Below are 57,671 nucleotides of genomic sequence, written 5' to 3' on the forward strand. Positions count from 1 at the left end.
GGTAAGCCTGCATTGTGCATCGCAATTAGTGACGCACCTTTACCACCGACCTGTTCGGCACGCGCACTGCGTCGAGTATCAAAATGAATAATGCCCTCACTGAGCGGTTGTTTAATGGCAAGAGAATGAATTGTCATGTGTATGTCCTTACGCAAGAAATAACTTATTTTTGTGCCAAAAATGCAAAGTAGCTTTCACCGGGCATTAAGCGTTTACTGTTGACTTGAGAAAAGCCTGTGCGAGTGAGCGAGCGTTTAAGCTGTTCAACATCAGGTAATGCCCCGCCAATATCGCTTAAGCTGAACCAGAGGTTTAACGCCGTGATGGCGCTACTGCCCCCTTGGCAACTGGTGGTCATGAGTAGCTGTCCACCCGGTTTGAGAAGCGAGTGGGCTTTGGCTAGCACTGCTTGTCGCTGGCTCTCAGTGAAGTAATAAATATTGTTGTGTAACGTGATCAGGTCATATTGTGATTCGCCTTGTAAGTCAAAGAATGATTGATGGCGTAAATCGACACCTTTGATACCGTGCTTAATTAAGGTTTGACTAGCGTGGGCAACAACATCAGCTTGATAATCAATTGCGGTAATATCGCAACTTTTAAGACGTTTACTGAGGTACACTAAATACTTGCCAGCACCACACCCGACTTCTAAAATAGCCTTCGGTTGAGGTTGCTTTTTTAGTCCCCATTCGATGGCTTCTTCCACGAAAGGTTCTAAAATTTGGGATGACTGGGCAATCACTTTACCGTCTTGGTCTGAGAGTTGGTAAGCGTTGTTTTGTTTCATTCGAGTTGGGGCACTCAGTAGCGCGTCATAATGATAACGAATGGCTTCTTCGAACATGGCCGCTGCAATTTGATTTTCTTGTTTAGCTAAGTGACGACTTAGTTTACCTTTTAAACGATATCGGCCTGCGCTAAACCCAAGCTCACCTAAACGTACACCACATTCTAACCAAGCCTCAAGCGCATCTCGTTTATTGTCTTCAATGGTGAGTTGCTGCTGTAACTGGTCTAAGCTTTGTTCAGCTTGACTCAAACTGTTGAGTAAACCACTGGAGTTTGCTGCGGTGACAAAGCTGGTTCGATATACGGTATCTACTTGCTTTCCAAGGCGCAGGAACGCAAAGATATTTTTATCAAAGATGAGCTTTCTTAAAGTGCTTAGTTGCATCATTTATCCTTAAAAATAGTAACGGATCCCAAACTGCAAAAGATCTGAAAACTGTTCAAATTCACTGTTTATTTGCCCTTTCTGTGGGGTATAGGCCAGCGCGAGTCGTATTTGTAAGTTGTCACTTGCAGAATGGGTAATTACGGCTGAAATGTTAACGTGGTTGTCAATTAGGTTTTGGATTGCCAATAATTCATAGCGAGTTAAATCGCTCCATTCATCAGTGAAAGAAACCGCCATGTAACGCTTAGCAATTCCGAGGTTGGAAATGTTGCTTTGTGCGTAACGTTTTTGCCAAAGCAGATAATCAGAAGCAGTGTCGGCTGCCAGCGTTTGTTGAGTCCATTCGATGGTCAACATGCCATTGGCACCGAGTTTCCTACTTAACCCTAGCAGCATGCGTTGCTGGGATGATTGCTCAAAAAGTTGTTTACTGGTTTGTGATAAATCACCGTATAAGTACTCGGCATATGCATCAACGTTGAGCCAGTTGATGAAATGCTGTGTACTCAAAGAGGCGTATTGCTGTGACTCTCGGTTTGCCAGAGTCAGCAGCCAAACACCCTGCTGTAAGCTTCCCTTTAGCGTTTGTAGCAGATTGATGTGGCTATTATTATTTACAGTGATAACGCTCTGGGTTTGTACTGTATTGGGGAAGAAATAGTCGTATTTAATGGCATCTACGCCTGACTTGTATAGCCTATCTAAATCGAAGACGTTAAATGCCCCAAGTGGGTCAATTGGTGAAAAAATCCGACCCAGACCAATCGTGATCGGCTGTCGACCAAGCGTGAGGCTGCTACGAGAAAAGCGGCGTTGCCAGTAACTCCAATCAAGCTGTCCGAGCCATTGATGATGGCTGTGTTCATCTTGCCATGTCGCATCGAGTTTACGGTCAACAACTGGTGACGGTGTGAACATGGATAATGCCGATTGATTATCCACGTAATCGAAATCAATTTGTGCATGATTTACCCACTCGCCTTGCAAAAGGTACGACTGCGATTCTAATCGGACGAATTGATTGGAGCCAAGTGCAGCGCGGTCATGGCCATCAATGGCAACGATATTAGCTTCATACACGCCAGACCAACTTGGTGCTGGCGTGCTTTGTGATTCTAATAGTAGCTCAAAGTCATCTTCGAACGCGGTGCTGGTAACCTGCATTAATATGCAGGTACTGATGAGTACTTTTTTTATCACGATGGGATTGCCGCCGGCGAATGTGTCGATGAGATATGTTGCAATTGTTCGTCACGGATGACTTTGCCATCTTGTAGATGAATAACGCGGTGTGCACGCTCGATAACACGGGGATCATGAGAGCTGAATATAAACGTGATCCCTTGCTTTTGGTTCAAGGACACCATGAGATCCAGTAAGCTTTCGGTGGCGCGTGAGTCTAGGTTTGCTGTAGGTTCATCTGCAATGACTAACAAAGGCTTAGCTGCAATAGCGCGTGCAACGGCTACGCGCTGTTGTTGACCGCCACTGAGTTGGGCTGGGAAGCGGTCTTTAAATTCACCTAACCCAACGGCTTCAAGCGTTTCTATGGCGCGTTGTTTTCTTTGCTTTTTATCGATACCAGAGAATTCCATTATCATTTCAGTATTCTCCAAAGCAGTTAGGACAGGCATTAAGTTATATGCCTGAAATACAAAGCCAATTTTTTCTCGGCGGATGTCTGCCAATTTATTATTACTGAATTTAGCAACCTCTTTGTTATCAAATTGATAGGTTCCATTTGTTGGCTGATCTAACATACCAATAATATTGAGCAGGGTGGATTTTCCTGAACCTGAAGGCCCTGCGATAACTGTGAATTCGCCTTGTTTAACCGTCAAATCTATCTCTTTGAGACAGTGGAAAGATTGGTGCTTGTCGGCAAAAACTTTATTAATTTTATTAAGAGTGATCATGATTATTCCTTTAGGCATCTTGGGTTGCAGCAAGCGGTGAACGGTGACCTGCACGGATCGCAGGGATCAAAGTAACAACAAGAGTAAGTAGAAAAACAAATAGAACGCTAAGTGATAGTTTGCTTGCGTCTAATATTGAGTAAAATTTGTCAGGTAATAATACCCCACCTGCTTCCATTGCAGTGCCAAAAACCTCTTTAAAGTCTAGACCTTGCGTTGCAAAGTGGTGATGTCCCCACAAACCTAAAGCAAGGCCAAGCGTGAGAGAAAAAGCACTGAGATAAACCGCTTCTAGTAGCACAATTTTTGATACGGTACTGGGCCTTGAACCAAGTGCTATCATCATTGTGAATTCTTTTTTCCGTTTAAAAGTCGACATCAACACCGTATTCAAGATACCAACCGCGACTACGACATAGACGATAAGCATCAGTAGGTACATACCAGCAGCATCGAGCGTGACGGCCGAATAGAGTTCGGGAGCGGCAGTTTGCCATGGTGATATGTTCACATGGTTGAATGACGTTTGAAGTTGCGTGGTGGTGTGGGCTAAGCTTTCAGGTGTTTCTAGACTGTATAGACTAATTTGACTGACTTGATCTGGTACCCCTAACAGTGTTTGCAAAGTGTGTAGCGGGACCTCAGCCCAGAATGTATCGAGCTCATGTAAGCCGGTTTTGAAAATACCGGCTACCACAAATGCTGCGCGGGATAAATCGGCGCCACTGGCTGGTTTAGCTGTGATTGTGATTGTATCTCCAACACGTACTTCCAAGTTATTAGCCAAGGTTTCGCCTATGACAATGCCATCAAGGTGGTGGAACGTTTTACTTTGGGGGAACTCAGCGAGCGTTTTCCCTTTAGTGATGGCTCTTTGGTCGGCAATGGCTGACATTTTGACTTCTTTGGCAGGCTCTACACCAGAAATGGTTAATGCAACACCATGGCGGCCAGCTTGAATGAGTGCATCGACGCGTAATCGTGAAACGGCAGTCAACTCTGGTTTATTTTGCCGTATTTGTTGAATTAACTGGTTTGGTTGAACGATTAAATGCTGTAATGATGGGTCATCACTAAAGGATTTATGCTGCACGATGATATGCCCTAAGCCCATGCGTACGCCAATATCAATCATGGCCTTATGGCCTCCATCAGAGAGGCCCATAAATAAAACCATCATGCTAAAAGCAAAAACAATGATAACCGACGTTAAGCATGAACGGCGTTTATTTCTAAGTAAGTTTCGTAATGCGAGCTTATGTATCATGAGCTTCTCATTCCTTGTGCTGGTATTAATTTTGCGGCAGACAAAGCAGGGTATAGCGCGGCGAGCAATGCGATGATGAACATGACAAATACAGGAGTGAATAAGTTATCTAATGTTAATTTTGCTTTAAGTGCGGTGGTCATACCCACACCCGCCAAGCTAAATTCACCAAATTGGCTAATATCCCAACCATACTGCTGTAAATAGCTACCCAGCGTAATTCCCATGATAAGCCCAGCCATTGATGCGATAAGCGTAAGTAGTAAGGTTTCTATTGTCACCACCCACACAACATTACTGCCTTTTAGACCAAGCGCTTTGAGCAGGCACAGTTCTTTTTTGCGTTCCATCACACTGACCAGCATTGCATTCATTACTCCGACGCCAGCGATTAAGAAAATGATAAACACCAACGTGCCCATGAGCGCTTGATTTGACTGGATCAAGGCCAGTATATCTGGGCGTAACTGTGACCAAGTTTGTACGGTTAATGGTTGCTTATGCTCTGCAATAACCGGAGTGAGGGCATTCTGTGTACGTGCCACTGTGGTTAAGTCATATGTTTTGATGGCAATTTCATGACTTTGTTTGGGCAGCTGCAACAGTTTTTGTAGGTCATTTAAATGAAATATAATTCGAGTTCGATCTATAAGATCAGTACCCTGACGACTGGTACCAGCTACTTCTAGCTGTAACGATTGTTGGGCTCCCATTGATGTTTCATACAATAACGTAACAACATCCCCTATATTGGCTTGTAAATTTCTTGCCAATTTCACACCTAAAATAACCTTTGGTGGCACATCCGGTAACGGTGCGAGTGTGTCAATCAGTTGATTGGTGTGTTGTTGAGTTGATGAGGTATTCGAAGATAAGCCATCTAATTCAGCAAATGCGGCAGCGACAGCTTGTGCAGTTAATTGTTCATCTAAGCGTAGTTGTGCATCGGTCAATGTACGACTTAATGGCCAAGGAGTCGGTTTGCTTAAAAATTCACCGCTGACCATTTGTTGTGCCAATGTTGTGACTAAACGCTCGTGCTGAGGTTCAACACCGAACAAACTAACACCCACAGATTTATCATTTTTACTGAGATAGCCAAAACTATATAATCTCGCCGCGACGGCAGAAATATCTTTACGGGCGCGCAAGACGTTGAGCAGCTCGGTATCGTGAGAAATGGTTTGCTGTAATTGGCGTTTTGCTAAATAGTCCTGCTGGTGGATTTGTAGATGTCCGACCTGTCCAGCGGTAGTCCCTGTGACTAAATCATGACTTAATCCATCCATGATGGCTAAAGTGGTGATACAAAAGCCAATACCTAAAGTGATCCCCAATGCGGTCACTATACTACGTTTGCGGTTCCGTAGTAGATTTCGCCAAGCGAGTTTTATAAATAGTCTCATGTTTTGCCCTTATAAAAATGCTTGTTCTGAAAACTTACTTGCAGCGAGGTCAGTGTTAAATTTAATTTTTTGATAGTGCATACGGGTGAACTCTTGAGGTTTATCACTGACTCGCATTTCCATCACGGTGGGTACCAACATGCCATCCATATTTTTTACTTCTGAATAGGTCAATGTGCGTTCTGGATGCTTGTCCTCTTTTCGTCGGTAATAGGTCACTTGTTCAGGAAAAACACGGTCATTGTCGATATATAGTCTGTATAGCACCTTTGCCCACACAACGGGCGCCGATGGCTGTGGAGTGAGTTCAATTAGGTGGTAGTTACGAGCGTCTTTTTGCCATGCTTCTTTTGCTTCATAGCTGTAGTGCCTTGCTAAATCAGTTTCGCGCATCAGATCGTCATTACTAAAATGGCTGCCCATCCAACTCGATGCCAACATTGAACTACTCATAATTGTCGTGCGTTTATTTCGAGGTTCAAAAAATGAAATACGGTCGTCGATTTTAAGCGTCATATTGCCTCGCCATAATGCTGGCCCGAGCATGCGAACCATCACTTTTTGGGTATCGTTTCTATCGTCAGTAAGCACCAATAACGTAAAATCACGCTGGTATTCGGCCTTATTAATATTCATTTTCAGAACAGATGCAGAGGTTTGAGCGCGTAAAATACGTTCAGCATTGTCTATCCAAAGACCTAACGGTAAATCTGTTTGTGCTTTACTGCCAAAAGAGGCAAAGCACATCAAGAAAAAAATGAGTTGTTTCATAATGATCCTTTTAGTGTTGTTTTAATATGCGCGACAATGATGTGCGATATCTAAATTGAGACGTAAATCCGGGATTAGCTTCACTGGTGCCCACTCTGGCAATAAACAAAGGGAAGTATTGCGGACCTAAATTGTGATGCAGTGCTGCTTTCGCATCTGGGTGTTGCAGAAGTACACTCAGTGGGTGGACTGCTAACCCTTGCGCGGTCGCTTGTAACCACATTTCAATCATTTTTTGTCCGGCACAGAGCCAATCATAAGTTGACTGTTGCGCATTTTGGTATAGGCAAATAATTTGTGTACTGTGTGCTGTTAGCTCCCCCAGTGTTTTTGCCATATGCTCAGCAAGTCCAAACTTTGCTAATAGCGTCATTGTGATAGGGTTGAGCAATACTTGATGAAAGCGCCGCTTAAATAATGACATTGGTCCCATCAATTGTTGAATATTGAAGCCTCGGTCGCTATTCGGTGTCTTTGAGAAGTCGATAAATCGATATGTCTCTTTCCATGCATTGGCATGTTTGAAATCTTGACTGGCAAATTGGCTAACAAGCTCAGCTGTTTGTTGGTGTTTGCGAGTATCTAAGCTTAACCACCTAATGTTCGGGTTATGCCAAAGCTCGGTCGTTAATATGTGCTTCTGAGGCATTAATTTTGCACAACCACGTAGTGCGCCTCTGTGGGTATGTCGTTGTTCTAATAATGACTTTATGTGGTGAAATTTGGCTAAATCAGGCTGTGTCGGGTGATAGCTCAAATGTACTTCTAAGAGATAGCTGTGTTCACAGGCTGAAATATGAACGCCTTGCACTATTGGGCTCGATATCACACACTTAGCCCCCAATGACTCTAGCAAATTGATTAATACCGTACTAAAGCCTGCCAAACTCATCCACATTTCGTTCTGTAACGCAGGAAGTGCATTAATCATGTTCTCACGGTTAAAGCCAATTTGAAGGCAGCCATCAAATGGTACACTTTGCGCGTACCATTGAACCTCCCAAGGCTGACAATTATGTGAAGAGGGCACGAGTTTTGCCAACTCCACACATTGTGCAACAAGATCAGCTAGCGGCTTGCAAGGTGTCATTTTGCGGTTTCTCCTGATCGAGTTCAAAGCCATGAATAGCCGCTAAAGCTTGCACTTGTTCTACCTGCGAGCAGGTCAGGGCGCCCATGCTGAAATGGCTAAATATACCGGCTAAACCAAGCAGCATTGTTTCGCCGCAACAAGCATATACTTGGCCTGATGGCAGCAACATGCCAGGCAAAGTGAAATGAGGATTATTAGGTAAATTAACGACTCCGCCACGGATCAATTTAACATTGGGGCGGGTCAATATAATGTCTTCAGGTACATCTTTTGGTACTGCGACATCACTTATTAATACTGGCTTATGTTGAGCAATATAGGCAGGGGTGAAAACTGCCGCTGGACTACTGGTATTACTGACAATGACATCGGCCGTTTGACACGTTTCAAATTGCTCACTAACAGTGATCAGCTGACGCGCGAGCAGCATACGTTGTAATGCTTTGATCAAGCTGCTCGGTGTCTCATTGCCTAAACGAGGTGATAACCAGTCTCGACATGCTTTTAGTAATCTCCCTCCTTCTTGCTGCGTATCTACAGCTAAGTAGAGATTTTCGCAAATAATATTGAGGGTTTTGTTAATGTTATTTGCACTGCCTGAGCGTGTTATTAGTAACAGAGATTGGCAATATTTCGCTAGAATAGCACTGTGTACTTGACCAATATTGCCTGCAGCGCCACATATTGCGATTGACGCATGTTCTAAATCAATACCATGACGTACTGCACTACTTAAAACAGTATTGATACTGGCGGCGACGGTAAGGGCATTGCCTGATGTTGCAGCAGGTGTATTGAACGTAAAGTCGCAGCAGTTGTTGGTAACAATTGAGGTATAGCCACCAAACCCAACCAGTTTACATCCTTCTTCACGCGCTAATCTGTAGGCTTCATGGACTTGGCTACGAATGACTTTAGCTTGATTGAAGCGCCTATCGGCTTCAATACTTTCAGCATCCATCTGAATACCGAATAATACCAGTTCAATTTGCTTTCCGGTATTCGAGGTGACGCGTCTTCTAGCTAATATACTAGGAATGGTGACGGGTAGAATATGTTGATTGAGCTCTTCTTGCTCATATTCATCGAATACCTCCCAACCGGGGTCAATTTCGTTAAGGCTATTGAGATCAATTAGGTGACTAATAAAAGCGACTTTATCAATTCCTGCGCTGATGGGTTCATTACGCTGTGGATGATTCATGATTTTATTGCAAGGAGTAACGGCTACGTCGCTGTGAATTAAATGGGCCAACAAAGGGGCAATTTGATGGCTGCGAATTAAGTCAAAAGCGGTTCGAAATGCGCTAACCACGTTAGGGATTTGGGTAAGACAGAAGTAACCTGAAGGCTGCATTCTCAGTACTTTACGTTTACCTAAAGATGGTAATACGCGAATGTGGTGTTTATGTAGTAAATAACCCGCTAAGGTCATGGAGAGCACATTTTCACTGTCTAAATTAGCGATAGTGGCACTGGGGTGATTAGCTTGTGACGCCAGCTCTATTCCCAACATACACCCACTGCCCCGAACATGTGCGATCATATCGGGATATTCCTTCGCAAGCGTTGAAAATGCACTTAAAAATGCGTCACCAATACGTTCCGCGTTGTGTTCAATATCATCTCGGTCAATCAGTGCTAATGTTTTTATTGCGACGGCGCTACTCAGGTCATCATCAGAAAATGTGGTACTGTGTAGCATACTGAACTCTTTATGATAACGACTCTTTTCGATGGCCATCGCCGATATTTTGCACAATCCACCCCCTAAAGATTTCGCCAAGGTTATGTAGTCATTTGGAGTGTTTAATCTCGAGCTTTCCAAAAATGAACCAGTGCGGCCCAACCCACATTGAATCTCATCGGCAATAATGGCGGTGTCTGGGTAGTGAGTTTGAATATTTTGCAATAATGAGATATGTGCTGAGGATAGTGGCACGACACCACCTTCTCCTTGGATGGGCTCATAAATTAACGCCGCCAGTTGATTTATTGGTTTTTTCACGAGACGCACAGGTGAGAAGTCAATATACCAATAGTGGCTTTGCCATGTATTTAACTTTTCAATAAACGCGTTGGTATCGTCAATAAAAGTGGTATCAGTATTGTTTGATATAAAAGGCAAGCGCGCATCGCGATTATACGTTGTTGCTAGGCTCCCTCGGGTTTTCCCGTGAAACGCACCCTTAAAGGCCGCCACTTTACTAGGCAAATTAAATGCAATTTGGTTTCTATATTCAATAGCAGATTTAAGCTCATCCAGCGTTTCAATAGGCTCCTGCTCAAGTAACTGTTCGCATTCAGTGAAAAAGTCGCGATTGAGTAGTGTATGATTACTTGATAGTCGAACGAGTAGCGTTCGCCAGTTCTCTGCACAGTCTTTTTGTGCGTTACTGAGCCGTTGAAAGTATTCATATTGTGCATGCTTCAAGGCCGCTTCTACAGCCTCTGTTCCTGTATTTAGTAATATAATTTGATATTGCTTTTGTGTTTCGCTGTAGAGTTTATCAGCCAAAACAGCACGCAACTGACGAGCCATTGGACGCTGTGCACCTTGCACCCACATTGGCCGTTCAGCACTAAGCAATTGTTGCATTGTTTGTACTAATTCAGGGTGATTGTGGCCTAATAACGTACTGCCAAAGCCTCCTACTAAATCTAATACTTGATGTTGTTGGTCATCTTTTTTCCACGTGAGCATATCTCCTTTAGCTTGTGTAAACTCTACTAATAACCCAGCACTATCTAGCAGGTCTTCTCGGCTTAATACTTCTTGTCCTAATCGAATTTGCATATGTTGTTTTCCTAAATCCACTGAGCTTTTAAGCGCTTGATGAGCGTGCTGCTGATATTGTTTTTGAGCACATTGGTGGTCCCAGAAAAAATGGCGCTGGGCATGGCATCTCGAAGCATTCGCTCAATATCACCACTTAAAACTCCCTTAGCCCCATGTAGCTGGACGGCAGTTTGGCCGTTACTAATCGCGGACTGAGACACGGTTATTTTTGCCAAACTACTGGCTACGCCAGACACATCGCCTTTATCTAGGGACCAGGCGGCCTTGTATAAAAGCAGCCGACTAGACTCGTAGTTTAGGTACATGTCGCATAATTGGTGTTGTACTGATTGATAGCTGGATAGGGGAGCATCAAATTGGTTTCGCTCACTGATATAACGTGCTGTTTTTTGTAGTTGCCTTTTCATTTGCCCAAGATAAAGTGCAAACAAACACACTCGCTCCCATTCCATAGAGACCTGGAAAATTGGCGCGCCAGCGCCTAAACGCCCAATAAGAGCCGACTCAGGTAATAGGCAGTTGTCGAAATAAATGTCGCCCATCGCGGTTGTGCGTAAGCCTGATTTATTATGAGGTGTTTTTGAAATTGATACGCCACATTCATGGGAGTCTAAAATAAAAGTAGAATAATCAAAGTAATTATCTCTATCTTCAGTACGAAGGTGTACCACCACAAAGTCGGCCGCAGGTGCATTTGTGATGTATTCTTTGTGCCCATTTAAAACAAACCCTTGGGTAGATCTCTCGGCACGTGTTGTCATGGCGTAAATATCAGAGCCCGCTTGAGACTCTGTAATTGCGTGGGTGCCAAGCCATGCTTCACTGGTGATTTTTGGTAACCACTGTGCTTGTTGCTGGTCGGACGCAAATGCGCGAATAGGATGGACACAGGCACATAAATGGGCGGAAAGCGCAAAAACTAATCCAGAGTCTTCACAATGCTCAGCTAATGATTCAATGCCAGCTGTCAGCTCAAGGGCATTGAGGTTGTCGCCTTTCATACTGATTGGCAGCAACCAGTTGCCAATGCCTTGGTTGATCAATTGACGAAATAAAGGCTTGGAAAATGTACCGGCCAAATCGCGTTGCGTTAAATCGTCAAGATTTAACGTTTGAGCAATCATTTTTGCTTGGTCTGCGACACGCTGTTGTTTTTCGGTAAAGTTAAAGTTCATCGTTGGTTCCTTGATACTTTGCGAATATTAAGCAAAGTCGCTCATAATTACGTGATAGTTGACACCACCTGTGCCAAACCCGTTGACCGTTGCATGGCGCATTCCTTTGGGCGTCGAATAAGCTTGGTTTGAGTTCAGAGGGTCATAGCCAAGCTGAGAAAGTTGTAAGTCGCTGTGTAGAACACCTCGAATTAAATTTCTTGGTATTTGATTATGTTCAAAGCTCAGTAGCACTTTAATAATGCTTGCTAATCCGGCTACTGCGAATGTATGCCCAAATTGTGTTTTGAGCGCACCTAGCTTCAATTGGTTGTGTGTACGGGCGCCATAGATAGATGAAATGGCGTTGATTTCGACTGAATCCCCAACAGGTGTGCCTGTCCCATGTGTTTCTACGAATTCAATATGCGATGGTTTTATGAATGTTTGTGCAAAAGCATGGCGCATTGCCTGAATCTGGCCTTCAGTATTAGGCGCTATCATCGATTTACTGAGCGTACTGGAGCCAATCGCATTAAGTTCAGCTTTTATTGGCCAATCGTATTTCTGAGCCAGCGTATTGGTGGTTAGCATGACCATTGCACAACCGTCACCGGGTGTGAAGCCATCAGCAGTTTGGCAAAAAGTTGCTATAACGTCACGTGAAAGCATTTGTTGGTTAGAGCATACACTGAGGTCATGTAAATTGACGGGCAGCTCGAGTGCGGCGACAATTGCAACGTCTATTCTGCCACTGGCGATGGCATTTTTGGCACAATCCAATGCGGCAATAGATCCAGCACAAGCGGCTTCAATCGCAAGGTGCTGGCAATCCTTTAATGCAAAGTGCGCGGCTACTTGTTTACTTAAGTTACTGGCTTGAAAGTCTTCACTTAATGCATCTTCATTAAATTGTGTTTGCCATTCATTGAGAGACGTAAGTGCTGAACTGTTTGGATTGTTGCCATTGAGGATCTCGTAGCATTGCGTGCACAGTGCCCTTAATTTCGACGCCAGTAGTTTGCGACGTTCACTATATGGGCCTAAATTAGTCGCTGTGATAACCATAGACCGACTGTGTTTTGGTATATCTAAAGATGGCCATTGCTTGAGCGTTTGGGTGAGCACATCTTTAGGGGAAGGTTGCCCAAGTTGATCTCGGCGTGTCGTATTAAGTTTCGCTGCCGCATTGCAATAGTAGCTGTCATGTTGCGCTCCATTTTCATGATATAAGGAGCCTGACGCATATGTATCATGGATTAAAGATGATATACCGCCCGTTTTATCCGTGAGGCCTTGCCAATATTCAGTAACGCCAGAGCGGTTAGCCATCCAAATCTGATGGTCGCATAGCACAACCGCATGTGCCTCATTTACTGCGATTGGGCAAAAAGTACGACTGATAGTAAAGCTCGGTGCGGAGTGCCCCTCGTTTGTGTCGAAAAATAAAGCTCTGGTATGATTGTTTGGCTTTTTTAACCAATTATTAAGTACTAAAGCACTGCCGACGATTCCGGTATCGGGCAATATATTTGCACGAAGGTCTAAATTAATATTATGTGTGTGAAGCGCGGGTTTTAGTTGTTCAGTCAGTGGCGCATTTGTGATTGTGCACAGTACCACGCTCTGTGATGATTCAGTCTTTGCATGCTCGATAATGCGGTTTTCTTCACACATTAAGGCGTTGACTAGATATCCTCTCGCGTTGTCTATTGGTTTATTACAACGCTTCAAAAGCAGCACACTCGCACCAAGGCGCTGCGTATTGGAGTGGTTGGGTATGTCGTTAGCAATTGCAATTAGAACAGAGTCAGTTTGTTCAGTTCGTAAGCTATCGAACGCCAATGCCATAGCTTGTGCAAAGCTATTATTGGCCGCTTCTATGGCAAACGAACGGCCATTTAATCCGCAGCTCTGTGCTATACGGGTTGCCATTGTCGTTGCCATCTCACCGACTTTATCATGGCTGCTGTTTAGCTCAGTGGGTAGCAAATCAGCCAACTGTGATGCTGACTTATTACAGCTTAAATGCATTAGCTCCCTGAGCATCGCATTCGCAGTGAGCCGATAGTGATTCGCTAATTGTCTATCAGTGCCAGCGTGGGTGCATAGAATAACGTCTGTTCTATCGTTATTGATGTGCGCTTTATGGGTATCAATTAACGTACTACTGAGTTGTAATAGGGGTAGCTGCATACGATTGATTGCTGTGCGATAAATTGGCGGAATAGCAAATTTAGCGTATTGCTTTTTATCATTTAGCAAGGCCAAAGAACCATCTTTTGGTGAGCCAATAAGGTGCGCGCAATCAATCAGTGCAATTGCGGTGTTGTTGTTTAATGTCATGAGCACTCCACCTTCGCCAGTTGTGGGTAATCAATCTTTCCATTGGCGTTTTTAGGTAACTTACTGAGTGCTTTAAAGCGATGTGGGATCATGTACACAGGTAAATGTTCTGCACAGTATGCTTTTAGTTCAATGGTGCTGGGCTTATTTGCCATATTTGTTGGTGAGTACGTCGCAATGATTTTTGCTGACTCTATACAGTATCGCGTTGCGACTTCTGTGATACTTTCATGCAGGCTCAATCGCGCTTCGATTTCGCCTAGTTCAATACGAAAGCCGGCAACTTTAATCATGCGATCACGGCGGCCGAGAAAGTAATATTTACCAGCTGCAAATTGCACAATATCACCTGTTTTATGAAGGTGCTGCTGATGGTTTTTACTTTGTTGGCCTTCATTACAATAACCAGGGGTAACGCACGAACCCCTGACGACTAATTCGCCGATTGCACCTTCTAATTGCGGTATTTCTACGTTATCTTCACCGACTAACTGGACTTGGCTATCGCCAAAGGGTGTACCAATGGGTATTGCCCCGTCGCTGATAATATCTGCATCTGTGATGGAGTATGCAAGGCAGACGTTTGTTTCAGTAGGCCCATAAAAGTTGAAAAACCGGCAGTGTTGAATGTTGTCATTTAACGTCCGTAAACAGGATTTTGGCATGACCTCACCAGCAAAAATAATATGGGTGAGTGATAGCACTTGAGCTTGTTGCCAAAGTGCAATTCTATTCATCAAATTCAGCAGGGAAGGGACGGTATACATCACGTTGATTTTTTGTTCTTTTAAGATATTTGCCAAAAGCAAAGGCTGCTTTACGACGTCTTCTGATGTGACGTATAAACTGCCGCCAACAGTCAAGCTCATAAAGAGATCAAAGGTACTTAAATCAAAATTGAAACTGGCGATATTTAAAAAACGATGTGTGCTTGATAACGATAATGATTGTTGACACCAGTTGATAAAATGTAACAAATTCTTGATTGATAACTTCACACCTTTCGGCCGGCCTGTTGAGCCAGAAGTAAATAAAATTGCTGCTAGGTCATTGTTATCAAAGCTTACCTTTGGTTTTTTGTATGACGTGTGAATATGCTTAAACCAATTAAAAGAGGTTATGTTAGGTGTTGATGTGCCTGTTTTGCTTATTTCAATGATGCGAATATTTGGATATTCACTTTGTAGGGCTATTGCTTGGGTTAGGTGTGTAGAGTCTACAATAAGCGTATCCACTTCTGCGTCGGCCAAAATGAGTGAGACTCGTGCCGTAGGCTGCTTTGCGTCAATTGGCACATAAGCAGATCGAGCTGTTAAAGAGGCTAATATTGCCAATACATAGTGATTGTTCTTCTCAAGCCAAATAGCCGTTCGTTTGGTTGGTTGAAGCACAGTTGCCAAGGCGCCAACATAATTTGCGGCTTGTTGGTAACTACACATTGGTTCAGCCAATAGAAACGGCTGCTCTGGTTGGGATTGAGCCCAATGAAATAGCGCGGTATGCAGCGCATTTGACAACGTGTTATTCATCACTACTCCTTAGCTATTAAAACCGGGTAAACCCACTTCTTTTGCGGCTTTAATTAATATTTCTATTGCTTGATCTAAATCCTCTTTAGTATGTTGAGAGAGCACACTGATCCTGAGTCTTGCATCGCCTACGGCAACGCCAGGAAAGACAACGGTTTGGCAAAACATACCCATTTGTCGAACATGATGGCCCAGCTCCATTGTGCGCTTTTCATCGCCAATAACGATGGGAATGATGGCACTTTCTGAATCACCTGTATCAAATCCACACTCACGAAGTGCGCTATGTAAGTAATTGACATTACTCCAAAGGTTTTCTAGCCTCTGGGGTTGTGTTTCCATGATATCGATGCACTGTATTAACCCTGCAGCAACATGGGCAGGAATGGTGGCTGCAAAAACGTATGAGTTTGCATAAAAACGCAAATAATCAATAACCTCTTTATCGCCGCAGACGAACCCCCCCATACCGGCAAGCGTTTTACTCATGGTGCCAAGTTCAAGGTCTACTTCATGTTTTAAGTTGAAATGTTCAGCTGTACCAGAACCAGTGGCACCTAATATCCCAGTTGAATGAGCATCATCAATGAGAATACGGGCTTGATATTTGCGCGCTAACCTGACCATTTCAGGGAGTTTGACGATGTTGCCGTGCATGCTAAATACGCCGTCAGCGACAATGAGCTTACCACCGTCAGTATCACTACAGTTTTTAAGGACTTCTTCCAATGACGCCATGTCATTGTGTTTGTAAATTCGCTTTTTAGCACCAGACAATTTACAACCATCTTGAATACTCATATGGTTATACACGTCAGTGATAATGGTGTCTTTGGGGCCCATTAATGCTGAAATTGTGCCTAAATTAGCAGAGTAACCTGAAGGGAATACAATACAGGCTTCACGGCCTTTAAAGCGGGCCAAGCGCTCTTCTAATTCAAGGTGTAAGTGGTTCGTACCGCCAATTAAGCGGCACCCCGTGTTAGTGGCTCCATATTGCTTTACAGCATCACTAATTGCGCTAACAACCCGAGGTTCATTGGCTAAGCCTAAGTAGTTATTTGACGCAAACATTAAGAACTCACGTTCTTTATTTTGATAAGCATCAAAAATAATGGCACGATTCTCACATTTTGAACTAAGTGGCATGCCGTACCAAAAGTCGCCCGTTTTTTCATGTGATGCATAAAAATCATTGAACTTTCTTACTTTATTGAACAGATCAGGACTCCCATCCGCCACGAAATCTCGCATGGTTTGAGAGGAGATTGAGGTATCAGCAGTAACAAGTTGGCTAGTATCTTTTAGCACAGGCTGTACGCTGATATTCATGCCCAGTGAGGCAAGTTTTTGTTGTCCTTTTTCTGTAATTGCAACGTCTTTACAACAATTTATAAGATCGGCAATGGTATTAAAGCTTGCTGTATTGAGTTTGTTCTCAAAAGCAAATAGCGGCTGCATTTCATCCACAATACTTGCCAATATAATGGAGTCGATACCTAGGCCTTCCTCCATAGCTTGATCGAGCACTAAGTCTGACTCTGAATAGCAGGTTTGCTCTTTAACGATATCGAGTATGAGCGGCTGAATCTCAGCCGCTAAATGGGTGTTTAGTGTCATGTATAAATCCGTTTATTTAGTTGATTTCTTCAATGCCAATGATTTGTTCAAGGGAAGGCGCCTCAAACTCACCTGTAGGTTTAGTGGAAATTTTTTCCTTCAAAGCCTTTTGTTCGTTTGCTTCACGGATCAGCTTTTCTCTAAAGCGGATATAATGTGCGTTTACTTTATCTAGTGGGATCAGACGATTGGCCTTTGGACTTGATACTTTTGGATTTTGATATGAGATCACAGCCATATCTTTATCCTGTTGTACAAAACGTTCGATACGGCACATGTACCATGGGCGCACTGGTCGCCAAAACGGGATCGGCAGTGGTTTAATGAGTGGCAGTAGCAAATCACGTTTGGGTTCTTGGTAACAAACACAGACCCAGCAGGTATTGTCGTCTATGGGGGTCGGTATGAAAATAACATCAAACACATCACTTCTGATCAATACCAAGTTAGGCATTTGGACATCAATACCAAACTTCCAACCACGAGTCCAAGGCTTACGAGCGACGAGAGTTTCCTCTGCTGTACGTTCATCATCAGGGCGTAATACAAAATCACTGGTTATTAGCGTGCCATCTACTTTGCACTCAAAGTTGTCTACTTTACCGCCTTTAGGGTCCCAAATGTTGATTGCAGACCCTTTGTGAACAAAGGGAATATGATAAATTTCACACACACTTTCAACGTAGCGAGTGTAGTTGATTGGTGCATCCCAACCGTAAAAAGAATAGTATCCTTGGTATTCTTTGAACTGTTTAAACATAGGAACTTCAGGATACTCATTCTCTGGCAATTGATCACCATACCAAAACCAAATGAGTCCGAACTCTTCTTTTACTTTATAGGTTTTTACACACATTCCTTTAGGAACGTCACCGTTTTTTCCTAATACAGGCATGTGAACACAATCACCTTTTTGGTCAAATTGGAAGCCATGGTAAGGGCAGGCAATTACATCACCATGCTGCTGTCCGCGACTTAGCATAACGCCTTTATGTGGGCATTTATCATCCATGCAGACGAGCTTGCCTGTTGTATCGCGATATAATACGAGTAGCTTATTTAGACGTTTTAGCCCGATTGGTTTCTTTTTGACATCTTGGATTCTTGAAATTGCATACCATTGATTAGGGATCATAGTGCGGCCTCCTTATTGCTGTGATGTTCGACAACTTTGCTGAGTACTGCGACGGTCGCAAAATTGTCAGGGTGAATATCGATAACCGGTAATCGCAATGCAAATTCGCGATGTATAAACTCAACAACGTCAAAAATAGACGCTGAATCTAAGATGTTTAGTTTGATTATTGGTGTGTCAGGGGCAACTTGTTCATCGTCATCGAGGTAGCTGGTGGCGATAAAGTGGCATAGCTTTGCTGACACAGTTTCAACTGAGGGGTTTAACATGTTGAGTCTAACTCCGTTGGGGTCGTTTTATTTGCTACTTGGTGTATTTTGTTCGCCAGCAAAGAGGGAGTATTACAGCTATAAAGTATGTCTGGAGCCAAATAAACGCCGGTTTGCTGTTCTAATCTAAATAGGATCTCCATGGCCAATACCGAGTCTAGTCCGACATTAGCGAGAGAGTCTTTAGGTGATATTTGTGCACTTGCAACACCCGTTAGTTCAGTAACTTGGAGAATTAACCAGTGTTCAATATTGACAATATCTTTCAAGTTAAGCGTGTGCGAAGCGCTGGATTTTGGGTTAGAACTATGTCGTTGTTCTTGAAAATTAAAATGGAAATACGTATGCAACTCAGACTTCTCAAACGCCTGCTTAATTGCAATGCGTTGTAACTTACCTGATGAGGTGATCTTGATGGTTTTGCGGGGTAAAAACAGTATTTGGTCTGCTTTGACACCAAAACGATCAATTAATCGTGTGTTCAACGACGTAGTTAGTGCCTCAAAGTTGTCAATATTACGAGGCACCTCGATGGCCATCACCAATTGCTCATTCTGTTCATGCATGACCGAAAATGCAGCACTTCGGCAATTTTTTAACTCAGGAAAAGCCAGAGATGCCTCATACTCAAGATCTTGAGGATAGAAATTGGCACCTCTGAGAATAATGACTTCTTTTAAGCGGCCAGTGATGAATAATTCGTCATTATCATAAAAACCGAGATCTCCTGTACGATGAAATGTTTCGTCGTAGTTATCCAGTTGTAGGCCAAAGTTTGCGATGGTCCGAGCTTCATCTTGCCAATATCCAGGGCTTATGCTGCTGCCTTGTAGCCATACTTCCCCCACTTGCCCTTGTGCTACCTCAGAGTGTGAAATGGGGTCAACTACCTTAACATTAAGAGAGTGATGTACAGTGCCGCTACTGACCAACCATTGACTGTGTTTCGCTTCAGCTGATGCTTGTTTTACAACACCGCGCTTAAGTAATGGTTCATCAACACACAGTTGTTTGTATTGGTGCCCATGAGGTTTCCCGCTTACCATGAGGGTTGCTTCAGCCATACCGTAACAGGGTAAAAAAGCATTGGCTTGTAGGCCGCATTGCGCAAATTTATCAAAAAACTGAGTAATGGTATGCGAATTTATAGGCTCAGCACCACAAAATAGATTCTCAAGCGATGATAAATCAAGCTCGGCTAATCTAGCTGGACGAATGTTTTTGAGTGCCAAATCGAATGCAAAATTAGGCGCGCCCGTTGTGGTCGCCTTAAAATCAGTGACTGCCTTCAACCAAGTAAATTGGCTACGTAAAAATAAATCAGTTGGCATTAGTAAGGTTGGGTATCCGGTATAAACACCTTGCATAACACCCCCGACTAGGCCCATATCATGATGGGGAGGAAGCCATAACATCATTCGAGTTTTATCTTCTACGTGTCCGAAACTTTGGCGTATAAGTTCAGAATTTTCTAGGGTGTTTTGATTGGTAATGATGACACCTTTAGGCTTACCTGTGGTGCCAGAGCTATATTGCAATAGGGCAATATCGGCATTATCAGTTTTGAACTCATGTAACCCAGGCGCATGCGCATTGGTACAATCCTCGACCAATAACCAACGAACATGTTTATCAACAAGTTGTTCTTGCAGTAAGGGAAGGATCTCCCTATTAGTGATTATGATTGGGTTGCCTAAGTCACTAATCGCATAATCGAGTCGTTCAATTTGTAGCTGATTTTTAGGTGGGAAAGAAGGGACTGCAATAACCTTCGCGGCCATACATCCGTAAAAAGCAGATACAAAATCAGCACCTTGTGGGAGCACAATGAGTGCTTGATCTTGTTCTGAGTTCACACATTTAGACAGCGAGAGCAATGTGTGAGCTATTTGGCTTATGGCCGTCGCAAGCGTTTTGTAATCATAGCTTACTGATTGCTCACCCTTCGCAGTTATAAACTGAAAAACTTCTTGGTCAGGCTTACTTAGTGCGTCCGATGCGAGTAAATCAATCAAGCTATTTGCTTCACATTGTAAAAGGTCTCTTTTTGGAAAAAGAGGGTTCGAAGTTCCCATGCTACATAATCCTTTTTGCTTTACTTGGTTACATAATTGAACATAAATGTGAAAGAAGTGTGTAGATATGTTAAATATTGACCCGTATTAAACGATTTTTATTAACATTAAATTAACTGTTGTGGGCGAGTATTTTCGTTTTTTGGTGATTTTTTAGCAACTTTTTTGATAGTGCTTTTCATTACCGTTCCTGTGATAGATGTATTTTTGTCGTCTTTTTGAACAGGTGGATTCAGGTGGGGTGATTTTATTTTAAGTTAAAACAATAATTTAAAATTTAATTTTAAATTGCTTTCGATTGCTTCCTTGGTAGGGGCGGGATTGTTGTGAATTTTGATGACGTGGATACTCTATTCTTAATTTTAATAAATTAAATAAGTCATGAAAATAATTTGTATTGGGTTTAGTCCCCATTATTGCTGCATAATGCGCAATATTTAATCACTATCATTTAGATCACGTTTTACTGTGTTGAGTGAACAGGATTTAACAGTAGTAAAAGTGTCCATGCGGACACTTTGAACTGTCCGCGGACAATAAATATTACCCATAAAAATTAAAATTCCTTTATAATCAAGTGTTTATTTTTTGGCATGATATTCGGATAGTAAAAGGAAAGTCAGATTATTTAAAGAGTACAAGATGTTGTTAACGAGTGCGTTTCTAATTTCTCCAGTAATTATGTTTATTGCTGTTGCTTTGGTCACCCTATGTGAAGCAATGAGTACTGTTGTAAGGAGAGGAAAATGATAAAAGACACCAGTGGACAAGATAAGCCCGTTCAAGTGAGCAAATCATCACATGTTAAAAAAGGCTTATTGGGCGTTGCATTACTTTTGGGGATTGCAGTATCTGCAAATGCAGTGATTAATACCAGTAATGCACAGTTATCTTTAGCGAAAAGTAGCTTAAACATTGCGAAAGTGACCGTGGGTAATTTTGTCAGAGATGTTGCGGCAACGGGGTTTGTGGTTGCTGCGAATGCGCCACAAGCATATAGTCCAGAGCAAGGCTTTGTGACACTCAAAGTGAAAGCTGGAGACTCAGTTAAACTCGGACAGACTCTGGCGTTAGTAGACAGCCCTGAATTGGAAAATATATTAAAACAACAACAATCAGAGTTACTCCGTTTACATGGAGAGCTGTCTCGTCGTGAATTAGAGGCCAGACGAGATACGCTAGCACTGAATAATGCATTAGATTTAGCAAAAGTTGAATTAACGGCGGCCCAACGCGAAAATAGACGTGCACAACTGTCTATTAAGCAAAGCCTTATTAGCCAAATTGATTTGGAACAAGCACAAGATGAGTTAGCAAGAGCTGAACTTACTTTTCACCATGCAGTTAAAGAAGCGGAGATCACAAAAGACACTTTGGCGTTTGAATTAGAGTCAGCAAAAAATACCGTAGCACAACAGCAGCTCGCGGTGGATGAGTTAATTCGTAAAGTTAATAACTTAGATGTGAAAGCAAGTGTTGCAGGTATTGTGGGCAACTTGTTAGTACAACCTAAATCAGCCGTATCAAAAAACCAAGCATTAATGACGTTAGTAGATTTAAGTGCCTTTGAGGCGCAGTTGCAAGTACCCGAAAGTTATGCAAATGAATTAGGCCTCGGTATGGATGTAGCGTTGAAAATTGGCGGTAAAGATGTGATGGGCAAATTGTCAGCTATTTCTCCTGAGGTTAACGATCGGGAGGTCACTACTCGCGTTCGTTTTTCTCAAGAACACATCAGCAATATTCGGCAGAATCAACGGTTATCAGCAAGGATCATATTGGAAAATAAAGAAGACGTATTGATGATCCGTAGAGGCGCATTTTTAGATGCTGGAGGTCATGTTGCTTATAAAGTCGAAGGTGATACTGCAAAACGTATGTCAATTAACACCGGCGCGACGAGTATCCGCAGCGTAGAAGTACTCGATGGTTTGCGTTTAGGCGATGAAGTGATTGTGTCAAATTATGCCCAGTTTAAAAAAGCAAATACGGTGTTGCTACGAGAGTAACTCTATTTAGCAACCCTGTTTTAAATCAAATATTCAAATTGTAGAACAATAAAAATTATTAGGAACAAACATGTTAAATATGAATGGTATAAGCAAAGTGTATCAAACAGAAATGGTGCAAACTCATGCCTTGCGAGACTTTGATTTGCAAGTTAATGAAGGGGAATTTATTGCGGTAACGGGGCCTTCAGGATCAGGTAAAACGACCTTTTTAAATATTGCCGGTGTACTGGAGCCGTTTACACAAGGCCAGTATTTACTTGATGGTGTAGATATTGGCAAGCTAAATGACAATCAACGTGCAGATATTAGGAACCAAAAAATAGGTTATATTTTTCAGGGGTTTAATTTAATACCAGACTTAAACTTGTATGAAAATGTTGAAGTGCCATTACGTTATAGAGGCATTAAAGCTGCCGAGAGAAAGCGTCGAATTGAATCGAGTTTAGAGCAAGTAGGTTTAGCGAGCAGAGCGAAACATTTACCGCAGCAGCTATCAGGCGGTCAGCAGCAAAGAGTAGCTATAGCTCGGGCATTAGCGGGTAAACCACGCTTTTTATTGGCAGATGAGCCAACCGGTAACCTAGACAGTTTAATGGCTCGGCAAGTAATGGAACTCCTAGAACAAATTAACCGCGATGGGGCGACCATCGTCATGGTAACACATGATCCGGAGCTTGCTCGTCGAGCGCCAAGGAATATTCAAGTTGTTGATGGTCAAATCGCGGATTTTTCTCTTTATCAGGGAAATCCAGCAGCAGTTGTTGGAGCGTAATTATGTTTTTTCATTATGTTGATTTAAGTTGGCGAAGTTTGAAGCGTACACCGATGGTGAGTTTACTGATGGTGATAGCCATAGCTGTGGGAATTGGCATCACGATGACGAGCCTCTCGGTTTATCACATGATGTCAGCAGATCCGATCCCGAGCAAAAGTACACAATTACATCACGTTCAATTACAAACGATGGATGACGGTCGCGATTGGTGGTCGGATGATAATATGCCTTATCAAGTTACTTATCCGGATGCGATAAATTTATTAAATGCAGACTTACCCTATCGTCGAACCGCAATGATTGCAGCAGGGTTTGCGGTACATGTGGATGATAGCGATATGAAACCGTTTCTAGAGCGAGCACGGGTCGCCAACGCAGATCTCTTTTCCATGTTTAATTTGGAGTTTATTTACGGAAGTGCCTGGACGCGAAACGATGAAGACACGCAAGCATCGGTGGTGGTTATTTCACAAAGTTTGAATGACACACTGTTCCAAGGTGAAAATTCGGTTGGTAAAACAATTAACTTGGATGGTATGACGGTGCGTATTGTTGGTGTTATTAAGGATTGGCCAACCTACGTCAAGTATTATGACCTGAATAACGGGGCATTCCGTGACCCTGAGCACATATTTTTACCATTTAGCTTAATTGCACCAAATGAAATCATTACGTGGGGGAATAGTAATGGTTGGAAAGCGGAGAATGTCAGAGGCTTTCAAGATAAACTCAAATCAGAACAGTTCTGGGTACAGTTTTGGGTTGATTTACCTACAGACGAAGATGAGTTGGCATATGGGCAATTTTTAATGTCGTATATGGCCGAGCAGCAGAAACTAGGTCGGTTTGCCCGGAAAGAGTTGGATTTTGCATTACGTGACGTTAAGCAAATGATGGTGTATCGCGAAGTGGTTAATGAAGATAATAAAATATTGGTGATGCTGAGCTTTATGTTTTTAGCTGTTTGTCTTGCCAATATACTCGGACTGCTGCTGGCGAAGTTTTTACGACGTGCACCTGAAGTTGGTGTAAGGCGTGCACTTGGGGCAAGTAAGACACAGGTATTTATTCAGCATTTAGTGGAGGTAGGGTTACTTGGTGTAATAGGAGGAATACTCGGTATTTTCATTGCACAAGCTGGCTTATGGGGAATGCGAAAAAGCAATGATGCGTACACGGTGATTGCAGATATGGATTTAACTATGTTGCTTTCAGCCCCAGCCATTGCTGTAAGTGTCTGTATTTTAGCTGGCCTTTACCCGGCATGGTTAGTATGTCGAACCACACCAGCCACTTACCTTAAAAGTCAATAAGGACCCATTATGTTTGAATTTAGACCCATTATTAACGCATTGCTGCGTGCTAAGTCTGGTGCGATCTTATTACTAATGCAGATTGCCATTACCACCGCCATTGTTAGCAATGCCGCCTTTATTATTAACGATCGCATTGCGTACCTAGAGCAAGAAACGGGATTACCTGAACAAGATCTTTTTCAATTTAATATGATGATTTTTGGGAAAAACATTGATTTGGCAAAACAGATTGAAGTTGATGAAAGCTTGTTGCGCAGCATACCAGGCGTGATTGATGCTGTGTATATTAATGCAGTACCGCTGTCGGGCGGTGGTTCAGGGGGGAGCTATAATTTACTGCCCTCAAATGAAAAATCCCCGTCGATAAATGCCTCCTATTTTAGGGCTGATAGCCATGTGTTAAATACACTCGGGGTGGAACTGGTCGCTGGACGAGATTTAAATGAATCAGATGTGATGTTCACCTCTGATGTAAGTGAATTGCCTAAAGTGGCTTTAGTAACTCAAGCAATGCATGACGAAATGTTTCCACAAGGCAACGGTCTTGGTAAAACCATTTATCGTCGAGATAATGCGATAAAAATTGTGGGTATTATTAAACTTTTAAAAGGGCCGTGGTTGCAAGATGAAAGAAGAGACCGTTCACTTATTTTTCCACAAGTTCGACCGAGCAGTTTTCAAAAGTTTTTGATTAGAACAGAGCCCAATGAAAGAGCCGCAGTGATGCATCGAATCGAAGATGTTTTGCTTGCGGAGTATCCTGATAGAGTCATTGACGTGATCAAAGGCTTAGATCAATTAAAGGCGGAATATGTGGCCGAGGATACTCTGATGGTTCGCATGTTAATGGTGCTTATAACGGTGTTAGTTTTGATAACAGCGTTAGGGATCTTTGGTTTAACCCTATTTAATATCAATAAACGATTAAAGCAGATAGGAACTCGACGCGCACTTGGCGCAAGAAAATCCGCGATAATACGGTATTTCTTAGTAGAAAACACATTAATATGCTCTGTGGGAGTTGTATTGGGGAGTGCGGGTGCGCTGTGGATGGGGGCGAAGTTAATGGCGTTATTTTCATTACCCTCGTTATCAGTGTCTTACGTTATTGTAACGGGCGCATTCGTTATTTTGATGAGTTTATTTGCTGTCATTGGGCCAGCCAAACGCGCAGCAGATATATCCCCTAGCATTGCCACGAGAAGTATATAATTATTCTTTATTTATTAGTTGTTTAGCATAATTAACCAACATGTTACACTGCATCAGCGGTGTAACATAAAAGAAGAAAAAGATGGATAAAATACTGATTGTGGATGATAACCAAGCGGTGCTTGATGCATTATCTTTATTACTTGAAATTCATGGATATGATGTTGTGACAGCCGTATCGCCTTTTGATGCAGAGCAAATAATTCGATACCAAAAAGTATCGCTTGTAATGCAAGATATGAATTTTACCGCGGATACTACATCTGGCGAAGAGGGCATTGCACTGTTTAATGTGCTAAGACGTTTAAACCCAACATTACCCATTATTTTGATGACGGCTTGGACCGAGTTGGAAACGGCCATAGAGCTGGTCAAATTAGGCGCAGCTGATTACATTGCGAAACCTTGGGATGACACCAAGCTGCTGACCAGTATTACTAACCTAATCGCTTTGGGTAAAGCCAATGCACAGAATCAGACCCATGAACGACAGAAAAACGAACGCAGGCTTCCTAGAGCGCAGGCAAATCTTGTGGGCTTGGTTTATGCGAGTACAGCAATGGAGCGAGTGGTTGATATGTCGTTACAGTTGGCAAAATCCGATGTGTCGGTGTTGATCACTGGACCAAACGGCAGTGGTAAAGAGCGTATTGCGGAAATTATTCAAGCCAACTCAACTGTGGCAAACATGCCATTTATTAAAGTCAATGCGGGGGCACTACCGCAAGAGCTGATAGAAGCCGAGTTATTTGGTGCAGAAGCAGGTGCCTATACAGGCGCAAACAAAAAGCGCATTGGTCGATTTGAAGCGGCAGATGGTGGCACACTCTTTCTAGATGAAATAGGGAACTTACCTTTATCAGGGCAAATAAAGTTATTGCGGGTGTTACAAACGGGTGAGTTTGAACGATTGGGATCAACCGTCACTCAAAAGGTGTCAGTGCGGGTTGTCTCTGCTACCAATGCAAATTTGCACAATGATATTCAAGCTGGGCGATTTCGAGAAGATTTATATTACCGCTTAAATGTGATTGAACTTAATCTTCCACCATTAAACGCCCGTCAAGACGATGTTATTCCGCTTATTCGTCATTTTCTGCCAAGGAGAGAGATAAGTTATCATGCAGAACAAGCACTTATTACACATAACTGGCCAGGTAATGTGAGGGAGCTTGAGAATGCCTGTAAGCGCGTAAGTGTATTAAAGCCACAGGGCATACTTGAAATCGAAGACTTTGGATTATCAGAGTCTTTGAATATAGAGTCAAGCCAAGCACCAACACTAAAGCTTGAGCCGAGTAAGCAAGAGATTGAAGCAGCTATGCATTCACATCAAGGGGTGATCGCCAAAGTTGCTCGCCAGTTTGGATTAACACGTCAGGCGCTATATCGTCGTTTACAAAAATTTGAGATTGACTATTGATGCACACATTAAGTAGGTGGACGCCACGGTCATTGAAAGGGCGGTTTATTGCTGCATCTAGCGCGGTGGTTTTATGTGTTTGTATGCCAATTTTGACCTGGCAATTTAGTAACTGGCAATGGGTCATGTCAGCGACTATTGGCATATTACTACTGACTAATGTGTTGTGCCGATGTTTTTTGTCGGCACTACTTGAGCCAATTAAAGCCCTTGAAGTGGGGTTGCTGAATTTTAAAGATGGTGAGTTTTCTCATTCATTGGCTTACGCTGAGCATGATGAATTAGGGCGGTTGTGTACGTTATATAATGAAACAGCTCTGCAATTGCGACAGGAAAAACAATGGATCTATCAGCGAGAATTAATGCTAGATAAAGTATTACAAAGTTCTCCACAGGCACTGCTTTTAGTCGACAGCAATGACACGGTTGTATTTAGTAATTATAGTGCAAGGGCATTGTGTAAAAGCAGTGCAGCATTGGAAGGTATGAAAATTGATGTGTTAATGCAAGAGACTTCTGCTGAGTTTTTTGAGGTATTACAGGCTGGACGTGAAGGGCTCTTTAGCATTCAAGTTGATAAAGATGAAACACAAACTTGGCACTTGGCAACTGGGCAATTTTTACTTAATAATCAAAATCATAAGCTGTATCTATTTAAGCAATTAACCCGAGAGTTAAGTCGTCAAGAAGTCGCTGTATGGAAGAAAGTGATACGTATTATTAGCCATGAGCTGAATAACTCATTGGGACCAATGTCATCTATGTTACACAGTGCAAAACTGCTAACTGACCACGTTGATGACCAGCGACTTGAGCGGGTATTTTCTACTATTGAAGAACGTATTCATCACTTAACTGAATTCGTGCAGGGTTATGGTAAGTTTGCTAAATTACCACCACCAAAATATAGTCAAATAAATTGGACTTCTTTATTAGCAGGTCTTCATCAGCAATGGCAATTTAACGGACCAAACATTTTACCTACACAGCCGTTTTTGGCTGATCAAGTACAATTAGAACAGTTGCTGATTAATTTAATCAAAAATGCTCATGAATCAGGCTCTAAACCTGAACAAGTCACAATGCATATTACTCAAAGTATGCAAGGTGTTACTCTCTGTGTTCAAGATCAAGGCAAAGGAATGAGTGAGACTGTTATGGCAAACGCGTTGATCCCGTTTTACTCAACGAAGTCGACTGGAAGTGGCTTAGGGCTGGCACTATGCCGTGAAATTGTAGAGGCACATCATGGTCAACTTAGTTTGCATAATCATGAAGAAGGTGGTTTGAAAGTAAAAATATTTATACCACATGAGTGAGCTAAGTGATACGCCGTACCACTGAGCTTTATCAACATACTACCTCGGTGGGTCTATTTGTCCATTGACAGAACTGTTTACTCTAAACCACCCTGCAATTGAATATCGTGGACGTGTGGCTGGAAGCACCTCATGCGGATATTCATCACTTAAAAAAGTGACTAATGTACCAAACTGTGGCGTGATTTTTTGCTGTAGAATACTGTGATCGTGGGCGTCAAAAATAGCCAGTTCACCACCGTAATCGGCTTGCCAGTTTTGATTTAAATATAACACAGTAGAGAGTACGCGATTGGTATTGCCTTGAAAGGCATCGAGGTGTTTTTTATAAAAAGCACCGGGTTCATAATGAGCAAAATGACATTCATAGCTGAATAACCCCATAAAAAGCCGGCGATTCAGATGGTTTTTCAGTTCGTCCATATACGTTAAAAACGTATTTTCTAACGCATGACCGCTGTCAAGCCAATGAATTTTATCGCTGCGTATTTCGGTGTTTTGAGTGTGTTCCGTTTGTCGGCCAATGCCCGCGGCCGAAAAATCACTGCCTGAGAATAATGACAACCGTTGTACTAATGCTTGTAAGGCAGGTTCGGTTTTATCTATGGTTTGAACACTTAAACCCGTGACTCGTAAATCTTGGGCGATACGATCAAATAGTTCGTCAGTTGTATGCAAGAAGACCTCGGCTTGGGCTGTGCTGAATAATATTCAGGGGTTTTACCATATTGCGACTACGTACGCGACTTGAAAGTGTCAAAATAAGCAAAAATGAAGGTATTTACTGATCTAAGTCTGCCATTATATGTTGTGCCGCATTTTCAATGAGGTCAAGCACAACTTCAAAGCCATCACCTTCACCATAGTATGGATCTGGGATTTCATCGTAGCGCGAATCACCATAACTTAGAAAAAGCTTTAATTTATGTTGATATTGTGCGGGACATATAGCGGATAGATCACTGAGGTTTGCTTTGTCCGCGGCCAATATCAAGTCAAAGTCAGCAAAGTCTTTTGAATTAATTTGGCGTGCACGCATATTACCAAAGTCATATCCTCTTCGCTCACCCGCAGCGCGACTTCTTTTATCGGGTGGGTTGCCTTGATGGTAGGCAATGGTACCTGCTGAGTCGACAATAATATTAAGCTTGGTATTAAGTGCCAATTTCCGTAATACCGCTTCACCGGTAGGGGAGCGACAAATATTGCCCATACAAACGATGAGTACTTTAAAGGGGGTATGTTGCGTCATTTTATTATTTAATGGTGTATATATAGATAGAGTAAAAGTACACGAAATCGTCATTGAGTTATAGGTTTTTACATGATTATTCACGGACTGTTGAGTGGCTTTTTTGTGATACCAGAATCACAAAAGGATTAATCGGGCTAGGAGAAATAGCTTGGTATATAGGACTCGAATGGTGTCTTATCCGTGTTTAATTTGAATTGTGTATTTTCCTTGGTAAAGGAACCAATATCGGTAAATTTAAAGGGGGTCATGCGCGATAATAGTGACAGTATTAAAATATCCAGTGTAGAAATGGCGACATAACAGGCCGTAGTTCGTCAACTTGATGCTTATAACAATCGAGGTATTAAAGTATTTTCGGCACCTATCATGATGATGCTGAGATTCATGAATTTCCAGGAGGATGACGCTTTGAAGGGAAAAGTAAGTTGATTGAACATTGCGGGCCTAAGTTTACGCGTTTAAAACGTGTACATACTGTTTCGTTAACTCGCATTGTGAATAATATACTGGCTGACCATGAACTCGCGCAATTATGTAATGAAGACTCTGATGTAGTTGACCATAGTATCCATGTTATTGCCAGTTATAAGCAGTTGATTTTTTTATTAAGTATTTAATTTTATGTGGAAATAAGCGTGAGTGTGATGTCGTGGGACTTTATTAACCCAGTGTTTTGAAGCAGTGTAATTATTAGCAATGACTTTAAGGGCTCTATTTTTTAAATAGGCTTATTTACTGCTCTAGTTATTTAACTTAAATGCGGTGAATTATCTATTTTAAATAAAAGCTAAACATATCTTAAACATCACGTTAACAATGGCGATGTATTATTATCGGGATTTTATAACACCATAAGGAAATCCCATGAATAAATTAGCTTTACTACTTGGTTTATCAACATTAAGCCTATCAATGACAGCAAGTGCAGCACACTGGTGTGAAGCATATATAGATGCAGTTGTACCAAGCGCATCAGGCATTACCGTAGTTGCAACAAGTAGTTATAATGGTAGATCGTTAGATATACTGACAAAAGATTATGATGATGGTAATTTTGGCGCTATGTATATGCGCTTATTAGATGCTAAAAAGGGTCGATATGTTGTACGGGTATATCCTGTAGAAGCGAAAGGCGAAGAAGATGGCGTATCTTGTACTGATGGTACACAAGACTATCTGAGAACAGTTGTTCGTCCGTTTTAGTTATAACTAGTTGAATAGAACCAAAATTGTTCATTTTAGATAATACAGTTTTGGTTCTTATGCTTGTTAGGATTTAATTTCTTACACTTTTTAATTATAATTTTTAACCTTATAAGTTTAGTGTTGGGTTTTAATTGATATCGCTATTAATGGCTTTATCACTAGTGAATTTTAGTGACGACGTTATCATGTTATCGTTATTAAAATAATGAACATGATGATAAATCATGATTTTTATAAAAGTAAAGCCCACAGAGTATACTCTGTGGGCTTTGCGATATTTATTACTGTAAAGATTTACCAGCGTATCTGAGTTTTGAATTTATAATGACTCGTGCGGCCCAAATACTTCATATAGTATTCGCTCAGGAGCCACATTGAGTGCGAGCAATTGTTGTTTCATCGCAGCCATAAACGGTGTGGGTCCGCATAGGTAAAATTCACCAGATTCTGTGGGGAGTGACAGCTGCGCTAAATCTATTCGCCCTTGATGATGACCTTCACCTTGTTCGTACCAAATATCGGCATTTATTTCTATGCGGTCGGTTGTTAATGTGTCGACACGTTTTGCAAAGCTATGTTCTGCTTGATTAATACAGGCGTGAACAAAGTGTGTTTGCGGTGGTTGTGTTAAAGTGGCTATTGATTCAAGCATTGCCATCATTGGCGTAATGCCAACACCTGCACTGATCAGTACTTTGGGCGACATATTACTCTGAAGCATAAAATCTCCAGCTGGTGGGCTGAGCTCGACTTCATCGCCTGCTTTTAAGCTATGCATGTGGTTAGACACTAACCCTTGTTGCTTCACGCTGATCCGGTATCCATTAGGTTGCTTTTCACCTGATAAAGAGTACTGGCGTATTTGTACATTTTGGCATTCTACTGGTTTAACATGTACCCCAATGTACTGTCCAGGTTGAAAGTCGACAACGGCTTTGCTATCTGCACTGCGTAAGTAAAAACTTTTAACTTTGGCAGACTCTTGCACAATGCTATCAACAATAAATGTTCGAGTATTGCGCCATCCGCCGAGTTTTTCCTCGGTGGTTTTATAAATTCCTTCTTCTTGTGTGATAAACACATCTGCCAACAAAGCGTAGGCTTCACGCCAAGCTTGTTCTATATCTGGGGTAAATTCATTAGGCGCGAGCTCTTTGAGTGTTTCAATAAGATGCAGCCCAACAATGTCATAATGATGCGGCAAAATATTTAAACTCGCATGTTTATGATTAATACGTTCAACGGCTGCTGCTAGTACCGGCAAGTTATCAATATGAGTTGCATACGCTGCGAGGGCGTTAAATAGCGCAAAATGTTGTTTACCACTTTGCTGGTTGCTCATGTTAAAGATATCTTTTAGCTCAGGGTTATGTGTAAACATCCGATCGTAAAAATGGGCAGTTACAGCGGTACCTGCTTGAGAGAGCAGAGGGATAGTACTTTTAACAAGTGCAATTGTGTTGCTTGATAGCATTAAATTCTCCAATGAATAAATTAACCACGACGTCCGTCTACACGTTTGTGTGTTAAGACTTTAAAATAAGAAATACTGAATACTGCAAATGCAGCGCTCCATAATATTGCGCTGGCGATCCACGCTGGGTGTGGGCCTATGAGTTGAGGTAAGAAAGCACGGATCACCGCGCCTAGGGCCAATAACGCAAAAGCGATGGACATAAATTTATTTGGCGTCAAAGCCCGTCCGGTATGGCCAAGTGACACGCGTGCAATCATCGCTAAAATAGTTAACCCGATTCCGCCTAATGTTATGAGGTGCAGCGCATCAGTGAATATGATTGTTGGTGTAAAAAAACTAACCCCACACAGCAGCAGTCCACATGCGGAAAATAAATAACCCAGTTGTAATGACCATAAAAGAGGAACGTGGACGATGCCTTTGTGAAACCATAAAGCACTTCGCGTCAAATGTAATACAGAAGCTAAAACAATAAGGTAGCCAGGATTTATTGGTACGCTAACGAGTTGGTTTACGGCAAATCCGCCGATCCCAAAAGTACTAATAATGAGTAGTAGTTTGTCAAGTAGAGGTGTACGTATTTGCTGCTCAAGTTTAAGTCCACGAGCAGTAAAAAATGGGATCACGCGCCCACCAACGACGCCAATCAGTAACATAAACCCCAACACGGCAAGTTGACTAAACGTACGCGCAATCATGAATTCACCTTGCGCGCTGACAATCAGAAATAAAATATTAAATGTACACAAACCGCTTAATATTGCGATGAATGCGTAGTTATTCTTCGATTTTGCGCTGATCAGCATATGGCTTAGATATACAATTGAGTATAACCAAAAGGCCAATTGACCTAGGATCACCACAGGCAACAAATGCGGTGAAACAAAAAAAGTGATACGAGTTATACACCATATGAGTAGTAATGTTATGAGTCGAGGCCCAGACATACTGGGCACATTGGTCCATGTTTGTGCTGCAGTAAGTAAGAAACTCACGGCAATGGCACCAGCAAATGCAAAGATCATTTCATGGGCGTGCCAAAGACTGGCGGGGAGGCTGGTTTGCCACTGTAATTGCCCAGTCAGTAACAACGCCCAGAGTATAATGGCCAGTGCACCCCAGATACTGGCGAATAAGAAGAAAGCCCTGAATGGCATCATGAATAACGGCCATTGGGACATTTGATACCATTTGTATTGTTCTAGTACAGGTTCTGCTAGGTTGATTGGCCTCATTAACGTACCTCCATGCCGAGCTGATATTGGCACACACAGCGCAATACATAGCTAATTTTAAATAAGCCGGCTAATACAATATTGCTTATGTGGCTGGCAATTTGTGTTGTTAATGTAAAGTGCTCAGCAAGCGGGTAGCTCACGACAATACTTGCGATAAAGCAAAGTCCAAAGGTCAGCAATGCAGCATTGGAATAGTCTAAATGTTGTTGTGATATGAGCATGCGGTTCACCTGAGTTTATCTATGTTGTTTTAGTTATTGCACGCGCTGTGCCAATAAAAAACATGATATAATTCAGTGTATTAATGTTTTTACGTTTGTAAATAGAGTCGAATTGACTTATATTGTATGAGTCTTTAAATAACGAATAGGTCATATTGACATGGATCAAAGAAGCCTTTCACAATTACTCACGCTTAGCTCTTTGTTAACAAAGGCATTACCTAAAAAAACCGAGCAAAACTTAAATCAATTTTATAGTGCTGTAGTGCAAGCAATTAAAACGTGTGTGAGCGCTGATGCCGTTGCTTTACTATTGCATCAACAAGGTGCGTTAGTCCCCGCCGCAATAGATGGTTTGACGCGAGATACGTTTGGTCGACGCTTCAATATTGAAGATCACCCTCGACTGTTGGCAATATCCAGTAGCACAACCCCTATTATTTTTAATGAGCATAGTGAATTACCAGATCCATACGATGGTTTGTTGTTAGCGCAAGAAGGTGATATTCCAGTGCATGCCTGTATGGGGATCCCGTTGTATCACCAACATACACTACAAGGTGTTTTGACATTAGATAGCCTGACTCCAGGCATGTTTAAGCAATACCCCATGCCTTTTTTGCAGCATATTAACGATATTTTGGCGGAGCATTTGAATGTCGCTTTGTATCACGAGCAGTTATTACGCAAAGCCCAACATGGCGATGCGTTAGTGTCTGAATTAAACCAAGCAGCACACGATATGGTTGGTAATAGCACGCTGATGCAATCGTTGAAAAGTGATATTGAACTGGTGGCAAGTTCAGATTTTACGGTGTTGGTATTAGGCGAGACCGGTACAGGTAAAGAGCTGGTTGCGAGAAACATTCATGGTGCGTCACGTCGCTCAAACCAAGTTTTTGTACAAGTAAATTGTGCCTCACTACCAGAAAGCCTTGCTGAAAGTGAGTTTTTCGGACACCGCAAAGGCGCTTTTACAGGCGCAGACAAACACCGAGATGGTAAATTTTTATTGGCAGATGGCGGGACTTTATTTTTAGATGAAATAGGGGAGCTCCCTTTGAATATTCAAAGTAAGCTATTACGCGTGTTGCAAAGTGGTGAAATTCAACCCGTGGGTGCCGATAACACGCAGCATGTTGATGTTCGCATTGTCGCTGCGACCAATCGGGATCTTAAAGCTGAAGTTCAAGCTGGGCGCTTTCGGGCTGACTTGTACCATAGGTTAAGTGTATACCCTTTGCAGGTGCCGCCGCTTCGAGCCAGACAAGATGATATTCCGTTATTGGCTGGTTTTTTTATAGAGCAGGTTCGAAAGAAGTTAGGCATTGGTCAATTGACCTTAAGTCACACATTAAGCCAGTCGTTAAGTGAGTATGATTGGCCCGGTAATATTCGCGAGCTTGAACATGTAATAAGCCGCAGCGCACTCAAAGCGAAGCAGGCGCAATGGCAACAAGATATTGTACGAATTGAGTTGATACATAGTGAGTTGAGCCAAAGTGAGCAGCAGGATAAACCCGTAAAAACCGCTGTTGTTGAGGTTGATTCGGCCCAGCCTTTTAAAGAAGCGGTCGATAATTTTCAAAAATCACACATTATTGCTGCACTCAAAGCGCATAAGCTTAATTGGGCTGCAACAGCTCGTGCGCTTCAGATGGACAGAGCCAATCTCGTTCGGTTAGCGAAACGGCTTGGGATAAAAATGATAAAGAATTTATAACTTATTGAATAATGATGATTAAAAATATTGATTATTGATATAAATACCGATGGTAAATATTACGAAAAAGGTATTAGTATTGCAACTCGAATTAGCAATGAAAATGAGTCTCAATAATGTTATAAGTTGTTTATTTTAAAAGAGTATATTAAAAAAATTATTAGTTTTAAATTATCTTGATTCGTACATATTTTGGACTAGGGTTAGAGGGCAAGTAACTTTTAACTTAGGGGGCCCTATGCAGGGTAACAAAAAAGTCCTTTTAGTATTGAATCAAATGTTGACGTTTGAACTTACTTCAATCAATCAATATTTTCTTCATGCACGTATGTATAAAAACTGGGGTCTCGAAGAACTGAACGAAAAAGCCTATAAAAAATCAATAAAAGACATGAAACAGGCTGATGAACTGATTGAGCGGATCTTGTTTTTAGAAGGGCTGCCTAATTTACAACATTTAGAAAAGCTACGCATCGGCGAACACACTGAAGAAATGCTGGCGTGTGATATGGCCTTTGAGTTAGAGCAGGTACCCGCCCTCAAAGATGCCATTGCTTTGTGCGAAGCCGAGCAAGACTTTGTGAGTCGAGATATTTTGGAAGACTTACTAGAGTACGAAGAAGAGTACGTTGATTGGTTAGAAACACAGCAGTTCTTGATCAAAAATACTGGTATTGAAAACTATTTACAGTCGCAAATTGAGGAGTAACGTATGCAAGGCAGTAAAAAAATTATTGATTTACTAAATAAGCAGCTGACCTTAGAGTTAACCTCAATGGATCAGTATTTAGCCCATTCAAAAATTTATGAAGATTGGGGGCTTGAAAAGCTAGGACAAAAGTTGGCACACGAGTTTGACGAAGAGTTGGACCATGCCAAAGCGATAATTGAGCGCATTTTGTTTTTAGAGGGAAAACCAGACACCGCCTCACGAGAGGCAATTCATGTTGGTGATAACGTGAAACAAATGCTCGAAAATGACCTCGCGGCTGAAATGACCGTGGCGGCAAGCTTAGTGAACATTATTACGGAGTGTGAAAAAGAGAAAGATTACGTAACACGGGAAATATTAGAGACCCTGTTAGATGATACTGAAACTGACCATATCTATTGGTTAGAGCAACACTTAGGGCTGATTAAACTGATTGGTTTACCGAATTATATTCAAAGTCAAATGGAGGGTGGCCCCGCCACATAGGGGTTGCTTTTTAAGGCTGCGCTTGCAGCCTTATTTTTTGTGCGGATGTGCATCAAAATTGACGCTAGTTAACTACAAACACTGAAATACATAAAACTTAAATGTACCGTGTTTAAGTAAACTAAAGTGGTTTTTTTATGTGCATTGCGCGTATTTGGCGGCGGGCTTGATGTGATTTAATAAATAGGTACTGTTTGATTTAACAGCCAAATTTTTGCACGGTTCGCAGTAGATTCAGCACCGCGTTTTTATTATCGTCATGTGAATTCCCAAGTGGTACGCGTTTTCCATATAAATCAACGTATGTACTCCTTGATGAAATACGCTCGTATCTTTGGCAATAAGGACCTTTAGTTGCTTTTTTGCAGACATCTTCATAGGCCATAAATGAGCGGTAGCCGTTTATGTCGCCGTTTCTTTCTTTAGTGGAACCAATGTAAGCTCTATGGCCAAGCGGGCCGGGCTTTTTATTGTGCTTAGAGTGCTGCGCGCCAATTAAGTGGAACAATTCATGGGCTGCGGGGTAAACTTTGTAGTTACTTAAGTATCCAGCGACGCCATTGGCAACATGTTTAAAAGTTGTGTCATGTGGGTTGGTTGGAATATGCGCTAAGCCACTGACTTGGTTATATGGGTCATACACATTATGTATAAAGAGCACTATATCGGCTTTCCATGCCTTTTTTAGAGCACGTAGTGCTTGACTGGTGTCCATTTTATTCAAAAGTGTGTAGAAGTTACTTGAGCAATAATTTGCTGGGCATATATCTGCTGGTGGGGTTGTGTATGAAAAAACAGTACTTCAGCCATTTTTACTGGGTTGGCTTGCCACATAAAATCGCCATTGTTGCCCAGAGATACCGTCGTACATCTCTTCTTTATTTAAAATATCATTCACTTTATCAAGTAAAGGAGTAAAAAAAGAACTTCTGAGCTTATAAAGAGGTTGCCGTTTCAGTAAATCAGGGTGAATTAAAAACAGCAGACTGATCCCGTTGGTGTGATTAACAGGGGATGAAAATGAGTGAGGGTATTTTGGCTCAGGCCAACTGGTGGCGTGTGTGGCATTGTGTTAGTGATAAACGGCTTCATCCTTTATTTGCTGTTCATGGTTAATAAGATCTTCAGGGACTGATTTTCCGTCGATTATATTATCGTTAAATGGATGAGGGACCGAGTGAGAAAGAGAAACTTCACCGGAAGGAGGCAACGACACATTTATGAAATCTTCATTGCCGTCTAATATGACCTCAATGGTGTCGTGCAGATAAATCTTTAACTGATTAAAACGCCGATTAGACACTTTGTAAGTCATGGATGTGAGCTTAGGGGTTAGGGTTTTATCAATTATGTAAGACAAAGAACTTAAATAAACTTCTTTTATTTCGATGTTGTCTTCGGGGGAGATGGCTATTTCTATGTTTAACTTTGAGCTTATTTTACTATCGTCCAAATGATTATAATGACGATAGTCTTCGTCAAACTCACGAGGGTCATAACTGCTGATATCACCTTCATACATGAGATTGTCGTTTGCTTGTTGGATTAGAATTTGCAGCATATCGAGATTGATATTCGTATGCATGTTTTTCGTGGCTCCTTGACCATAAAATGACGCTAGGGTAACGACTAGGTATAAAACCTGAATATACATGGGTACTTTCATAGGATCTCCTTTCATATTGAGTACACATTGTTAAAGAAAAGCACTGAAATTATGTGTTTGCATTTCAATAATGTCAATTTAAATGGGGGTTTTAAGTTTAATAACGAGTTAACGTAAAACGTTGAAAATATAAATTAAGATATAAACAGTGGCTTGATAACTGTAAATCATTCGTAGTAAATAATTTAAGAGCCTGAATTGCACACGGAGCGAGAAGTACAGATTACGCTTAATATAGAAATACGACTATAAAGTGTTTTGGATAAAAGCGCATTTATTGCAACGTCTTCATTATAAAAAAACCAATTATAAGGCATTGATTAAAAAGCATTTATTCCAAGCTGTTCATCAAATGCTTTGTATCTAAAATGATGCTTTACGCATAGATAATAAAGGCCGAGCAAGTGCCAAATAAAGACCTGTTATTATGTTTTACCGGATTTTTAAGAAAGTGTTATTAAACCGCTAAAAGTAAACGCTTAAGCGCGGGTAACAGATAACTCATCCCGAAGGATAATTAAACCCTAAATCTCGCGATGGTGGGCGTTTTGCTGATTTTACACACTTTACGCAGGGGCAAGCCCCCACCACCAATCTGAGGGGGTGTTCTTTTTCCAAAAGCACTGTTGAACGAATTAAGTGTTTGAGCGCTTTTTATGCAATTTTAGTCACCTGCTTATTGCCTTTGCTGTGTTACTTATCAGCAGCTTAAATTATGTCTGTTTTTGTATAGAGTGTATTGAACTCAATCAATTCTCCATCGGGTCATGTTAGTGGAATAACCGCTATTAATTCGAGAGGTATTGCTACTTTTAGGTATTACTGAGCGCACTTTCTTAGGCTCATATGTTGTTCATTGCATCGTAAAACTGTGTCGCGGCAGGTGTTATTTAGATACCGAATGCATTGCTATTATATTTTTTTTGACTATTATAAAAACGAACGTTCGTACTTTTTTGAGGTTTGAGTGGGTAAAGGTAAGCAAACAAAACAGCAGATCTTGGCAACCGCGTTGAATGTGGCGACAGCGACTAGCCTAAATGATTTGACTATTGGGGGTTTGGCGACGATCACGGGGCTGTCAAAATCAGGCCTGTTTGGGCATTTTAACTCAAAGGAAAATTTGCAATTGGAGGTGTTGGAATATGCTCAGAGTATATTCACTGACGCCGTGATCCAGCCAACAGTAAACATGAACTCGGCAATGGAGAAACTTTTGACGACCGTTGAATGTTGGCTGAACTGGTACCGGTCGCAAGGGAGTAGCTGCATTTTTGTATCTACCTCAGTTGAATTTGATGACCAGCCGGGCGCTATTCAAGATTTAGTCAAAAAGCGTTTGCAACAATGGCTAGAGTACCTGACTCAATTGGCGCAAACCGCAGCGAATGAAGGGCAAATGAAAGGCGATGCACGGCAGTTTGTGTTTGAACTTCATTCATTATATCTAGGGTCTCAACATATGGTGTGGGTCGGATTTGAAGATGAGCAACATACTCGATTTAAGTGTGCTTTGAGCGCGCTTATTCAACGGTATCAATAAGAGAGTGTTATGAGCAGTAAGATATATTTTTCAGACAAAAGTGACGCTAAAAGAGTGCGCTTTTACGCTATGCAAATACTGTCAAAATCCATGCACAGTGTCATGCCGCGTACTGCACAAAAGTACGCTAAAAAGTTATTAATGACGCCGGTGCGTCATAATGTCAAACAAACGGTACCTGCGCGGTTTAAATCAGATGTGTTGGCGAGTAAGTTAGGCCCCATTCATGTTATTAGTGCCGGAGAAGGGCCTGTGGTGTTATTTACACATGGTTGGTCAGGCAGTGCGAGTCAATTTTATGCGTTGATGGATCATGTGGTTGCATTGGGCTTTAAAGTGGTGGCATTCGATCATTATGCCCATGGCCAAAGTGGTGGTGACCAAGCAAACCTTCCCAAGTTCATTTGTGCATTAAATGCGGTGTTGGAAATGATAGCTCAACCAGTTAAAGCGATTATTAGTCACTCTATGGGCGGTATTGCGGCACTTAATTCAAATTGGCAGATTGAGCAGCATATTTTGATTGCGCCCCCGTTTGACTTTTATACAGGGTTTAGAGATAGGATCCTCTCTATCGGAATTGTTGAATCGTTATTCACTGATGTACTGGCGTCGATTGAAAACGAGCATGATATGAAGTTTAGTGATTTGTTGCCTGAACAACAGCTTATAAATCACAGTAAAATCACAATTATTCACGATATTGAAGACAAATTTGCGCGTCATGATTTAGCCTATGAGCAAGCACAGCAACATGCGCATATTGACATATACTCAACACAGGGTTTAGGTCATGGGCGAATTTTGAATTCACAACAAGTTTGGAGGCATGTTGGTGAATGTTTAATGAGTCATATGAGTTAGGTACGCATTTTATTTGCTAACTGACTCCACAATCTCTGTTATTTACGCTATTTTTAAGTATTGAAAAACAATGCTAAATACGGACTGTAAATGACAAAACTTGTAATGAGGCTAATAGGTTTAGCACTGTGTTTTAGTACTGCGTGTTTTGCCGCTAATGAAGATAAGATTTTAAAAATCTATCATGACTCAGATTATTCAAATCACCACGCTTCTGCGCAAGCGATGAAAATGGGCTTTATGACGGCATTGGCTCAAGTCAACAATATGGTACAAGGTTTCAAAATTGAGTTTGTAGAAAAAGATCATCGAGGTAACAGCAATCGCAGTTTGCTGCATATGCGTCAGTTTTTAAAAGATCCTCAGGCATTTATCATACTTGGGGGGTTACACTCTCCCCCGTATATTAAAAACCGTAATTATATTAATGAAAATGAAATTCTGCTGCTGGTACCGTGGGCAGCCGGTGGGCCTATTACGCGGTATCCAAGTGATAACAATTGGGTTTTTAGAGTATCAATTGATGACACTAAAGCCGGGTATAAAATAGCCAGTTATGCCGTTGATAGTTTGAATTGCAGCAATCCGCATATGTTGTTAGAAAGCACCCCTTGGGGCCAGTCGAATGAGAAAACGATCCGAGCAGCGTTAAAGAAAACGACAATTAAGCAAGCTGATGTAAACGTCACGTGGTTTAATTGGAATACACAGCTCAATCGCAGCAAAATAATATTAAGAGACATCATAAATTCAAAGGCTGACTGTATTTTGTTCGTAGGCAATGCAATAGAAGGAAAGTATTTTGTGAAGGCGATGGGAAGTCTACCCAATAACTTAAGACTACCCATCATCAGTCACTGGGGCATTACTGGAGGAAATTTCTATGCATCAGTCAAAAATGAGTTACAAAAGAACCTAGCCCTTAATTTTATACAAAGTTGCTTTTCGCTAAAACATCGACCACTGACTGAAGAGGGACGTCGTGCAATATTTGCTGGGCAAGCACTGTTTCCTGATAAATTGGCGGATCCAGATAGACTCGCTGCACCAGCAGGCTTTGTGCATAGTTATGACATAGGTAAAATACTTATTGCAGCGCTGCAACAAACCCCGCTAACAGGTAATTTAACTCAAGACCGAAAACGACTAAAAGACTCACTTGAGAATTTGAAAAAGCCGGTAGTGGGTTTACTGAAAACTTACACTCGACCCTTTGGTGAATGGAGTACAACTAACCCAGATGCGCATGAAGCATTGGGACTTGAGGACATTTGTATGGCCAGTTTTGATGAGTTTGGTGGGATCAACGTACTACCTAACCACACAGAGTGATGAGAAATATGCGTAAAGAAATACAAGAAAAGCTCAGTCTTACGTCAGATAAAGCTTTTTATGCATTTTTAGGAGCAAGCTTATTTATATCCCTGATTGTTAGTATTTTATTAGTGGGAAGTCGTGCTGACGATACGGTACGAGTACTACAACAGCAATCAAGTAAAGTTGAAGCCCAACTTGCTGCGAGCTATTTGAGACAGTTTTTAGAGACTCGACAACAGATTTTACAAGATTTGGCTCGTCATCCTATTTTAACAAATGGGGTGATGGGCAGTGAATTATCGAAAGCATCGGTCTCTGATTTTCTCGATGGATATAAAATATTAGGGCAGAAAGAGCCAATACGGCTGGTCAATATTCTTGGAGACATAGTATATAGTAATGCGCCATTGAGCCCAGCAATAGAAACGCAGAATGAGTGGTTAACGCGTATATTAGATGGTGAATTGAGTCATGCAATAGTGCTTAATAAGGTACACCAAGATTACTTTTTTAAAGTGTTGGTACCCGTCCAGTATAATGGCTTCACGGAAGGGGCATTATTGGTTGAATTTAAAACCAGCTTACATGAGTTATTGGCGGTTGCGTTAGATAGCCGCGCTCATGCTATTCGCATTGAAGGGCGATGGGTTTCGTTTACCAATGTAGACGCTGAGTATGAGTATGTTAGTACGGGTGTGCAAAAAATTGGCTCAACAGGCATAAAATTTGAGTACCTAACGCATGTCAATTTACTGGATGATAAAGTATGGGGTTTCATGCTCGATATTGGTTGGGCAATTGTCATTAGCTTAGTATTGTCATCGGGTTTACTGCTGATTTTTGGTAAACAGTTGTTGTTAAATCCATTTAAGCAATTGGAGCTATCTCAACAAGCAACCATCGCCAGTGAAGAGCGGTACAAATTAGCTGTGCAAGGTAGTCACGATGGGTTGTGGGATTGGAATATTGTGACTGGTGAAGTGTATTACGCACCGCGTTATAGAGAGTTACTGGGCTATGAAGGAGATGACTTTGATGGCTTTCCAAATTTATTCTCAAGCTTAGAAACACATTTGCACCCGACAGATAAAGATCGAGTCATTGAGCAACTCAATAAACACATTGAACATGGTGACCCATACGATGTGGGTTATCAATTGCGTCATGCGACTGGCGAATATCGCTATTATCGTGCCAAAGGGATTGCACTGAGAGATGAAAATGGACGTGCAACTCGAATGGCCGGTTCGTTGACGGATATAACCGAGCAAAGGCTATTTCAAGAGGCTCTTAAAAAAGCCAAAGAGCATAATGATTTGTTAGCCCAGGCGATTGAGTCATGCAATGTGGGTATTTCAATATCGGACGCTAGAACGGATGATCACCCTCTGGTTTTTATTAATAGTGCTTTTACTCGAATTACAGGTTATGACAAACGAGTATTGGGAAGTAATTGTCGATTTTTACAAGGCAAAGAAACGCAAGAAGACACCATTGCTGAAATTAGAAAAACACTACGACAGCGTAAAAAACATCGTGTTGAAATATTAAATTATAAAGCGGATGGTACGCCTTTTTGGAACAATTTACAGATATCACCTGTGTTTGATGAAACGGATACATTGACTGCGTTTGTTGGTATTCAACAAGACATCACCGAACGGATTGAATCTCAACAAGCGCTTATCGAAGCAAAAGCTATGGCTGAAAATGCCAGCATTGCTAAAAGCGAATTTTTAGCGTCTATGAGCCATGAAATAAGAACCCCTATGAATGGGGTGTTAGGCATGCTGAATTTATTACTCAACAGTAACTTAACTGATGAACAGCACCATAGAGCGCGGGTTGCTATGAGTAGCGCAAACTCTTTATTGACCCTGATTAATGATATTTTAGATTTTTCAAAGGTGGATGCAGGTAAGCTTGAATTAGAGTACTTGGACTTTGATTTACGTGGCATGCTCGGTGAGTTTGCGGAAGCTGCTGCAATTCAAGCACATGATAAGCAATTAGAACTTGTGCTAAATATGACCAGCATAAATGAATCGGTGGTTAAAGGCGACCCAGGCCGGCTAAGGCAAATATTGACTAATTTAGTAAGCAACGCCATTAAATTTACCAGTGAAGGTGAAGTGGTTATTGAATCGAGTTTGTCTGAAGCTGACGAGACGCATTGGCTATTCAATTGTGTCATTCGAGATACGGGGATTGGTATTTCGAACGTTCAGCAAAGTAAGTTGTTTAAGTCGTTCTCGCAAGTGGATGCCTCGACGACTCGTAAATATGGTGGTACTGGGCTGGGGTTAGCGATTGTCAAAAAGCTATGTGAATTGATGCATGGCGATGTGGCGGTTACCAGTGATGTCGGTCGAGGTAGCCAGTTTAGTTTTCATATCAAATTACAAAAAAGCGCGGGCTCATTGCAGGTAATTCCAAGCGTTGACACCACTAAGTTGCATTTACTTATTGTTGATGACAATGATACTAACCGTGAAGTGCTAAGAGGCCAGTTGGAACATTGGGGCGCACAAGTTTCAGAGGCGCCTTCGGGGGTACAAGCTTTGGCGATATGTGAAGCGTATTATGCAGAGCACAATACGTGTTTTGACATTGCTTTTTTAGATATGCAAATGCCGAATATGGATGGCGCGCAACTAGGAAATGCATTAGTTGCTAATACACGCTTTAAGAATATGAAGTTGGTTATGATGACCTCAATGGGTCATCAAGGTGATGCGCGGTTTTTTGCTGAGTTGGGCTTTGCGGGGTATTTCCCTAAGCCAGCGACAACGTCAGATTTATTCGATGCTTTGGCCATTGTGGCTGAAAATGGTGAGGCACTGGCTAAGGCTGAACCTTTAGTCACCTCGCACTATATTAAAACGCTTAAGAATAAAGTGGGTCCTGACATTGAAAATGTACAATGGTGTCAATCGATTAGAATATTGTTAGCTGAAGATAATCAGGTAAATCAGATTGTCGCAACCAGCATGTTTAAAAAGCTTGGATTATCATTTATTGATGTTGCTGCAAATGGTAAAGAAGTGATCTCTTACTTAAAGCAGGCCCAACACTCAAAGCCTTACAATGTTATTTTTATGGATTGTCAGATGCCCGAAATGGATGGGTATGAAGCAACCAAAGCTATTAGGGCCGGAAAAGGTGGGACGTTATACAAAGAGATCCCAATTATTGCGATGACGGCTAATGCTATGGTAGGAGACAGAAATAAGTGTTTGGAGGCGGGAATGGATGACTATGTTGCGAAGCCTATTGTGCCTGAAGTACTATATGAAAAAATGCTCACATGGTTACCACACTCGCTAGAGAATGATAAGGAATAACGTTCTTTAGCAAGGTTTGGGTATGCTTTATTGCCACTTCATTGATCAAGCATTGTGCATCAGACGTTTAGATGATGTCATCATTTAGGTCTGATTCTTGGCTGCATAAGCAGAATAAAATAGAAGTCGGTGGTGATAGGCAATATAGATGAGTATGATTTTTTACTGCCGAGGTTATTGTAGGTAATGTTAGTATGGTGTCTTATATATTTTCGAGTCGAAGGTGATATACAATAATGTTTATCACAAAACGCAGGGCTAAGATAAAAGCATTAAAATAAGTTTTATATATAACATTGCACAATCTTGACGTGCTAAAAAGGTGTTTAAAATAGACTGCTTATAAAACTTCTATATTGAATTTTGTAGCTTAATTATATGTTATATATTGCATCCAAATTTCTTGGGTATATTTTTGTTCTTTATAAAGGCACGATGGTAGACAGAGTTTTGAAATTAATATTGTTTTCTCTTTGCTTAATATTAAGCGTAATCTCATTAAAAGTGTTTTCAATAACGTCAGTCAACACAACAATTGTTAATAAAGAAAATGGTGTATGGCTTGTCACGTACGAAGCTGAGCAGCCTGTGCAACAACTTGTTTTTAAATCATCACCCAATCACTCAAGAGGAACGCGTTGGCGGGCGACAGAAAAAGAATATGGTATTGTTTATCATAACTCTAGGGAGTATATCCGGCGTTTGGATGGTCTGCCGTTTACAAAAGTCACGTTTTACTTAACTCCCTCATATGTTAGTTTGCCAAAAGAATATGCACCGTTTTCACCTTTTACAGACGGAGGCGTATTACTGCATTCAGGCCGTTTCTTCGTTTGTCCAGAGCTATGTAGTAACTACATCACACAGTGGCGTATCAAGCTGCAAGCCCCAGCAACACGCAATATTATTCTTAAAGGTGCGTTAAAGCGTCAAGAGGTTGTTTGGCAAAGTACCAATGACGGTGAAAAAATCTATGTGGGACCCAACATAACTAATGAAAACAGTGACTTTATCGCTGTTATAGATCCTGGTTTACCAACCAAAGCCCAGCAATATTTGGATAAGTATCTGCCCTTAATTATGACGCAGTATGCGTCTCGCTTTGCAGCATTAGCAGAAAAACCTATGTTGTTTGCATCATACAGCAGTACTGATAACGGTACGTATGGGAACCAAGGAGGCGTGTTAGCTAACCAAGTATTTATGCATTGGTATGGGAAAATAGCACATCTAGGAATTAATGAGGTGGATACATTGTGGTTTTTCTCTCATGAAATTGCGCATTTATTTCAAGGTGCGGCCGCAGATATTGTAGATCATGAACACGCGTGGATCCATGAGGGCATGGCCGAATTCATGGCCAGTATCACGTTAACTGAGTTATTACCGCATGAAAGAAGTACGATTGTAGATAGGGTGAGTAAAGCGAAGTCACGTTGCATCACTGACCTGAAAGGATATGCATTGGTAGACTCAGGGGATAGGAGAAAGTTTAACGTGTATTATACATGTGGCCTTTTAATTAATCAGGCAATTCATAATGAGGCCAATAAGTTAAACCCTGCAGTAACCGGCTTTACCATATGGCAAGCTTTTCAAGATAGCGTCAATAAAGGAAACGCTACTTCTAGTCGCACATTTCTTGCGGCCGTAAAGCCTTTTGTTTCCTCTGAGTTCTTTGCGCAATTGCAACGGATAATTTTACCCCAAAACACACGTTCAGCGACGGATATTGCGCAATTGATTAAGATGAGCCAGCAATAGAGCGGTATGTTATTACTGGCATAGGGCATGGATGTTTGATCACCATCGAGTGAAATGCATCACGGCGCTCAAATGGGAAGAAGCATCTTTAATTCGCAATAAGTGCAGCAGACATAAAGCCGTCAACTGCTTTTTCTTAATGAATGGTTGGTTGTCATTTTTGAGTACTGATAACCAATGTCCTATGATCCCCCTAAAGTTAAGTCTTGGAAGGTGTTGTGTGTCTTTGGGCGTAGTGGCAACTTCTGCGCACTCATGCTCTTGATATGCGGTCCACGGGAATCGACAGACTTGCGGGTAAGCATAGTTTACCCATGTATGATAAAAAGCGTGGTTACGTACTTTCTCAACTGGCAATGCTAAAGCACTTTGAATGATTTTGTGTGAATAGAAAGGGCAAAAATACTCGACTCGATATTGGTCTACGTTCTCAAAAATGGTTTCTAAATGGTGATGTTGCTCGTTCAGCAAGAGAAACAGCTGCACCGCCTTATCTAACCCTAGAGATTGGTACTGACCAATGGCCTGGCAGAGGTTATAGATGAGCGCTCGTTGAAGTTCATCTGCATGATTAATAACCGACTTAGGAAGATAACCTTGTTGTTGTTCTAAGAATTTATGTACCAGACACAATAAATCATTAGATTTAGCTGCTTGGTAGACTTCATCGGTGTAGTTGGTTAAGCCAAGTGAGCTGTTGCCACCATGACCGACCCAGGCGAGGGTTGGCCTAGATACACCTCTGAGAAATTTAGGGTGACTATCGTTTAAATCACCTAAAATTGCTTCTAGAGAATTTAATTGATGATACTCTGGGTTTACGGCAGTCAATACAATGTCATTTTCCTGAGTAAATTCAAATAACTGCTTTTTTATTTGGGCGGGTTTTCGTGTGAGATGAACGGCTTTGATTTTTTTACTTATTCGCGAAAGTTGCGTATTTAGCACTCTGCTATCAAGTCCATTTGATAGGGTGCTGAGTACAGTTGAATCTGTTTTACTTGCTTTAGCGACGACAGATTTAAAGGCTTGATCTAACTCTGTAACAGCATCACCTAAATCTAATTTTTGTTTGGCTAATGCCTGCCAGTCGAGGTAATTCTCACATGTGTGCCCACTTTTATCGAACACTAACAACTCAGCGGGTGTAGCCCTGCGAACTTCGTTATACGGGGTGTGATCAAGTAACGTGTACCCAAGCGTGGCTAATTCACATAGTGCTGCGTAATTACGTGTTAATGTCACCCCTAATTCTTTAAATAAGTTAAGTTGTGTCGAAAACAATAGGCCAGTACCAATATGCATATAATAAAATGGGCGGATAGCGAGGGGGTCAGTTGCTAGTACCAACTTTTCGTGTTCGGTGTTGTACTGGGCGTAATTGAAAACCCCATCACTGCTAAGCAGCATTTCTGTTAACTTTTCAAAATTATCTGCAAGCGTTGTAAGGTCGTTGCTGCGGTCACTGGTAATAAGTGGGTGGCCGATAAGCGTTGCAACTTGCAAATCATTGTGCAACCACGCAGGCTGTTTGTAAGCGTCAAAGTCGTATTGGAGTATGACACCGCGATTGCAAGTAAAGCGATTTACATCACTACTCGGATATGATTCAAAATATCGTATTAACTTGTTTATTATGCATTTTTTGTCAGCATGATCCGTATCAAAAGAAAAATAACCTGCTAGAATTGCCATATTTGTTTGCTCTTAAATCAATTGAGATAAGATTGATGTAGCGAGAACTAAGCCAGAGCGTTTCGTCAATGCGTATGGACATAGAAATTAAGGAGAATAATTGAACAGTTTTGCACGCGCTATCGGTCACTCTATACTTTTTTTTAATGGTTTGATGCTTATTTTACTCGGTGTCGAGCTACCTGTTATAGGAAAGTATATTGCAGTAGCTGTGTTGGTAGCTAATGGTATTTTTATGGTGCTGTTTTGGCTAGATAAACGCCGAGCCTGCAGGCAAGAAAAAAGGCTCAGCGAACTCAGTTTACTCCTTGTATCGTCTTTAGGGGCGCACTTTAGTATGTATGTTGCTCAAGATGTGTTTCACCATAAGTCTAAAAAGTGGCAATTTAACGTTAAGTTGCTTTGTGCACTGCTGTGTCAAACTGCCTTACTTGGGCTCATGTGCTATTGGTTATTGAGTGGGTTGGCGAGTGTACGTGTCGATGAGTGACCAGCGGGTGTCTTCCTTTTGGCCTCCTAAACCTAAAATCCAATAGTTATAGGCGTCATGCACTTTACCATTGGCTTTTTGAATATCGAGCCATGAATTAATATAGCTCAGCAGATCCAGATTGCGTTTAGCAATAGCGAACCCAACAGGGTACTTGATGGAACCTTCTTGCGGGACAATTACACCGAATTCAGGGTAAAACATGCTCCATGCGAACCCAGCTTCAGCACTGATCACCAGTGCATCAAAATTATTAGGGTCCGTAAAGTATTGCTTTAAATTGTTCAGTTCAGAAAAGTGTATATTGGGGTATTGCTTTGTTACCTTATTTAAAATAGGGCCATATTCTACATGAGCAAACTGTACGCTAGAGAGGTTTGTTATATCGCTTTTATGTGCAAAGCGTTGTAATTGGTGATCTTTGGCGAGTAATGCTAATTGCAATTTTAGCACATGATCACTGAATCGAACCTTGGTTAAATCGACCACATTTATTTCTAATCCAGACATGGCAATATCAAAATAGCCTTTGTTAAGGTATTCACTTAATTGGTGTTTTTTAAAGGGGATAAACTCAACTTCAACTTGTAAATCATCAGCAAGCCGATGGGCCAAACTAATATCAAAGCCAACGAGTTCATTTTTTTGGTTAAAGTAGCTAAAAGGGACATTATCAACTAAGTAACCAACTCTAATTAAGTTTCGCTTTTGAATAATATCAATATTGGTGAGTGACAACTCTCCGGAATGATATGCTTTGGGTACGTGGTTTAATACATGTGCTGGGACTGTTTCTGCAATCACCATATTTGCAATGATGTCGTCAGCAGCTTTACTGTTGCCTGCTAAATGACTATTTAGTGTGTAGCTGGCAAACATGAATATGGGCAGGCATACGCTCAAGAGTGCAAGGTAATATACCGAGCGTAATCGTTTTAAATGCAGTTGTTTTCGGCAATAGAAAATACTTAAAAATACAAAAGAAAATATATAAATGACCGTTGTAGGTGATACTACTTTGGCACTGAGTACCGACATAGACAAGTACAACTGATAGCTATCGGCTGGAATTTTCAAGCTATCAAGTAAAAACGGGATTGCGATATGCACATTGGCAAAGTAACTCAGCATCGCCGACAGGGTAACATTAGGAATATCAGAAATACCGACTGGACTCCCCGTTAACCATGCTGCGAACATGACGAACATCAATGTGGTGAGTTTACCGAGGCTAGGGAATGTGTAAGCAATAGGCACAAGTACCTCGGCAATGTGATCAGCTTGCTCATCAGCTTGATTGGTTTTTCGCAGGTGCTCTTTGATCCCTTCTGTGATAACCGGCAATACAATAAAGACGTTTCCGGTACTGAAAGCCGTTATCCACGCATTACGCATTACTAGAATAAGGTCCCGGTATTTTATTGGTGTAAAAGCAGCCACTATCATCGGCATGAGTACAAGCATTAAATATAGTCCAAGGCATAATACCAAGACCCAATATACTTGCAGATTATTTAATTGTTCACCACTGAGCGTACCAGCCGTACTGGCGGTCATCGCAAAAATACCAATAGGGAAAATCGCAATGATCTTTTTTGAGATTACCGTTAGCCCCTGTCCAATGACTTCAAGAAAGTCAAGTACCGTTGTTTTACGTTTATTTGCTATTAATGAACTGCCTAAAGCGATACAGAAAATGACGATGGCAGGTACGTTACCTTGTGCTAAAGAGGCGAATGGATTGGCGGGGATATAATGTTCAGCAAAATTGATGGAGGCCGTAGGGCTAATAAGGGCTGGCGAAAAAAATGTCCCAGCGTCATGTTGAGGTAGTGTTAATGCAAAGCACCAAATAGCAGCGAGACCAATGCACCATAAGCTTATCATTACGGTTGCAGCTTTGAGTAAAATACTTTTGACTTGCTCAGGACTAAACTTTCCTAGTCCGACTATCAGGCTTACGACAATATACGGGAATATAGTGATCTGCATCAGCTTAACGAAGCCATTACCTATGGGTTGTAAAAATGCAACGCGTTCACCAAAAATAAGGCCTGTAGCAACACCTAAGATCAGTGCCCACAGCATCCAATTACGACTTTTCAAAAAAGAAAAAAATGTATTCATTGTGTGCATCGCTCAATATTAGCTTCAATTAAGCATAATAGAAAAATAAAAGAGCGGGGATTATAGTGATCGAAACTGACTGGTGTCTGAACTGACTATGCTTAAATTGATTAATAGAAAAATGTACAGCAATGGATGCTTTACTGTATGTAAAAGAGTAAAGCATAATTAATGAACGTTATTGCTTAATCGTGATAGGCTGGTTTTCAATACCAGCATAAAAAACCATAATTTCAGCAGTGTCAGTACCGGTATTTACCCCGTAGTGCCATGTGTCTATTACTTCAGTAATAGGATCACCGGCAGTCATTTTGAGCTTTTTCCCTTTTTTGGTTGTAACTAGCAACTCACCTTTGAGTAACACGCCTGCATTAATAACGGGGTGTTGATGCCAAGGCAATGTGACGCCTGGGGCGATAGCTATTTTCAAAATAGTAATTTCTGGTTGACCTTTTGGGTAAGCTGGGAGTGTATTACCGTTCCAGCTTTGCGTTGTTTTTACAATCGTTTCTACTGAGATTGGTGCGTGTTTTTCATCAGCGGTACTATAAAAAGATAGTAATACCATAAGGGGTGGTAGAAGATATTTCATTGTTCACCTATGGGTAATTAGAAAGGTGTTTGTGAGGGCAAACACAGATAGTTACTATGGGCCTATTGTAAGCAACAGAGTGAACTAGGCTCATTCTGCTGCTTATTATCTCGTTATTGCATCAATTTCGTTATGTACTTAACGGGTGCACTGCCAAAGCTTAAAAATGTTTCATGGAATATTTTCAAGTCGAAGCTATTCCCCAATTTAACTTTTTGCGCCTCACGCAAATCGTAAATTTCTCGGTATCCGCTGTAGTAGCTTGTTAATTGTACTTGGCTAAGGGTTGCTCTGCGCCATTTACCTTGCGCTTCTGCTTGTTCTTGAAATGCCCCATTCATCAGCAAGTCTAGTCCGGCCTCTTTACTAAGTCCTTCGACATGAATAGCGTAATCCAAAATGGTGTTACAGATCACACGTAAATTCCACTTGTAATACATAAGCCACATTTCAGGCTCAAAGTTGCCGTAACCTTCTTCAAGCATCATACGTTCAGTGTATACGGCCCAACCCTCTATCATGGCACCATTACTAAATAGACTTTTAATTAATGAAGGAGATTTGTTCGCGTACACTAACTGAGTGTAGTGACCAGGGATTGCCTCGTGAATATTTAAAATTTGTAAAATCCAATGATTGTACTCACGAAGGTAAGAGCTTGCTTTTTCATCGTCCATGTCGCCAAGCGGCTCGACATTATAGAAGGTGTTGCCTTTGCTTTCGTATGGGCCTGGAGAGCTAATCGAGGCCATCGCGTAACCACGCATATATTCAGGTGTTTTACGGACAACGAGCGGTTTATCAGCATCAAGTGTGATTAAGTCTTTTTCTTTCACAAAAGCTTCAAGTGCAGGGATTTGAGTCGAAATCTCATCAACAAATTTGTGCTTGTCGACGTGTTTAACTGATAAGTGTTTAATTAATTTTGAGATGGCTTGAGTATCGTTCTCAGGCTGCGGTGTTGCAGGAAAATACTTAGGCCATAACTTGTTGGTAATGCCGATCATTTCAGAAGTCACTCTGTCTTTGTCAGCAAGGGCTTTTTGGTACATTTGTTTGGCCGTGTAGCCAGACTGTATATCGAACGCAAATTTTTGTTCATAGAGTGATTCACCAATTCTAAATGAACGTGCAGAGTCCGTGGCAACTAGCTCCTTCTCCAACTTGGTTAGATAGTCTATATAACCATGAATGGCGGTTTTAGCGTCGGCAAAACGACCTTTGAATAGTGCTTTATCGGCACTGGATAAATTAGAACTGCTTAACATTTCTAGCAGTGAATCATTTAATACACTGAAAGCGCCTTGGTTTTGTTGTATTGCAAGTTGAGTATATTCAAGAGTTGGGTTTTCAATATTGTTTTGTGCTGCTTGATAATAGTCAGGCACAAACTTCAAACGATTAAGAACAAGGTTTAATTTTTCGTCAGTGCTTTTAAAACGGTTGTTAAGTAACAATGCAAAGCCACCAGACACGTTATAGTTTGATGGATTCCATTGCCAACTTTTAAATGTTTGGTTGTGCCAAAGGCTTTTCTGCAAGCGGTTTTTAATGAGGTAGTAATCTGTTTGTTGATTCGCACTCAGTGTGTTTATATCGAACTGCTGTAAAGCGTCAAGCTGTGCTTCATTAAATGTATTATTGCTTGCCCTAGTTTGTGCGTTGGGAATTGAAATAATATCATCATACTTGCCATAGCCAGCATAGCTTGAGGCTTCTGGATAGTGCTGCCAGTATGAATCTATAAGCGATGCTGCGAATTGTTCGAAACTTTGGTTAACTGAGGTTGTCGATTCGTTTTTGGTGTGGGTTGTTTGGTTGGCAGAGTTGCATGCAGTTAAACCTAACGCAACAACCAATGCTAAGCCGAGAGTCGTTTTTTTCATTATGGATCCGTTCTTAATTGTACTGTACGTATGGTATCAAGGATTACATGTCATCGCATGTCACTCTCTCAGTGTAACGAAGAAATACAACCTTTGTTTGAGGACGATTTTACAGTGTTTAAAATATAGGTGAGCGTATGTATTTAGTCATGTTCGAGCAATACGGCCCCACTATTTGATTCTCCAAGAATGTCATCTGGATTATATAGCGGACAACTACTCATAGACAAACAGCCACATCCAATGCATCCATCAACTCTGTCTCTCAACCTCTGCATATAGGCAATTTTTTCATCGAGTTGTACTTGCCACTGTTTTGACAGCTTTTCCCAGTCATGTTTATTGGGGGTTCGGCTATCAGGTAGAGTATTGAGCGTTTCTTTGATCTCTTCGAGAGTGACGCCCATTCTCTGTGCTGCTTTTATGACTGCGATACGCCTGAGAACATCAGGTTTGTAGCGTCTTTGATTGCCATTGTTGCGCCAGCTACGTATTAACCCCTTTGTTTCATAGAAATGCAGCGTTGATACTTTCACATCACTGCGTTTTGCGACATAGCCGACGGGTAAATTGGCTTCTTGTAGCTGCTGAGTACCCATAAAACTCCTGAATAAAATGCTTTACCTCAAGTCTACTTAAGGTTTTAACATGCTACTAAACATATAGCAAATAAGGACTGTAATGAAAACAATCGTGATATATTCTAGTGCAAATAGACATGGCAATACTGCGACAGTAAGTGAGAACTATGTGTCACAACATGAAGGGGCTGATTCGGTGTATTTAGATGACTTGGTTATTCATGATTATAGTTATGACCATAGGCATAAAGAGGATGATTTTCGCCGTATATTTTTACAAGTGTTACAATACGACCATGTGGTATTTTCATCTCCAGTATATTGGTATGCCGTTACCCCGAGAATGAAGGCATTTTTTGACCGAATTACAGAGTTTATGGATGATGACGCACTTAAAGCGTCATTAAGGCAATTAAGAGGCAAACGTTTTTCGATACTGACCAATTCAATTAGTAGCGCTGCCCCCGCGCCGATGTTAGAAATGATGATTAAAACATGTGAATATTTAGGTATGAAAGAACAGGCACATCAGCACTTTCAATTTCCGGTGTCGATTTAATAATGCGTGCTTTAGTGTAATAAAAGGCCATAATTTATGGCCTTTTTAAATTAACCTCAGGTTTGGATAAGGGTTTTGGAATAGAAGATGTTGTTGTAAACAAACTTACGTCCAATCCAATGATGATATCTTGTTCAATATCAAGGCGCTTTTATGCAGAAATAGCGGGCTATTACAAATGAAAGCAACGCCGAGAGTGAGAAAAATAGCTTTATTGGGCAAATTCGCTTATCCAGAGCTGAGGTTAAATTAGTTAGAAGTTGTAGCTGACAGTTAACTTAATACTTCTCGGCATGATGTAACGACCGTTTGGCGCATCAGTGTTACGTGGGTCTCTTTCTGCGATCCCTTGTTCATCCGTTTAATTATCGACTGATAGTTGAAATCTCACCTGATCAGTGGGTTCAATCATTATTCCAATATCCAGCTTTTCATATCTATCTAAAATAACGGTATTTTCGTTATTACTGAAGCGATCATCCACTGCGGATAATGTTCCGTATACGGTTGCAAACATATCCGTAATTTCAAACTCGTAACTTGGCGTGACACGTAATTGCCAACTTGGCTGTATTTGACTTTCATTTCCTTATTTGGTTTGACTCTCGGTAATTTCAGCATCTTGCCATGTTGCATTTAAATTCACAGAGAGGCCTGATTGATGATTGTATGTATAATCAAATTCAATCCCGAAAGCTTCGTTGGTGAGAATTTCAGCGGGTGTACCAAATTGTCGAATAAACGTATCACCTTTGACTTCGTTTGCAAATAACGTGGCAAAAAAGTCGGTGTTTTGCGACATATATTTATAACCAATCTCTAATTGAGCTACTTCTTTTATTAATGACTCTCCAGACTGATATGTGTTGTAATTACCTCTGAAATCGTCAAAGTATGGCATTTTGTAGCCTTTATTGATGCGAACAAAAATAGCTACTTCACCATTAATTTTCTGATTGGCACCCAATGTCCATGACGTTTTTCACTCGTCATAGGTCACAAACTTATTGATAATTCCATCTAGCCCTTCATCAACAGAGTAGTCAACTTTGTAATTTTCACTGCGTAGGCCTAAATCGAATGTAAGCACATCGCTAAAATTGTATGTTTGTGTAGTATATAAGGCTAGAGCAGTTTGTCGCAAATAGGCTAATGAACGACTTCTTGAAACTAGGTGGATTAGTCAGCTGTTTAAGTGAAATAACAGAACAATGGGATAGCCCAAATGGCTGGGCGCCACTGCAGTGGTTTGCGGTACAAGTGGTGCTTAAGTATGGCTATAAGGTAGAGACCAATGAAATGATGGTACGCTGGCTTACAATGCTCGAAAAAGACTTTGTGACTCGGGGGGGTTAGAAAAATATAACGTTGTATTGCCTGAAAACACCACAGGAGGCGGCGAGTATCAGGTTCAACAGGGTTTTGGATGGACGAATGGCGTGACCAGTCGATTTTATACCTTGTTGCGTTAGTAAGTGGATAAGGCGCGATGTACACATGGCGCCTTATCCAGGTTCTTCGACACTTGAATCGGCAGAATAACGACTTTATTTTACGTAATAAAGTAGTTCATTTTGGTGGTGCCGAGAGCTTTCATCCGTGCCATATGGCCAAACATCAAACTTAGTACTTGAATTGGGGGCTTGAAGTACTGACGCGCCTTGATACGTGTAAGAATTAACGCGAGTCGAGTCTTTATCGCCTAAAATGACACCCGCATAATCCCATGAAGCATTGCAATTGGTATCTTCATGAAGCCAAATTAAGCCATATTCCCCTTCAGTTGATAAATTGGCTAAGTCATCTTCCGAATGAATATTTCGACAGTTTGCATTGATCATCTTCGTTTGTGTAACTGCCGTAATATTTTGATGTTCATCAATGAACATCATACCGCCTGTGACGGTTTTTCTCAGTGCCTGCCAACGTTGTGACTGCATCACCGCATATGAATTTGGAGATATAATATCTCCTGCAACGATATTTTCGATGTTATCTTTATGGTTGGCAAATAAGGTCCATCCACCACCTTGGTGTGCCATATCACACCATACTTTAAATGGTTCAACCCCTAAATGTGCGCCGTCTGGGTCTATTTCATATAAACCTGATTGGGCATCAGTAAACTTATTTTTGATATCTAAGCAATTTTTACCTATGCCACTGACTTTGTCTTCTAGAATGCCTACTTTAGATTCTAGCAATGCAATACGCGCAAGTAACTGTTGATATTTTTGATCTTGTTTAAATTGTTCAGCATCATGGTAAGCTTTTGTTGCTAAGTGGTTTGCTTGGGTTGGAGTGGCA

At 41.4% G+C, this 57,671-nt stretch carries 48 protein-coding genes and 2 pseudogenes (2 of these 50 cut by a window edge); 20 read left to right on the forward strand and 30 right to left on the reverse strand.

Going from position 1 to position 57,671, the window contains the following annotated elements:
• The 16 genes in view from J8M01_RS03745 to J8M01_RS03820 are tightly spaced (at most 27 nt apart) and all read right to left on the reverse strand, a layout consistent with a single transcriptional unit that may run on beyond the window.
• On the reverse strand, nt 1–137 hold the start of the coding sequence (locus J8M01_RS03745) for a PEP/pyruvate-binding domain-containing protein (protein WP_211057063.1). Its footprint begins 2,560 nt before the window's first position; 137 of the gene's 2,697 nt are visible here — the first part of the coding sequence; the start codon lies at nt 135–137; its stop codon lies off the left edge, out of view.
• Between the two features lie 26 nt (nt 138–163).
• Nucleotides 164–1,180 (reverse strand): class I SAM-dependent methyltransferase, encoded by a 1,017-nt coding sequence (locus J8M01_RS03750; RefSeq protein ID WP_247670978.1) that lies wholly within the window; start codon nt 1,178–1,180, stop codon nt 164–166.
• 6 nt (nt 1,181–1,186) lie between these two features.
• On the reverse strand, nt 1,187–2,380 hold the full coding sequence (locus J8M01_RS03755) for a hypothetical protein (protein WP_211057064.1): 1,194 nt from the start codon (nt 2,378–2,380) through the stop codon (nt 1,187–1,189).
• Entirely contained in the window at nt 2,377–3,096 is a 720-nt protein-coding gene (locus J8M01_RS03760) for an ABC transporter ATP-binding protein (RefSeq protein ID WP_192509899.1), read from the reverse strand. Before J8M01_RS03760 ends, J8M01_RS03755 begins: the two co-directional genes overlap by 4 nt.
• A 10-nt stretch (nt 3,097–3,106) precedes the next feature.
• The gene (locus J8M01_RS03765; RefSeq protein WP_211057065.1) at nt 3,107–4,363 is read right to left on the reverse strand and encodes an FtsX-like permease family protein; all 1,257 of its coding nucleotides are present in this window, start codon (nt 4,361–4,363) and stop codon (nt 3,107–3,109) included.
• Nucleotides 4,360–5,769 carry an ABC transporter permease gene (locus J8M01_RS03770; protein WP_211057066.1) on the reverse strand — a complete coding sequence of 470 codons (1,410 nt, stop codon included), beginning with the start codon at nt 5,767–5,769 and terminating at the stop codon, nt 4,360–4,362. Before J8M01_RS03770 ends, J8M01_RS03765 begins: the two co-directional genes overlap by 4 nt.
• Nucleotides 5,770–5,778: 9 nt before the next feature.
• On the reverse strand, nt 5,779–6,540 hold the full coding sequence (locus tag J8M01_RS03775) for an outer membrane lipoprotein-sorting protein (protein ID WP_192509902.1): 762 nt from the start codon (nt 6,538–6,540) through the stop codon (nt 5,779–5,781).
• Between the two features lie 10 nt (nt 6,541–6,550).
• On the reverse strand, nt 6,551–7,630 hold the full coding sequence (locus J8M01_RS03780; protein WP_211057067.1) for a nitroreductase: 1,080 nt from the start codon (nt 7,628–7,630) through the stop codon (nt 6,551–6,553).
• On the reverse strand, nt 7,605–10,430 hold the full coding sequence (locus J8M01_RS03785) for an aminotransferase class III-fold pyridoxal phosphate-dependent enzyme (protein ID WP_211057068.1): 2,826 nt from the start codon (nt 10,428–10,430) through the stop codon (nt 7,605–7,607). Before J8M01_RS03785 ends, J8M01_RS03780 begins: the two co-directional genes overlap by 26 nt.
• 11 nt (nt 10,431–10,441) lie before the next feature.
• Nucleotides 10,442–11,608, reverse strand: a complete 1,167-nt coding sequence (locus J8M01_RS03790; RefSeq protein ID WP_211057069.1) for an acyl-CoA dehydrogenase family protein — start codon at nt 11,606–11,608, stop codon at nt 10,442–10,444.
• Between the two features lie 27 nt (nt 11,609–11,635).
• Complete coding sequence (locus J8M01_RS03795) at nt 11,636–13,933, reverse strand: polyketide synthase (protein ID WP_211057070.1); 2,298 nt, start codon at nt 13,931–13,933, stop codon at nt 11,636–11,638.
• Nucleotides 13,930–15,462 carry an AMP-binding protein gene (locus tag J8M01_RS03800; RefSeq protein WP_211057071.1) on the reverse strand — a complete coding sequence of 511 codons (1,533 nt, stop codon included), beginning with the start codon at nt 15,460–15,462 and terminating at the stop codon, nt 13,930–13,932. The genes J8M01_RS03795 and J8M01_RS03800 overlap by 4 nt, the downstream gene beginning before the upstream one ends.
• Nucleotides 15,463–15,471: 9 nt before the next feature.
• Nucleotides 15,472–17,082, reverse strand: coding sequence for an aminotransferase class I/II-fold pyridoxal phosphate-dependent enzyme (locus J8M01_RS03805; RefSeq protein WP_211057072.1), 1,611 nt, complete (start codon nt 17,080–17,082; stop codon nt 15,472–15,474).
• Nucleotides 17,083–17,098: 16 nt separating this feature from the next.
• Complete coding sequence (locus tag J8M01_RS03810; protein WP_192509909.1) at nt 17,099–18,217, reverse strand: Rieske 2Fe-2S domain-containing protein; 1,119 nt, start codon at nt 18,215–18,217, stop codon at nt 17,099–17,101.
• A complete protein-coding gene (locus tag J8M01_RS03815) occupies nt 18,214–18,486 on the reverse strand; it encodes an acyl carrier protein (RefSeq protein ID WP_192509910.1) in 273 nt (90 codons plus the stop codon). Before J8M01_RS03815 ends, J8M01_RS03810 begins: the two co-directional genes overlap by 4 nt.
• Nucleotides 18,480–20,561, reverse strand: coding sequence for an AMP-binding protein (locus J8M01_RS03820; RefSeq protein WP_211057073.1), 2,082 nt, complete (start codon nt 20,559–20,561; stop codon nt 18,480–18,482). Before J8M01_RS03820 ends, J8M01_RS03815 begins: the two co-directional genes overlap by 7 nt.
• A 746-nt stretch (nt 20,562–21,307) precedes the next feature.
• Here J8M01_RS03820 and J8M01_RS03825 point away from each other — a divergent pair.
• The 6 genes from J8M01_RS03825 to J8M01_RS03850 all read left to right on the forward strand — a co-directional run bounded on the left by J8M01_RS03825 (nt 21,308) and on the right by J8M01_RS03850 (nt 28,618).
• Nucleotides 21,308–22,570: an efflux RND transporter periplasmic adaptor subunit gene (locus J8M01_RS03825; RefSeq protein WP_211049163.1), complete on the forward strand. Its 1,263-nt coding sequence runs from the start codon at nt 21,308–21,310 to the stop codon at nt 22,568–22,570.
• A gap of 70 nt (nt 22,571–22,640) precedes the next feature.
• Nucleotides 22,641–23,345 (forward strand): ABC transporter ATP-binding protein, encoded by a 705-nt coding sequence (locus J8M01_RS03830; protein ID WP_192509913.1) that lies wholly within the window; start codon nt 22,641–22,643, stop codon nt 23,343–23,345.
• 2 nt (nt 23,346–23,347) lie between these two features.
• A complete protein-coding gene (locus tag J8M01_RS03835) occupies nt 23,348–24,661 on the forward strand; it encodes an ABC transporter permease (protein WP_211057074.1) in 1,314 nt (437 codons plus the stop codon).
• A gap of 9 nt (nt 24,662–24,670) precedes the next feature.
• Nucleotides 24,671–25,876, forward strand: a complete 1,206-nt coding sequence (locus J8M01_RS03840; protein ID WP_211049161.1) for an FtsX-like permease family protein — start codon at nt 24,671–24,673, stop codon at nt 25,874–25,876.
• A gap of 82 nt (nt 25,877–25,958) precedes the next feature.
• Entirely contained in the window at nt 25,959–27,299 is a 1,341-nt protein-coding gene (locus tag J8M01_RS03845; RefSeq protein WP_211057075.1) for a sigma-54 dependent transcriptional regulator, read from the forward strand.
• A 125-nt stretch (nt 27,300–27,424) separates the two neighbouring features.
• A complete protein-coding gene (locus J8M01_RS03850) occupies nt 27,425–28,618 on the forward strand; it encodes an ATP-binding protein (protein WP_247670987.1) in 1,194 nt (397 codons plus the stop codon).
• A 39-nt stretch (nt 28,619–28,657) separates the two neighbouring features.
• On the opposite strand, the gene J8M01_RS03855 is transcribed toward J8M01_RS03850, so the two are convergent.
• Both J8M01_RS03855 and J8M01_RS03860 read right to left on the reverse strand, forming a co-directional pair.
• Nucleotides 28,658–29,296: a 2OG-Fe(II) oxygenase gene (locus tag J8M01_RS03855; RefSeq protein WP_211057077.1), complete on the reverse strand. Its 639-nt coding sequence runs from the start codon at nt 29,294–29,296 to the stop codon at nt 28,658–28,660.
• Between the two features lie 103 nt (nt 29,297–29,399).
• The gene (locus J8M01_RS03860; RefSeq protein WP_211049152.1) at nt 29,400–29,870 is read right to left on the reverse strand and encodes a low molecular weight protein-tyrosine-phosphatase; all 471 of its coding nucleotides are present in this window, start codon (nt 29,868–29,870) and stop codon (nt 29,400–29,402) included.
• A 428-nt stretch (nt 29,871–30,298) separates the two neighbouring features.
• Between J8M01_RS03860 and J8M01_RS03865 the strand changes: the two genes are divergently transcribed.
• A complete protein-coding gene (locus tag J8M01_RS03865) occupies nt 30,299–30,490 on the forward strand; it encodes a hypothetical protein (protein WP_211049149.1) in 192 nt (63 codons plus the stop codon).
• Between the two features lie 247 nt (nt 30,491–30,737).
• Nucleotides 30,738–31,076, forward strand: a complete 339-nt coding sequence (locus tag J8M01_RS03870) for a hypothetical protein (RefSeq protein WP_211049147.1) — start codon at nt 30,738–30,740, stop codon at nt 31,074–31,076.
• A gap of 322 nt (nt 31,077–31,398) precedes the next feature.
• On the opposite strand, the gene hmpA is transcribed toward J8M01_RS03870, so the two are convergent.
• Genes hmpA through J8M01_RS03885 form a run of 3 tightly spaced genes read right to left on the reverse strand, consistent with a single transcriptional unit; the run spans nt 31,399 to nt 34,015 of the window.
• Nucleotides 31,399–32,553, reverse strand: coding sequence for an NO-inducible flavohemoprotein (hmpA, locus tag J8M01_RS03875; protein WP_211057078.1), 1,155 nt, complete (start codon nt 32,551–32,553; stop codon nt 31,399–31,401).
• A 20-nt stretch (nt 32,554–32,573) separates the two neighbouring features.
• Nucleotides 32,574–33,791 (reverse strand): NnrS family protein, encoded by a 1,218-nt coding sequence (locus J8M01_RS03880; RefSeq protein ID WP_211057079.1) that lies wholly within the window; start codon nt 33,789–33,791, stop codon nt 32,574–32,576.
• Nucleotides 33,791–34,015, reverse strand: coding sequence for a hypothetical protein (locus J8M01_RS03885; RefSeq protein ID WP_192509923.1), 225 nt, complete (start codon nt 34,013–34,015; stop codon nt 33,791–33,793). Before J8M01_RS03885 ends, J8M01_RS03880 begins: the two co-directional genes overlap by 1 nt.
• Before the next feature lie 160 nt (nt 34,016–34,175).
• Here J8M01_RS03885 and norR point away from each other — a divergent pair, with 160 nt between their 5' ends.
• From norR to bfr (J8M01_RS03900), 3 genes are all read left to right on the forward strand, one after another.
• Entirely contained in the window at nt 34,176–35,738 is a 1,563-nt protein-coding gene (norR, locus tag J8M01_RS03890; RefSeq protein ID WP_211057080.1) for a nitric oxide reductase transcriptional regulator NorR, read from the forward strand.
• A 238-nt stretch (nt 35,739–35,976) separates the two neighbouring features.
• Complete coding sequence (gene bfr, locus J8M01_RS03895) at nt 35,977–36,447, forward strand: bacterioferritin (RefSeq protein ID WP_192509925.1); 471 nt, start codon at nt 35,977–35,979, stop codon at nt 36,445–36,447.
• Nucleotides 36,448–36,450: 3 nt separating this feature from the next.
• Complete coding sequence (gene bfr / locus J8M01_RS03900) at nt 36,451–36,936, forward strand: bacterioferritin (RefSeq protein ID WP_211057081.1); 486 nt, start codon at nt 36,451–36,453, stop codon at nt 36,934–36,936.
• Nucleotides 36,937–37,135: 199 nt separating this feature from the next.
• Here the strand turns inward: bfr (J8M01_RS03900) and J8M01_RS03905 are convergent.
• Both J8M01_RS03905 and J8M01_RS03910 read right to left on the reverse strand, forming a co-directional pair.
• Nucleotides 37,136–37,714 (reverse strand): annotated as a pseudogene (locus J8M01_RS03905) (reprolysin-like metallopeptidase); the annotation flags it as partial.
• Nucleotides 37,715–38,008: 294 nt separating this feature from the next.
• Complete coding sequence (locus J8M01_RS03910; protein ID WP_211057082.1) at nt 38,009–38,602, reverse strand: hypothetical protein; 594 nt, start codon at nt 38,600–38,602, stop codon at nt 38,009–38,011.
• 967 nt (nt 38,603–39,569) lie between these two features.
• On the opposite strand from J8M01_RS03910, the gene J8M01_RS03915 reads away from it, so the two are divergent.
• From J8M01_RS03915 to J8M01_RS03935, 5 genes are all read left to right on the forward strand, one after another.
• Nucleotides 39,570–40,145: a TetR/AcrR family transcriptional regulator gene (locus J8M01_RS03915; RefSeq protein ID WP_211057083.1), complete on the forward strand. Its 576-nt coding sequence runs from the start codon at nt 39,570–39,572 to the stop codon at nt 40,143–40,145.
• Between the two features lie 9 nt (nt 40,146–40,154).
• A complete protein-coding gene (locus J8M01_RS03920; protein WP_211057084.1) occupies nt 40,155–41,009 on the forward strand; it encodes an alpha/beta fold hydrolase in 855 nt (284 codons plus the stop codon).
• A 90-nt stretch (nt 41,010–41,099) separates the two neighbouring features.
• Nucleotides 41,100–42,341 carry an ABC transporter substrate-binding protein gene (locus tag J8M01_RS03925; RefSeq protein ID WP_211057085.1) on the forward strand — a complete coding sequence of 414 codons (1,242 nt, stop codon included), beginning with the start codon at nt 41,100–41,102 and terminating at the stop codon, nt 42,339–42,341.
• Nucleotides 42,342–42,349: 8 nt separating this feature from the next.
• On the forward strand, nt 42,350–45,670 hold the full coding sequence (locus tag J8M01_RS03930; RefSeq protein WP_247670979.1) for a response regulator: 3,321 nt from the start codon (nt 42,350–42,352) through the stop codon (nt 45,668–45,670).
• 450 nt (nt 45,671–46,120) lie between these two features.
• Nucleotides 46,121–47,434, forward strand: coding sequence for a hypothetical protein (locus J8M01_RS03935; protein ID WP_211057087.1), 1,314 nt, complete (start codon nt 46,121–46,123; stop codon nt 47,432–47,434).
• Between the two features lie 39 nt (nt 47,435–47,473).
• Here J8M01_RS03935 and J8M01_RS03940 read toward each other — a convergent pair whose 3' ends face one another.
• Nucleotides 47,474–49,129, reverse strand: coding sequence for a hypothetical protein (locus J8M01_RS03940; RefSeq protein ID WP_211057088.1), 1,656 nt, complete (start codon nt 49,127–49,129; stop codon nt 47,474–47,476).
• 100 nt (nt 49,130–49,229) lie between these two features.
• On the opposite strand from J8M01_RS03940, the gene J8M01_RS03945 reads away from it, so the two are divergent.
• Entirely contained in the window at nt 49,230–49,619 is a 390-nt protein-coding gene (locus J8M01_RS03945; protein ID WP_211057089.1) for a DUF1294 domain-containing protein, read from the forward strand.
• On the opposite strand, the gene J8M01_RS03950 is transcribed toward J8M01_RS03945, so the two are convergent.
• From J8M01_RS03950 to soxR, 4 genes are all read right to left on the reverse strand, one after another.
• Nucleotides 49,581–51,746: a cation:dicarboxylase symporter family transporter gene (locus tag J8M01_RS03950; RefSeq protein ID WP_247670980.1), complete on the reverse strand. Its 2,166-nt coding sequence runs from the start codon at nt 51,744–51,746 to the stop codon at nt 49,581–49,583. The two genes, J8M01_RS03945 and J8M01_RS03950, sit on opposite strands and share 39 nt — an antisense overlap.
• 178 nt (nt 51,747–51,924) lie before the next feature.
• On the reverse strand, nt 51,925–52,338 hold the full coding sequence (locus tag J8M01_RS03955; RefSeq protein ID WP_210997674.1) for a cupin domain-containing protein: 414 nt from the start codon (nt 52,336–52,338) through the stop codon (nt 51,925–51,927).
• Between the two features lie 113 nt (nt 52,339–52,451).
• Nucleotides 52,452–54,224, reverse strand: a complete 1,773-nt coding sequence (locus J8M01_RS03960) for a DUF885 domain-containing protein (RefSeq protein WP_211057090.1) — start codon at nt 54,222–54,224, stop codon at nt 52,452–52,454.
• A 143-nt stretch (nt 54,225–54,367) separates the two neighbouring features.
• Entirely contained in the window at nt 54,368–54,823 is a 456-nt protein-coding gene (gene soxR / locus J8M01_RS03965; RefSeq protein ID WP_211053010.1) for a redox-sensitive transcriptional activator SoxR, read from the reverse strand.
• 82 nt (nt 54,824–54,905) lie between these two features.
• Here soxR and J8M01_RS03970 point away from each other — a divergent pair, with 82 nt between their 5' ends.
• Nucleotides 54,906–55,364, forward strand: coding sequence for a flavodoxin family protein (locus J8M01_RS03970; protein WP_192509935.1), 459 nt, complete (start codon nt 54,906–54,908; stop codon nt 55,362–55,364).
• Between the two features lie 253 nt (nt 55,365–55,617).
• Here J8M01_RS03970 and J8M01_RS03975 read toward each other — a convergent pair.
• Nucleotides 55,618–56,490: pseudogene (locus J8M01_RS03975) on the reverse strand (TonB-dependent receptor); the annotation flags it as partial.
• Between the two features lie 26 nt (nt 56,491–56,516).
• Here J8M01_RS03975 and J8M01_RS24155 point away from each other — a divergent pair.
• Together J8M01_RS24155 and J8M01_RS24160 are read left to right on the forward strand one after the other, a co-directional pair.
• Nucleotides 56,517–56,720, forward strand: a complete 204-nt coding sequence (locus tag J8M01_RS24155) for a trehalase family glycosidase (protein WP_282100504.1) — start codon at nt 56,517–56,519, stop codon at nt 56,718–56,720.
• Between the two features lie 17 nt (nt 56,721–56,737).
• Nucleotides 56,738–56,836: a trehalase family glycosidase gene (locus J8M01_RS24160; protein WP_282100505.1), complete on the forward strand. Its 99-nt coding sequence runs from the start codon at nt 56,738–56,740 to the stop codon at nt 56,834–56,836.
• 75 nt (nt 56,837–56,911) lie between these two features.
• Here J8M01_RS24160 and J8M01_RS03985 read toward each other — a convergent pair whose 3' ends face one another.
• Nucleotides 56,912–57,671: the 3' end of a fibrinogen-like YCDxxxxGGGW domain-containing protein gene (locus J8M01_RS03985; RefSeq protein ID WP_211057091.1), read on the reverse strand. The gene runs 1,055 nt beyond the window's last position; 760 of the gene's 1,815 nt are visible here — the last part of the coding sequence; the start codon falls outside the window, past its right edge — the gene reads right to left on this strand; its stop codon occupies nt 56,912–56,914.

Origin of the sequence: Pseudoalteromonas sp. MMG005 (assembly GCF_018101015.1) — a bacterium.
Lineage (GTDB): Bacteria > Pseudomonadota > Gammaproteobacteria > Enterobacterales > Alteromonadaceae > Pseudoalteromonas > Pseudoalteromonas aurantia.

What these genes read in the sequence shown, in the direction of transcription:
- J8M01_RS24155 (WP_282100504.1), top strand. Translation starts at nt 56,517, where the DNA reads ATGAACGACTTCTTGAAACTAGGTGGATTAGTCAGCTGTTTAAGTGAA.
- J8M01_RS03805 (WP_211057072.1), bottom strand. Translation starts at nt 17,082, where the DNA reads ATGACACTAAACACCCATTTAGCGGCTGAGATTCAGCCGCTCATACTC.
- J8M01_RS03765 (WP_211057065.1), bottom strand. Translation starts at nt 4,363, where the DNA reads ATGATACATAAGCTCGCATTACGAAACTTACTTAGAAATAAACGCCGT.
- J8M01_RS03835 (WP_211057074.1), top strand. Translation starts at nt 23,348, where the DNA reads ATGTTTTTTCATTATGTTGATTTAAGTTGGCGAAGTTTGAAGCGTACA.
- J8M01_RS03885 (WP_192509923.1), bottom strand. Translation starts at nt 34,015, where the DNA reads ATGCTCATATCACAACAACATTTAGACTATTCCAATGCTGCATTGCTG.
- J8M01_RS03870 (WP_211049147.1), top strand. Translation starts at nt 30,738, where the DNA reads ATGAATAAATTAGCTTTACTACTTGGTTTATCAACATTAAGCCTATCA.
- J8M01_RS03790 (WP_211057069.1), bottom strand. Translation starts at nt 11,608, where the DNA reads ATGAACTTTAACTTTACCGAAAAACAACAGCGTGTCGCAGACCAAGCA.
- J8M01_RS03810 (WP_192509909.1), bottom strand. Translation starts at nt 18,217, where the DNA reads ATGATCCCTAATCAATGGTATGCAATTTCAAGAATCCAAGATGTCAAA.
- J8M01_RS03880 (WP_211057079.1), bottom strand. Translation starts at nt 33,791, where the DNA reads ATGAGGCCAATCAACCTAGCAGAACCTGTACTAGAACAATACAAATGG.
- J8M01_RS03780 (WP_211057067.1), bottom strand. Translation starts at nt 7,630, where the DNA reads ATGACACCTTGCAAGCCGCTAGCTGATCTTGTTGCACAATGTGTGGAG.
- J8M01_RS03800 (WP_211057071.1), bottom strand. Translation starts at nt 15,462, where the DNA reads ATGAATAACACGTTGTCAAATGCGCTGCATACCGCGCTATTTCATTGG.
- J8M01_RS03930 (WP_247670979.1), top strand. Translation starts at nt 42,350, where the DNA reads ATGCGTAAAGAAATACAAGAAAAGCTCAGTCTTACGTCAGATAAAGCT.
- J8M01_RS03785 (WP_211057068.1), bottom strand. Translation starts at nt 10,430, where the DNA reads ATGCAAATTCGATTAGGACAAGAAGTATTAAGCCGAGAAGACCTGCTA.
- hmpA (WP_211057078.1), bottom strand. Translation starts at nt 32,553, where the DNA reads ATGCTATCAAGCAACACAATTGCACTTGTTAAAAGTACTATCCCTCTG.
- J8M01_RS03770 (WP_211057066.1), bottom strand. Translation starts at nt 5,769, where the DNA reads ATGAGACTATTTATAAAACTCGCTTGGCGAAATCTACTACGGAACCGC.
- J8M01_RS03760 (WP_192509899.1), bottom strand. Translation starts at nt 3,096, where the DNA reads ATGATCACTCTTAATAAAATTAATAAAGTTTTTGCCGACAAGCACCAA.
- norR (WP_211057080.1), top strand. Translation starts at nt 34,176, where the DNA reads ATGGATCAAAGAAGCCTTTCACAATTACTCACGCTTAGCTCTTTGTTA.
- J8M01_RS03920 (WP_211057084.1), top strand. Translation starts at nt 40,155, where the DNA reads ATGAGCAGTAAGATATATTTTTCAGACAAAAGTGACGCTAAAAGAGTG.
- J8M01_RS03850 (WP_247670987.1), top strand. Translation starts at nt 27,425, where the DNA reads ATGTCAGCGACTATTGGCATATTACTACTGACTAATGTGTTGTGCCGA.
- J8M01_RS03910 (WP_211057082.1), bottom strand. Translation starts at nt 38,602, where the DNA reads ATGAAAGTACCCATGTATATTCAGGTTTTATACCTAGTCGTTACCCTA.
- J8M01_RS03830 (WP_192509913.1), top strand. Translation starts at nt 22,641, where the DNA reads ATGTTAAATATGAATGGTATAAGCAAAGTGTATCAAACAGAAATGGTG.
- bfr (WP_192509925.1), top strand. Translation starts at nt 35,977, where the DNA reads ATGCAGGGTAACAAAAAAGTCCTTTTAGTATTGAATCAAATGTTGACG.
- J8M01_RS03960 (WP_211057090.1), bottom strand. Translation starts at nt 54,224, where the DNA reads ATGAAAAAAACGACTCTCGGCTTAGCATTGGTTGTTGCGTTAGGTTTA.
- J8M01_RS03860 (WP_211049152.1), bottom strand. Translation starts at nt 29,870, where the DNA reads ATGACGCAACATACCCCCTTTAAAGTACTCATCGTTTGTATGGGCAAT.
- J8M01_RS03775 (WP_192509902.1), bottom strand. Translation starts at nt 6,540, where the DNA reads ATGAAACAACTCATTTTTTTCTTGATGTGCTTTGCCTCTTTTGGCAGT.
- J8M01_RS03950 (WP_247670980.1), bottom strand. Translation starts at nt 51,746, where the DNA reads ATGAATACATTTTTTTCTTTTTTGAAAAGTCGTAATTGGATGCTGTGG.
- J8M01_RS03925 (WP_211057085.1), top strand. Translation starts at nt 41,100, where the DNA reads ATGACAAAACTTGTAATGAGGCTAATAGGTTTAGCACTGTGTTTTAGT.
- J8M01_RS03795 (WP_211057070.1), bottom strand. Translation starts at nt 13,933, where the DNA reads ATGACATTAAACAACAACACCGCAATTGCACTGATTGATTGCGCGCAC.
- J8M01_RS03955 (WP_210997674.1), bottom strand. Translation starts at nt 52,338, where the DNA reads ATGAAATATCTTCTACCACCCCTTATGGTATTACTATCTTTTTATAGT.
- J8M01_RS03940 (WP_211057088.1), bottom strand. Translation starts at nt 49,129, where the DNA reads ATGGCAATTCTAGCAGGTTATTTTTCTTTTGATACGGATCATGCTGAC.
- J8M01_RS03840 (WP_211049161.1), top strand. Translation starts at nt 24,671, where the DNA reads ATGTTTGAATTTAGACCCATTATTAACGCATTGCTGCGTGCTAAGTCT.
- soxR (WP_211053010.1), bottom strand. Translation starts at nt 54,823, where the DNA reads ATGGGTACTCAGCAGCTACAAGAAGCCAATTTACCCGTCGGCTATGTC.
- J8M01_RS03845 (WP_211057075.1), top strand. Translation starts at nt 25,959, where the DNA reads ATGGATAAAATACTGATTGTGGATGATAACCAAGCGGTGCTTGATGCA.
- J8M01_RS03815 (WP_192509910.1), bottom strand. Translation starts at nt 18,486, where the DNA reads ATGTTAAACCCCTCAGTTGAAACTGTGTCAGCAAAGCTATGCCACTTT.
- J8M01_RS03750 (WP_247670978.1), bottom strand. Translation starts at nt 1,180, where the DNA reads ATGATGCAACTAAGCACTTTAAGAAAGCTCATCTTTGATAAAAATATC.
- J8M01_RS03820 (WP_211057073.1), bottom strand. Translation starts at nt 20,561, where the DNA reads ATGGGAACTTCGAACCCTCTTTTTCCAAAAAGAGACCTTTTACAATGT.
- bfr (WP_211057081.1), top strand. Translation starts at nt 36,451, where the DNA reads ATGCAAGGCAGTAAAAAAATTATTGATTTACTAAATAAGCAGCTGACC.
- J8M01_RS03825 (WP_211049163.1), top strand. Translation starts at nt 21,308, where the DNA reads ATGATAAAAGACACCAGTGGACAAGATAAGCCCGTTCAAGTGAGCAAA.
- J8M01_RS03970 (WP_192509935.1), top strand. Translation starts at nt 54,906, where the DNA reads ATGAAAACAATCGTGATATATTCTAGTGCAAATAGACATGGCAATACT.